46 protein-coding genes and 1 pseudogene (1 of these 47 running past the window's edge) are annotated in these 56,845 nt (G+C 69.6%); 36 read left to right on the plus strand and 11 right to left on the minus strand.

Annotated features, from left to right (window positions below; translation table 11 throughout):
• From ACFVDO_RS13080 to guaA, 10 genes and pseudogenes are all read left to right on the plus strand, one after another.
• A protein-coding gene (locus tag ACFVDO_RS13080) for a type IV secretory system conjugative DNA transfer family protein (RefSeq protein WP_378857738.1) crosses the window boundary here: on the plus strand, positions 1-1,072 show its 3' portion. Its footprint begins 236 nt before the window's first position; 1,072 of the gene's 1,308 nt are visible here — the last part of the coding sequence; the start codon falls outside the window, past its left edge; its stop codon occupies positions 1,070-1,072.
• A 10-nt stretch (positions 1,073-1,082) separates the two neighbouring features.
• Positions 1,083-1,353, plus strand: a pseudogene (locus tag ACFVDO_RS13085) (DUF2277 domain-containing protein).
• A gap of 30 nt (positions 1,354-1,383) precedes the next feature.
• Positions 1,384-2,736, plus strand: coding sequence for an MFS transporter (locus ACFVDO_RS13090; RefSeq protein WP_378857737.1), 1,353 nt, complete (start codon positions 1,384-1,386; stop codon positions 2,734-2,736).
• A 148-nt stretch (positions 2,737-2,884) separates the two neighbouring features.
• Positions 2,885-4,324, plus strand: coding sequence for a pyridoxal phosphate-dependent decarboxylase family protein (locus tag ACFVDO_RS13095; RefSeq protein WP_378857736.1), 1,440 nt, complete (start codon positions 2,885-2,887; stop codon positions 4,322-4,324).
• A 59-nt stretch (positions 4,325-4,383) separates the two neighbouring features.
• Positions 4,384-6,072, plus strand: a complete 1,689-nt coding sequence (locus ACFVDO_RS13100; protein ID WP_378857735.1) for an ABC-F family ATP-binding cassette domain-containing protein — start codon at positions 4,384-4,386, stop codon at positions 6,070-6,072.
• Between the two features lie 35 nt (positions 6,073-6,107).
• Complete coding sequence (locus tag ACFVDO_RS13105) at positions 6,108-7,226, plus strand: GuaB3 family IMP dehydrogenase-related protein (protein WP_378857804.1); 1,119 nt, start codon at positions 6,108-6,110, stop codon at positions 7,224-7,226.
• Entirely contained in the window at positions 7,223-8,029 is an 807-nt protein-coding gene (locus ACFVDO_RS13110; protein ID WP_378857734.1) for an SURF1 family protein, read from the plus strand. Before ACFVDO_RS13105 ends, ACFVDO_RS13110 begins: the two co-directional genes overlap by 4 nt.
• A 79-nt stretch (positions 8,030-8,108) precedes the next feature.
• A complete protein-coding gene (locus ACFVDO_RS13115) occupies positions 8,109-12,845 on the plus strand; it encodes an ExeM/NucH family extracellular endonuclease (RefSeq protein ID WP_378857733.1) in 4,737 nt (1,578 codons plus the stop codon).
• Between the two features lie 75 nt (positions 12,846-12,920).
• Complete coding sequence (locus ACFVDO_RS13120) at positions 12,921-13,406, plus strand: DUF3817 domain-containing protein (protein WP_378857732.1); 486 nt, start codon at positions 12,921-12,923, stop codon at positions 13,404-13,406.
• A complete protein-coding gene (gene guaA, locus ACFVDO_RS13125) occupies positions 13,403-15,007 on the plus strand; it encodes a glutamine-hydrolyzing GMP synthase (RefSeq protein WP_378857731.1) in 1,605 nt (534 codons plus the stop codon). Before ACFVDO_RS13120 ends, guaA begins: the two co-directional genes overlap by 4 nt.
• A 258-nt stretch (positions 15,008-15,265) precedes the next feature.
• Here guaA and ACFVDO_RS13130 read toward each other — a convergent pair whose 3' ends face one another.
• Together ACFVDO_RS13130 and ACFVDO_RS13135 are read right to left on the minus strand one after the other, a co-directional pair.
• Positions 15,266-16,009, minus strand: coding sequence for an HAD-IA family hydrolase (locus ACFVDO_RS13130; RefSeq protein WP_378859323.1), 744 nt, complete (start codon positions 16,007-16,009; stop codon positions 15,266-15,268).
• A gap of 249 nt (positions 16,010-16,258) precedes the next feature.
• A complete protein-coding gene (locus ACFVDO_RS13135; RefSeq protein ID WP_378859324.1) occupies positions 16,259-18,220 on the minus strand; it encodes a TPM domain-containing protein in 1,962 nt (653 codons plus the stop codon).
• 112 nt (positions 18,221-18,332) lie between these two features.
• Here ACFVDO_RS13135 and ACFVDO_RS13140 point away from each other — a divergent pair, with 112 nt between their 5' ends.
• Entirely contained in the window at positions 18,333-19,271 is a 939-nt protein-coding gene (locus ACFVDO_RS13140) for an L-lactate dehydrogenase (protein WP_378859325.1), read from the plus strand.
• A gap of 81 nt (positions 19,272-19,352) precedes the next feature.
• Here the strand turns inward: ACFVDO_RS13140 and ACFVDO_RS13145 are convergent, their stop codons facing one another.
• Positions 19,353-20,024 carry a DNA alkylation repair protein gene (locus ACFVDO_RS13145; protein ID WP_378859326.1) on the minus strand — a complete coding sequence of 224 codons (672 nt, stop codon included), beginning with the start codon at positions 20,022-20,024 and terminating at the stop codon, positions 19,353-19,355.
• A gap of 106 nt (positions 20,025-20,130) precedes the next feature.
• Here ACFVDO_RS13145 and ACFVDO_RS13150 point away from each other — a divergent pair, with 106 nt between their 5' ends.
• Positions 20,131-20,556, plus strand: coding sequence for a YciI family protein (locus tag ACFVDO_RS13150; protein WP_378859327.1), 426 nt, complete (start codon positions 20,131-20,133; stop codon positions 20,554-20,556).
• A 97-nt stretch (positions 20,557-20,653) separates the two neighbouring features.
• Positions 20,654-21,826, plus strand: coding sequence for an RNA polymerase sigma factor (locus ACFVDO_RS13155; RefSeq protein ID WP_378859358.1), 1,173 nt, complete (start codon positions 20,654-20,656; stop codon positions 21,824-21,826).
• 51 nt (positions 21,827-21,877) lie between these two features.
• On the opposite strand, the gene uraH is transcribed toward ACFVDO_RS13155, so the two are convergent.
• Entirely contained in the window at positions 21,878-22,246 is a 369-nt protein-coding gene (gene uraH, locus ACFVDO_RS13160; RefSeq protein ID WP_378859359.1) for a hydroxyisourate hydrolase, read from the minus strand.
• A gap of 321 nt (positions 22,247-22,567) precedes the next feature.
• Complete coding sequence (locus ACFVDO_RS13165) at positions 22,568-23,494, minus strand: Bax inhibitor-1/YccA family protein (protein ID WP_378859328.1); 927 nt, start codon at positions 23,492-23,494, stop codon at positions 22,568-22,570.
• Positions 23,495-23,593: 99 nt separating this feature from the next.
• On the opposite strand from ACFVDO_RS13165, the gene ACFVDO_RS13170 reads away from it, so the two are divergent.
• From ACFVDO_RS13170 to ACFVDO_RS13205, 8 genes are all read left to right on the plus strand, one after another.
• Positions 23,594-24,577 carry a glycerophosphodiester phosphodiesterase family protein gene (locus ACFVDO_RS13170; protein WP_378859329.1) on the plus strand — a complete coding sequence of 328 codons (984 nt, stop codon included), beginning with the start codon at positions 23,594-23,596 and terminating at the stop codon, positions 24,575-24,577.
• Positions 24,578-24,615: 38 nt separating this feature from the next.
• On the plus strand, positions 24,616-25,581 hold the full coding sequence (locus ACFVDO_RS13175) for an ABC transporter ATP-binding protein (protein WP_378859330.1): 966 nt from the start codon (positions 24,616-24,618) through the stop codon (positions 25,579-25,581).
• A complete protein-coding gene (locus ACFVDO_RS13180; RefSeq protein WP_378859331.1) occupies positions 25,578-26,597 on the plus strand; it encodes an ABC transporter permease in 1,020 nt (339 codons plus the stop codon). The genes ACFVDO_RS13175 and ACFVDO_RS13180 overlap by 4 nt, the downstream gene beginning before the upstream one ends.
• Positions 26,598-26,654: 57 nt before the next feature.
• Entirely contained in the window at positions 26,655-29,102 is a 2,448-nt protein-coding gene (locus ACFVDO_RS13185; protein WP_378859332.1) for an ATP-dependent helicase, read from the plus strand.
• Between the two features lie 188 nt (positions 29,103-29,290).
• A complete protein-coding gene (locus ACFVDO_RS13190; protein ID WP_378859333.1) occupies positions 29,291-30,424 on the plus strand; it encodes an SseB family protein in 1,134 nt (377 codons plus the stop codon).
• Between the two features lie 74 nt (positions 30,425-30,498).
• Entirely contained in the window at positions 30,499-31,488 is a 990-nt protein-coding gene (locus tag ACFVDO_RS13195) for a biliverdin-producing heme oxygenase (RefSeq protein ID WP_378859334.1), read from the plus strand.
• Between the two features lie 38 nt (positions 31,489-31,526).
• On the plus strand, positions 31,527-32,585 hold the full coding sequence (gene ligD / locus ACFVDO_RS13200; protein WP_378859335.1) for a non-homologous end-joining DNA ligase: 1,059 nt from the start codon (positions 31,527-31,529) through the stop codon (positions 32,583-32,585).
• The gene (locus ACFVDO_RS13205; protein ID WP_378859336.1) at positions 32,578-33,051 is read left to right on the plus strand and encodes a nitroreductase family deazaflavin-dependent oxidoreductase; all 474 of its coding nucleotides are present in this window, start codon (positions 32,578-32,580) and stop codon (positions 33,049-33,051) included. Before ligD ends, ACFVDO_RS13205 begins: the two co-directional genes overlap by 8 nt.
• Positions 33,052-33,082: 31 nt before the next feature.
• Here the strand turns inward: ACFVDO_RS13205 and ACFVDO_RS13210 are convergent, their stop codons facing one another.
• Positions 33,083-34,117 carry an ATP-dependent DNA ligase gene (locus tag ACFVDO_RS13210; protein ID WP_378859337.1) on the minus strand — a complete coding sequence of 345 codons (1,035 nt, stop codon included), beginning with the start codon at positions 34,115-34,117 and terminating at the stop codon, positions 33,083-33,085.
• Positions 34,118-34,174: 57 nt separating this feature from the next.
• Positions 34,175-35,629, minus strand: a complete 1,455-nt coding sequence (locus ACFVDO_RS13215; RefSeq protein ID WP_378859338.1) for a phytoene desaturase family protein — start codon at positions 35,627-35,629, stop codon at positions 34,175-34,177.
• A 58-nt stretch (positions 35,630-35,687) separates the two neighbouring features.
• Between ACFVDO_RS13215 and ACFVDO_RS13220 the strand changes: the two genes are divergently transcribed.
• Positions 35,688-36,179, plus strand: a complete 492-nt coding sequence (locus ACFVDO_RS13220; RefSeq protein ID WP_378859339.1) for a hypothetical protein — start codon at positions 35,688-35,690, stop codon at positions 36,177-36,179.
• A gap of 3 nt (positions 36,180-36,182) precedes the next feature.
• Here the strand turns inward: ACFVDO_RS13220 and ACFVDO_RS13225 are convergent, their stop codons facing one another.
• Positions 36,183-36,842, minus strand: a complete 660-nt coding sequence (locus ACFVDO_RS13225; RefSeq protein ID WP_378859340.1) for a TetR/AcrR family transcriptional regulator — start codon at positions 36,840-36,842, stop codon at positions 36,183-36,185.
• A 130-nt stretch (positions 36,843-36,972) separates the two neighbouring features.
• Between ACFVDO_RS13225 and sucC the strand changes: the two genes are divergently transcribed.
• The 4 genes from sucC (at position 36,973) to ACFVDO_RS13245 (ending at position 40,408) form a co-directional block, all read left to right on the plus strand.
• Entirely contained in the window at positions 36,973-38,139 is a 1,167-nt protein-coding gene (gene sucC / locus ACFVDO_RS13230) for an ADP-forming succinate--CoA ligase subunit beta (protein ID WP_378859341.1), read from the plus strand.
• Between the two features lie 19 nt (positions 38,140-38,158).
• Positions 38,159-39,061, plus strand: coding sequence for a succinate--CoA ligase subunit alpha (gene sucD, locus ACFVDO_RS13235; protein WP_378859342.1), 903 nt, complete (start codon positions 38,159-38,161; stop codon positions 39,059-39,061).
• Positions 39,062-39,349: 288 nt separating this feature from the next.
• Complete coding sequence (locus ACFVDO_RS13240; RefSeq protein WP_378859343.1) at positions 39,350-39,784, plus strand: nitroreductase family deazaflavin-dependent oxidoreductase; 435 nt, start codon at positions 39,350-39,352, stop codon at positions 39,782-39,784.
• A gap of 45 nt (positions 39,785-39,829) precedes the next feature.
• A complete protein-coding gene (locus tag ACFVDO_RS13245; RefSeq protein ID WP_378859344.1) occupies positions 39,830-40,408 on the plus strand; it encodes a class I SAM-dependent methyltransferase in 579 nt (192 codons plus the stop codon).
• A 151-nt stretch (positions 40,409-40,559) separates the two neighbouring features.
• Here the strand turns inward: ACFVDO_RS13245 and ACFVDO_RS13250 are convergent, their stop codons facing one another.
• A complete protein-coding gene (locus ACFVDO_RS13250) occupies positions 40,560-41,135 on the minus strand; it encodes a TetR/AcrR family transcriptional regulator (RefSeq protein ID WP_378859345.1) in 576 nt (191 codons plus the stop codon).
• Between the two features lie 77 nt (positions 41,136-41,212).
• Here ACFVDO_RS13250 and ACFVDO_RS13255 point away from each other — a divergent pair, with 77 nt between their 5' ends.
• On the plus strand, positions 41,213-41,614 hold the full coding sequence (locus ACFVDO_RS13255; protein WP_378859346.1) for a VOC family protein: 402 nt from the start codon (positions 41,213-41,215) through the stop codon (positions 41,612-41,614).
• A gap of 154 nt (positions 41,615-41,768) precedes the next feature.
• Here the strand turns inward: ACFVDO_RS13255 and ACFVDO_RS13260 are convergent, their stop codons facing one another.
• Complete coding sequence (locus ACFVDO_RS13260; protein WP_378859347.1) at positions 41,769-43,235, minus strand: NCS2 family permease; 1,467 nt, start codon at positions 43,233-43,235, stop codon at positions 41,769-41,771.
• Positions 43,236-43,318: 83 nt separating this feature from the next.
• Here ACFVDO_RS13260 and ACFVDO_RS13265 point away from each other — a divergent pair, with 83 nt between their 5' ends.
• The 8 genes from ACFVDO_RS13265 to ACFVDO_RS13300 all read left to right on the plus strand — a co-directional run bounded on the left by ACFVDO_RS13265 (position 43,319) and on the right by ACFVDO_RS13300 (position 53,885).
• The gene (locus ACFVDO_RS13265) at positions 43,319-44,632 is read left to right on the plus strand and encodes a DUF6350 family protein (RefSeq protein WP_378859348.1); all 1,314 of its coding nucleotides are present in this window, start codon (positions 43,319-43,321) and stop codon (positions 44,630-44,632) included.
• Positions 44,633-44,636: 4 nt separating this feature from the next.
• Positions 44,637-45,218 carry a phosphoribosylglycinamide formyltransferase gene (gene purN / locus ACFVDO_RS13270; protein ID WP_378859349.1) on the plus strand — a complete coding sequence of 194 codons (582 nt, stop codon included), beginning with the start codon at positions 44,637-44,639 and terminating at the stop codon, positions 45,216-45,218.
• A 46-nt stretch (positions 45,219-45,264) separates the two neighbouring features.
• Positions 45,265-46,872, plus strand: a complete 1,608-nt coding sequence (gene purH, locus ACFVDO_RS13275; RefSeq protein ID WP_378859350.1) for a bifunctional phosphoribosylaminoimidazolecarboxamide formyltransferase/IMP cyclohydrolase — start codon at positions 45,265-45,267, stop codon at positions 46,870-46,872.
• Between the two features lie 163 nt (positions 46,873-47,035).
• Positions 47,036-48,526 carry a DNA-3-methyladenine glycosylase 2 family protein gene (locus ACFVDO_RS13280; RefSeq protein ID WP_378859351.1) on the plus strand — a complete coding sequence of 497 codons (1,491 nt, stop codon included), beginning with the start codon at positions 47,036-47,038 and terminating at the stop codon, positions 48,524-48,526.
• Positions 48,523-49,017, plus strand: a complete 495-nt coding sequence (locus ACFVDO_RS13285; RefSeq protein WP_378859352.1) for a methylated-DNA--[protein]-cysteine S-methyltransferase — start codon at positions 48,523-48,525, stop codon at positions 49,015-49,017. Before ACFVDO_RS13280 ends, ACFVDO_RS13285 begins: the two co-directional genes overlap by 4 nt.
• 337 nt (positions 49,018-49,354) lie before the next feature.
• Positions 49,355-51,241 carry an ABC transporter ATP-binding protein gene (locus tag ACFVDO_RS13290; protein WP_378859353.1) on the plus strand — a complete coding sequence of 629 codons (1,887 nt, stop codon included), beginning with the start codon at positions 49,355-49,357 and terminating at the stop codon, positions 51,239-51,241.
• Positions 51,238-53,046 (plus strand): ABC transporter ATP-binding protein, encoded by a 1,809-nt coding sequence (locus ACFVDO_RS13295; RefSeq protein ID WP_378859354.1) that lies wholly within the window; start codon positions 51,238-51,240, stop codon positions 53,044-53,046. Before ACFVDO_RS13290 ends, ACFVDO_RS13295 begins: the two co-directional genes overlap by 4 nt.
• 92 nt (positions 53,047-53,138) lie before the next feature.
• Positions 53,139-53,885, plus strand: coding sequence for a hypothetical protein (locus tag ACFVDO_RS13300; protein ID WP_378859355.1), 747 nt, complete (start codon positions 53,139-53,141; stop codon positions 53,883-53,885).
• Positions 53,886-53,997: 112 nt separating this feature from the next.
• Here the strand turns inward: ACFVDO_RS13300 and ACFVDO_RS13305 are convergent, their stop codons facing one another.
• Complete coding sequence (locus tag ACFVDO_RS13305; protein ID WP_378859356.1) at positions 53,998-54,456, minus strand: GNAT family N-acetyltransferase; 459 nt, start codon at positions 54,454-54,456, stop codon at positions 53,998-54,000.
• A 121-nt stretch (positions 54,457-54,577) separates the two neighbouring features.
• Here ACFVDO_RS13305 and ACFVDO_RS13310 point away from each other — a divergent pair, with 121 nt between their 5' ends.
• A complete protein-coding gene (locus tag ACFVDO_RS13310) occupies positions 54,578-56,794 on the plus strand; it encodes an NADP-dependent isocitrate dehydrogenase (RefSeq protein ID WP_378859357.1) in 2,217 nt (738 codons plus the stop codon).
• Positions 56,795-56,845: the final 51 nt, after the last annotated feature.

The raw sequence follows: 56,845 nt of genomic DNA on the forward strand, positions 1-56,845 counted from the left end.
AGTGTTCTTCGATACCAAGGGCGACTACTGGGAGCGGTTCGGCAGAGACGGCGACGCGGTGATCGCCTCGGGCGCGCCGGGGCGGTATCCGGGAGAGGTCACGTGGAACTTGTTCGAGGAGTTCCGCGCCCTTCCCGACGGGGGCCAGGTCGACGACGAGATCTATGAACTGTGCAATGGGCTGTTCGCAGGTCTCATCGAACGGGCGGGTGACAATGCCTACTTCGCGAACGCGGCACGCGACCTGTTCGTCGCGCTGATCACGGCGATGCTGCGCGAATCCGCGGTGCGCACGAATCACGACATCCGGGCGGTGCTCGGCGGGATGAATATCCCAGAGATGCAACAGCTGCTGGACCGTCCAGGCAACGAGGACCTGCGCGGAGCGCGGAACTACATCGCGAAGGAGGGGAGCAACTCCGCGGCGGCCACGATCGCGTTCATGCAACAGGTCATCCAGGAGTCCTTCCGCTCGTCTTTCGGCCGCGCCGGTGACTTCTCGATCCGGCGGTTCGTGCGCGCCAAGGCGGGACATGCGCTGTTCCTGGAATACGACATTGCCGCGGGTTCGATGCTCGCGCCGGTGTACAAGGCGATGCTGGATGTCGCGATGAAGGAGGCGATGTCCCGCACGCGGGCGGCGGGAAGGATCTTCTTCGTCCTAGACGAGTTCGCCCTACTCCCCGAGCTGACTCACCTGTCTAACGGCTTGAACTTCGGTCGCTCTCTCGGTCTACGATTCGTCGTGGGTACGCAGAACGTCGGGCAAGTTCGGCAGATGTACGGCGAGCATCTCGCGGCATCGGTGTTGTCGGCGTTCGGGACGGTGTTCGCGTTCCGGCTGTACGACGGCGACTCCCGGGAGTTCGTGCGCGATCGGTTCGGGCACAATCGCAAACTCACTCGCTTCGACTCCGTCGTGCGCAGTAACGGGATGAGGGAGGAGGTCGCGGATGGGTACGTCGTCGAGGACTGGGATCTCTCGTCCCTCCCTGTTGGCACGTGTGTCGCGGCGATCCCCGATGCTCCGCCCGTGAGGTTCACCTTTCGGCGCGTCGGTGGTGCGGCGTAGCGTGACCGGTATGTGCCGCAGCATCCACACTCTCCACAACTTCGAACCGGCCGCCACCTCTGACGAGGTGCACGCCGCCGCCCTGCAGTACGTGCGCAAGATCGCGGGCACCACCAAGCCGTCCAAGCCAGGAGGCCTTCGACCACGCGGTGGCCGAGATCGCGCACATCACGCAGCATCTGCTCGACGACCTCGTGGCCAGCACCCCGCCGAAGAACCGCGAGGAGGAGGCGGAGAAGAAGCGAGCCAGGGCCATCGCCTCGGGGCGCTACGCGGCCTGAGAGGCATCCGGCGCTCAGTAGGCTGAGCGCATGGGGTCAGCGTCGTCACTCACTCGCGGTCAGGTCGCGCGCTACGCGATCGGCTCACTCGGAACCGGTGGCTTCGCCACGCTGCCCGGACTCGTCCTGGTCTACTACCTGACCGACTCGCTGGGGGTGACCGCACTCGCCGCGGGTGTCATCGTCACCGCCGCGAAAGTCTGGGACGTGCTGATCGACCCGGTGATCGGCGGGCTCAGCGACCGCTCCTACGCGCGCACGGGCACCCGGCGCTGGTTCATGCTGCTCGGCGGCATCGGACTGCCTCTCGCGTTCGTGCTCACCTTCGCCGTGCCGGCATCCTTCGGGCCGCTGCCGGCGGCGCTGTGGGTGTTCGTCGCGTTCGTGCTCGCAGCCACCTGCTTCAGCCTGTTCCAGGTGCCGTACATCGCTCTGCCCGCCGAGCTCACCGACGACTACCGCGAGCGCACCCGCCTGCTGACCTGGCGGGTGATGGTGCTCACTCTGGCCATCCTGCTGTTCGGCGCTGGAGGCCCTGAGCTGCGCGGTATGTTCCCCGATGACGAGCTGCTCGGCTACCTGGTGATGGCGATCGTCGCCGGCATCGTGCTCGGCATCGGGATGCTGATCTCGTCGACCGTCGCGCCGCGCCGGCCTGCGCTGCCGGTGGCACCGGGCGCCACGATCGGCACGCACTACCGTGACGGCATCCGGGTGCTGCGGCAGAGTCAGCCGTTCCGCGTGCTGCTGCTGACGTTCATGCTGCAGGGGCTGGCGACCGGCCTCATGCTGGCCGCGGCGCAGTTCGTGGCGCGATGGGTGCTGCATGACGAAGGAGCGGTGACGCCCCTGTTCGTCGCCCTGATCGCTCCTGCGCTGCTGATGGCGCCGGTGTGGAAGATCGTCGCCGACCGCACGGGCAAGGAGCGCGCGTTCCGCCTCGCGAGCCTGGTGTTCCTGCTCGCGACGCTCGTGCTGATGATCATGGTGTGGGTGCCGGGTTGGTGGATCCTCGCGCCGGTCGCGCTCGCCGGTGCCGCGTACGCCGGCATGCAGACCCTGCCGATGGCGATGCTGCCCGACGTGATCGCGCACGACCGATCCGCCAGCGGCGGGGAGAACCGCTCCGGTGTCTTCAGCGGGGTGTGGACCGCGGGCGAGACAACGGGTATGGCCCTCGGCGCGACGGTGCTGTCGATCGTGCTCGCCCTCACCGGCTACGTGGAATCGGCCGCCGGCGTCGTCGTCGAGCAGCCCGAGGCCGCGGTGGCCGGCATCGCGGTCGCGTTCAGCGCGCTGCCCGCCGTGCTCATGGTGCTCAGCCTGGTCACGCTCGCGCGCTACCGCCTGCGCGAGCACGACATCGTGGGGACAGCGGCATGACCGGCATCCTGGGGGCGGCCGTTCGCTCGAGGACAGGACGTGTCGCGAGGACAGGATGTGTGCGGCGGGTGGATCCTGTTCTCGGTCGTTCTCCTGTTCACGGTGACGCCCACGCTGGCGCCGGCGCACGCGTCCAGGGGACGGCGGCATGACCGGCATCCTGGACCGGCTGCGCGAACTGCGCGCCGGCGACGCGCCCACGCAGGGCGGACACGTGCTCGCGTACGTCTACGACTCGGGGATGCCCGAGCTGGACGAGCTCGCGGATGCCGCGGCTTCGCTGGCCCGCCCCGTCAACGGACTCGACCCGACGGTGTTCCCGTCGATCGCCGCGATGGAGCGCGACGTGATCGGTTTCGTGCGGCACGCCGTGCACGGCGGCCGCGACGTGGTCGGATCGGTGACCAGCGGCGGCACGGAGAGCTGCCTGCTCGCGGTGAAGACCGCGCGCGACCTCTGGCGGGCGGAGGGCGGCACCGGTCGCCCCCGGCTGCTCGCACCGGCGACCGCGCACGCGGCGTTCCAGAAGGCGGCGCGGATGTTCGATCTGGACTTCGACGCCCTGCCCTGCCGACCGGACGGAACCGTCGACCCCGATGACCTGATCGCTCGGATGGGCGACGATGTCGCGCTGGTCGTGGTCTCGGCGCCGGCCTATCCCAGCGGGGCGCTCGACCCGATCCGGCCGGTGGCCGCCGCGGCGAAGGCGCGCGGCATCCGCTGTCATGTCGACGCCTGCTTCGGCGGTCTCGTGCTGCCGTGGTGGCCGGATGTCCCGGTGTGGGACTTCCGTCTGCCCGGCGTGACCAGCATCTCGGCCGACCTGCACAAGTTCGGCTACGCGCCGAAGGGGGTCTCGGTGCTGCTGCATCGCGGCCGGCGCCAGCATCGCGCGCAGTTCTTCGCGACGACGCGCTGGCCGGGGTATCCGGTCGTGAACCCGACTCTGCTCGGGTCGAAGTCGGCCTCGCCGCTGGCCGCCGCGTGGGCGATCGTGCAGCGGTTGGGCGATGCCGGATTCGCCGAGCTCACGGCGTCCATCGCGCGCGTCGCCCGTGGCATCCGCGCCGAGGTCCAAGGTGTCCGAGGGCTGACCGTCATGGGGGATCCTGTCGGACCCGCGATCGCGCTGATCGCCGATTCATCGGTGCCCGCTCCCGACCGCGTCGACCCGCACCGGCTCGCCGATCAGCTGGCGCAGCACGGCTGGAAGATCCAGCATCAGCCCGGGTTCGTGCAGGCGGACGGATCGAAGCTGCCCCGCAGCGCGCATCTCACACTGACGCCGGTGCTGGAGCGGAATCTGCCCGAGTTCCGCCGGGCACTGGCCGCAGCGGCCGACGCGGTGCGCGGGCGTGGACCGGCTGACGGGCGCCTGCTCGCCGGGGCGGTGCGGATGCTGGGCTACGGCGCGGACCGGGTGCCGGGCCCCGAGGCGTCATGGCGCCTGCTGCGCCTCGCGGGCGCGGGCAGCGTGAAGCCCGATCAGCCGATGTCGACGCTCATGGCGCTGATCGAGGAGCTGCCCGACCCGGTCGCCGAGGCGCTGCTGACTGAGCTGCTCGCGAGGATGTCCGAGCCCCGCTGACCTGATAGTCTGGTCGGCTCGCCTTCGCGATGGATGCGGCGGGCGGAAGGACCACCACCGTGGGATACATCGACGTCGCCGGCGTCTCATTCACCCTGCCCGACGGCCGCCCCCTGCTCGACGAGGCGACGTTCCGCGTCGGCGCGGGCTCGACCAGCGCCCTGATCGGCCCGAACGGGGCCGGCAAATCCACCATCCTGCGCATCATCCGCGGCGATCTCGCCGCCGATGACGGCGTCGTGACGATCGACGGATCGCTTGGCGTGATGGACCAGTTCGTCGGCCACGGCCGCGAGGGGCAGACCGTGCACGACCTGCTGATCGGGGTCGCGCCCGCGCGCATCAGGCAGGCCGCCGAGGCGCTCGAGAATGCCGAGAACGCCCTGATCGAGGACGACACAGAGCGCACCCAGATGCGGTACGCGACGGCGCTCGCCGAATACGCGGATGCCGGCGGCTACGAGCACGAGACGGTGTGGGACCAGTGCACCGTGGCGGCCCTCGGCGTGCCCTTCGAGCGCGCCCGCTACCGCGACCTCTCCACGCTCTCCGGCGGCGAGCAGAAGCGGCTCGCGCTGGAGGCGCTACTTCGCGGACCCGACGAGGTGCTGCTGCTCGACGAGCCGGACAACTACCTCGACGTGCCGGGCAAGCGCTGGCTGGAGGAACGGCTGCGGGAGACGCCGAAGACCGTGCTGCTGGTGTCGCACGACCGGGAGCTGCTGGCCCGCGCGGCCGACCGCATCGTCACGCTCGAGCCCGGCGGCGCCGGCGCGACGGCCTGGGTGCACGGCGGCGGATTCCGCACGTACCACCAGGCGCGCATCGACCGCATGGACCGGCTCGACGAGCTGCGCCGGCGCTGGGATGAGCAGCACGAGAAGCTGAAGACGCTGGTCGCGAACCTCAAGGTCAAGGCGGAGGCGAACGACGGCTTCGCCTCTCGGTACCGGGCTGCGCAGACACGGCTGCGCAAGTTCGAGGAGGCGGGTCCTCCTGAGGAGCGCCCGCCCGCGCAGGAGTTCGACATGCGGCTGCGGGGATCCCGCACCGGCAAGCGTGCCATCGTCTGCACCGGGCTCGAGCTCACCGGACTGATGCGTCCGTTCGACTCGGAGATCTGGTTCGGCGACCGCGTCGCCGTGCTGGGGTCGAACGGGTCGGGCAAGTCGCACTTCCTGCGGCTGCTGGCCCGCGGCGGAAGCGACCCCGACCCGACGCTCGGTCACCTCACCGGGGCGGGGGAGCGGCTCGAGGAGGTCGCGCACACCGGCACTGCCGTGCTGGGCGCGCGCGTGGTCCCAGGGCTGTTCGCGCAGACGCACGCGCATCCGGAGTTCGCCGGCCGCACGCTGCTCGAGATCCTGCACCGGGGCGACGACCGCCGGGCCGGGATGCCGCGCGACGCGGCGAGCTCGGCGCTGGACCGCTACGGCCTGGTGCGCCAGGCGCAGCAGGAGTTCGCGCAGCTCTCCGGCGGGCAGCAGGCGCGCTTCCAGGTGCTGCTGCTCGAGCTCTCGGGCGCGACACTGCTGCTGCTCGACGAGCCGACCGACAACCTCGACCTGGAATCGGCCGAGGCTCTGGAGGACGCGATCGCGCGGTTCGAGGGCACCGTCGTCGCCGTCACGCACGACCGCTGGTTCGCGCGCTCCTTCGACCGGTTCCTCGTGTTCGGCGAGGACGGCGGTGTCTACGAGTCGGATGCTCCGGTGTGGGACGAGCGCCGCGTGGCGCGCGCCCGATGAGCTTCGAGCAACCCGGGTAGTCTGAAGGGGTGAGCATGGACTTCGAGATCGGCCGAGGCAAGCGCGCTCGTCGCGCATACACGTTCGACGACATCGCGGTGGTTCCCTCGCGACGCACGCGGAACCCGGAGGACGTCTCGACGGCGTGGACCATCGACGCGTTCTCGTTCGACATCCCGGTCATCGGCGCGCCGATGGACTCCGTCGTCAGCCCGCAGACCGCGATCATGCTGGGGCGCCTCGGCGGTCTCGGCGTGCTCGACCTCGAGGGCCTGTGGACCCGGTACGAGAACCCCGAGCCGCTGCTCGCCGAGATCGCCGGTCTCTCCGATGAGCGCGCCACGGTGCGGATGCAGGAGCTGTACTCCGAGCCGATCAAGCCCGAGCTGATCAAGTCGCGCCTGGCCGAGATCCGCGAGGCAGGTGTCACCGTCGCCGGTTCGCTCACGCCGCAGCGCACCCAGGAGCTCTACCAGACCGTCGTCGAGGCCGGCGTCGATCTGTTCGTGATCCGCGGCACCACGGTGTCGGCCGAGCACGTCTCAAGCGTCGCCGAGCCGTTGAACCTGAAGAAGTTCATCTACGACCTCGATGTGCCGGTCATCGTCGGCGGCGCCGCCACCTACACCGCGGCGCTGCACCTGATGCGCACAGGAGCGGCCGGCGTGCTGGTCGGCTTCGGCGGGGGAGCGGCATCCACCACGCGCGCCACCCTCGGCATCCACGCTCCGATGGCGACGGCCGTCTCGGACGTCGCGGCCGCGCGTCGCGACTACCTCGACGAGTCCGGCGGCCGCTACGTGCACGTGATCGCCGACGGTGGAGTCGGCACATCGGGCGACATCGTCAAGGCTCTCGCGACGGGTGCCGACGCCGTCATGCTCGGCGTCGCCCTCGCGCGCGCCACGGATGCACCGGGCCGCGGCTTCCACTGGGGTGCCGAGGCGCACCACCCGCAGCTGCCCCGCGGTCGTCGCGTGCCGGTTCCCGGCGTCGCCACGCTGGAGGAGGTGCTGTACGGGCCGGCTCCGGTCGCCGACGGCACCGCGAACCTCATCGGCGCGCTGCGCAAATCCATGGCCACCACGGGCTACTCCGACCTGAAGGAGTTCCAGCGGGTCGAGGTCGTGCTGGCGCCCTACGAGGCCGGATGACTCCGGGCTCGACAACTGCAGCGCAGGACTTCCCTCCCACGCTGCGGGAGGTGATGCTGCGCGGGCGCTGGCTGGGCATGCTCGCGCTCTGCCTCGTCGTCGCCGGCGTCTTCGCCTGGCTGGGGCAGTGGCAGCTCGGTCGCGCGATCGACACCGCGCCGCCCGAGCCGGGGATGACCGAGAAGGTGCAGCCGCTGACCGATGTGGTCGAGCCCGGCGAGTACCTCGCCGAGCCGCTGGTCGGGCAGAAGGTCACCACGAGCGGCACCTGGGTGCCGGAAGACTTCATCGTCGTCTCCGGCCGCTTCAACGACGGCGTCGCCGGTTACTGGGTCACCGGCCAGCTGCGCGTCGCCGAGCGCACCTCCATCGCGGTCGCGATCGGGTTCGCGCCGACCCTCGAGAAGGCCGATGCCGCGGCATCCGCCTTGGCCTCGCGAGGAGCGGAGCAGGCCGAGATCGTCGGTCGAGTCATCTCCGACGAGGGACCGGTCGTCACCCGGGATCCGTTCGATCTGAACCGGATGTCGCCTGCCGCGCTGCTCAGTCGGTGGCACGACGTCGACCAGCTGAACGTCTACCGCCCGTATCTGGCCTCGACGGAGGCCCCCTCCGGGCTGGCCGACATCTCGTCGCCCGCACCGGACGAGCGGTCATCGGTGAACTGGCTGAACATCTTCTACGCGATCGAGTGGGCGATCTTCGCCGGTTTCGCGTTCTACCTCTGGTACCGGCTCGCGAAGGATGCCTGGGAGCGCGAGGTCGAGGAGTTCGAGGACCGCTCGAACACCGGGGCGTCCTGACCGCTCGTCAGGTGACGATTCGGTGACCGAACGGCGAACGCCGTTGAGGAATGTCCCAGCTGGGTCATAGGGTCTGATCATGTGCGTGCGCAGCCCGGCGCACGCGATCGGCGGCTCCACGAGATCCGCCGCCCGACCCGAGGAGACAGCACCGATGATGTCCGCCCCCGATGATGGGAACCGCGAGGTTCCCGTCGCGCGCAGAAGGGTGCGCACCTGCGCGCTCGTGACCACTGCCGCGGTCGCTCTGAGCTTCGGCTCGATCGCCGCGACACCCGCTTTCGCCGACAGCACCGGAAAGGGGGTGGTCATCAACGAGGCCTACCTGTCCGGTGGCAGCGCCGGCGCGGCGTTCGTCAACAAGTTCGTCGAGCTCTACAACCCGACGTCCGCGGCCGTCTCGCTCAGCGGGATGTCGCTGCAGTACCGCTCCGCGACCGGTACGGGCGCCGCCAACGGCGTCGTGCCGCTCACGGGGTCGATCCCCGCGAAGGGCTACTACCTGGTTCAGGGCGGCAGCAACGGTGCCAACGGCACCGCACTGCCGACGCCGGACGCCACCGGCAGCCTCAACCCCAGCGGCACCACCGGCACGCTCGCCCTGGTGAAGGGCACGAGCGCCGTGTCGCTGCCGACCGGATCGGTCGTGGGCGGCGACGTCGTGGACCTGCTCGGCTACGGCACCTCGAACACGTTCGAGACCGCCGTCGCGAAGGCACCGACGGGCAACACCGACGTCAAGTCGCTGAACCGCATCGGCGGCGCCGACACCGACGACAACAGCAAGGACTTCTCGCTCTCGGCGACGATCACGCCGCAGAACTCCGGCGGGCAGACCGACCCGGGCACCGACCCCGAACCAGGCACCGACCCGGTGAAGGCGACGATCGCCGAGGTGCAGGGCACCGCCGACAAGGCCGCGATGGACGGGCAGACCGTCACCGTCGAGGGCGTCGTCACCGGTGACTACCGCACCGGCGGCTACAAGGGCATCAGCATCCAGACGCAGGGCTCGGGCGGCGCGACGGATGCCACGCCCGGAGCATCCGACGGCGTCTTCGTGTACCTGAATGCACTCAAGGCGTCCGGCGTGAAGATCGGTGACCTGGTCTCGGTCACCGGCCCCGTCAGCGAGTACTTCGGCCAGACGCAGATCAACCCGGCATCCGAGGCCGGCGTCTCGCTGGTCACCGCCGGCGTCGGCGTCCCGGCCGCCACACCGCTGCCCGCAGCCGCCGTCGGCGGCGCACGCGAGGCCTACGAGAACATGCTCGTGGCGCCGACCGGCAGCTACGCCCTGGCCTCCAGCCACCAGCTCTACAACTTCGGCGCGCTGTGGCTGAACCCGAACGAGCTGAACGTCAAGAGCACCGAGGCGAAGCGCCCCGGCGCCGAGGCCGACGCGATCGCCGCGGCGAACCGCGCCAGCCGCATCCTTCTCGACGACGGATGGTCGACCCAGGTCACGAACGCCGCGCACCCCGGCGACCAGCCGTACTTCACGAAGGGCACCGTCGTGCGCAACGGCGACACGGTGAACTTCTCCGAGCACGGCTACGTGCTGCAGTACGGCTTCGACGACTGGCGCCTGCAGCCGGTCGTGCCGATCGACGACTCCAGCGACGCGTCGTACAAGGTCACGTTCAACGACGAGAACCCGCGCACGACGGCCCCGCCTGCCGTCGGCGGCGACTTCAAGGTCGCCTCGTTCAACGTGTACAACTACTTCACGACCCTGAGCAGCGAGAACTCCAATGCGCGCGGCGCGAAGGATGCCGCGCAGTTCGCGATCCAGAAGTCGAAGATCGTCTCGGCGATCAACGGACTGGATGCAGACGTCGTCACGCTCATGGAGATCGAGAACTCGGTCAAGCTGGGCAACCCCGTCGACTCCGCGCTGAAGGACCTGGTCTCCGGCCTGAACGCCGCCGCCGGCTCCGACGTGTGGGGCTACGTGCCCACACCGGCCGCGCTGCAGAACGCGGCTACGACCGACTACATCACCAGCGCGATCATCTACCGGAAGGCCGCGGTCAAGACGGTCGGCGACGCGGTGACTGTCTCCGACGAGACGGTGTGGGGCAACGCCCGAGAGCCGATCGCGCAGACCTTCGAGGCCGACGGCCGTTCGTTCAGCGTCATCGCGAACCACTTCAAGTCGAAGTCCGACCCGAAGGACGGCACCAAGGAGCCGGCCGACGGACAGGGCTTCTTCAACGCCGACCGCGTGAAGCAGGCGAAGTCGGTGCTCGCGCTCGCGGGCGACGTGCAGAAGACCTCCGGAAGCGACGACGTGTTCCTGGTCGGCGACTTCAACGCGTACAGCGAGGAGGACCCGATCGACGTGTTCACCTCGGCCGGCTGGTCCGACCTGGTGGCCGACACGACCGACGGCCAGTACACCTACTCGTTCGACGGTGAGCTCGGTTCGCTCGACCACGTGATCGCGTCGCCGTCGGTGGCGGCATCCATCACAGGCGCGGGCGTCTGGGGCATCAACTCCCCGGAGTGGAGCGACCGCGGCTACGCGTTCGGCGCCGCCGAGTCCGGCACCCCGTACCGGTCCAGCGACCACGACCCGATCGTCGTGGGCGTGTCCGCCACGCAGCCGCCGATCAGCATCGACATCGCCACGATCAACGACTTCCACGGTCGCATCGAGGCCGACGGCGCGGCAGGCGGCGCAGCCGTCCTCGCCGGTGCGATCAAGCAGGTGCGTGACGCGAACCCCAACACGGTGTTCGCCGCGGCCGGCGACCTGGTGGGCGCCTCGACGTTCACCTCGTTCATCCTGGACGACAACCCCACGATCGACGCGCTGAACGCCGCCGGTCTCGACGTCAGCGCGACGGGCAACCACGAGTTCGACCAGGGCTGGGAGGATCTGCGCGATCGCATCCAGCAGCGGGCCGACTGGGAGTACATCAACTCCAACGTGTTCCTGAAGGGCACCGACAAGACCGCACTGGCTCCGAGCTGGGTCAAGGACGTCGACGGGGTCAAGGTCGGCTTCGTCGGCGCTGTGACGGAAGAGCTCGACTCTCTCGTCTCGCCCGAGGGCATCAAGGACCTCGACGTGCGCGACATCGCGGCATCCGTGAACAAGGCCGCCGACGCGCTCACCGACGGCGACCCCGCCAACGGTGAGGCCGATGTCGTCATCCTGCTCGTGCACGAGGGCGCCACGACCACCGACGTGTCGAGCATCACGCCCGACTCGGCGCTGGGCAAGATCGTCTACGGCGTGGACAAGAACGTCGACGCGATCGTCTCGGCGCACACGCACCTGGCCTACAACCACGTCATCGACGGCCGTCCGGTCGTCTCGGCGGGGCAGTACGGCGAGAACTTCGGTCTGATGAACCTGAAGGTCGACCCGAAGAGCCACGAGCTGCTCTCGATCTCGAACGAGATCAAGCCGCTCACCTCTGCGGGCAAGCCGCTGTACCCGGCTGTGCCCGAGGTGCAGTCCATCGTGGACGCCGCCAAGAAGGAGGCCGACGTGATCGGCGCCGAGAAGGTCGGCGACATCACAGCGGACTTCAACCGGGCACGTCAGAGCGACGGCAAGACCGAGAACCGCGGTGGCGAGTCGACGATCGGCAACTTCGTCGCCGACGTGCAGCAGTGGTCCACCGGTGCGGAGATCGCGCTGATGAACCCGGGCGGCATCCGCACCAACCTCACGTACGCGTCGAGCGGAGCCACCGACCCCGATGGCAACCTGACGTACCGCGAGGCGGCGACGGTGCAGCCGTTCGCCAACACCCTGGTGACGCTCGAGCTCACCGGTGCGCAGCTGAAGAGCGTGCTGGAGGAGCAGTGGCAGCCGGCCGGCGCGAGCCGTCCGTTCCTGAAGCTGGGCGTCTCGCAGGGCTTCGAGTACACCTACGACCCGGCCGCGGCGGTCGGCGCGCGCATCACCTCGATGACGCTCAACGGCACCGCCATCGACCCGGCGAAGTCCTACCTGGTGGCGGCGAACTCGTTCCTCGCTGCCGGCGGTGACAACTTCTTCACCCTCGCCAAGGGAGTGAACAAGAAGGACACCGGCAAGGTCGACCTGCAGTCGATGGTGGACTGGTTCTCGGCGAACAAGACCGCAACCCCCGACCTGAAGCAGCGCGCCGTCGGCGCGACGATCACGCCGGGCGCGCCCGAGGGCGGCTACAAGGCCGGCGACCAGGTCACCGTGGCGCTCTCGTCGCTGGCGTTCAGCGCGGGCGAGCAGGCACCGGGTGAGGTCAGCCTCTCGTTGGGCGATGCCGTCCTCGCGACCGGCACGGTCGACCCGACGGTGATCGACGCCGGCGACGAGGTCGGCCGCTCGACCCTCACGTTCACGGTTCCGGAGGGGGCCCACGGGGCCCAGCTGCTGACCGTGAGCGTGGCGGGCACCGGCACCACCGCACACCTGCCGATCACCTTCGCAGAGGACGGCGGCCAGCCGCCGGTGTTCGACGGCAAGATCGACGTCGGTGACGGCAAGGTGGCCGCGGGCAAGAAGCTGGCGATCACCGGTGCCGGGTTCGAGGCCGGAGAGACCGTGACCGTCGAGCTGCGCGGCAAGAAGGGCGAGATCGTCTCGCTCGGAACCGTGAAGGCAGACGGCAAGGGGGCGTTCTCCGCCTCGGTGACGGTGCCGAAGAGCACCCAGCCGGGCAAGTACACCCTTGCGGTCGCACAGGCCGACGGCGACGCCGCCACGGCCACCGTGCACGTGAATCGTGCGGGCGGCAACAGCGGCGGCATCGGCGGAGTCATCCGCGACATCGTCGACTCGCTGCTGGACTTCCTGAGGGGGCTGTTCGGCTGAGCACTGTGAAGCAGGGCCGTCGGGGTGACCCGGCGGCCCTGCTTCGTGCTTCCGGGCCTCGCCTAGAATGGAGACATGCCCGAACCGAAAGTCGCCAGTTTCCCGGCGATCCGCGGTGCGCTGAAGTTCTATCAGGTCGCCTCCATCATCACCGGCGTCATGCTGCTGCTGCTGGTCACCGAGATGGTGCTGAAGTACACGCCGATCCACCTCGAGCTCTTCGCCGGCGGTTCCGGCGGACCACTGTGGTTCGCCCCCGTCGTGGAAGGCCCCGACGGCGGGCTGATCTCCACAGGCGACGGGTTCAACCTCTCGCTCGGCATCCTCGTCGCGCACGGCTGGTTCTACGTCGTCTACCTGTTCGCATGCTTCCGCATGTGGAGCCTGATGCGCTGGCGACTGCCGCGGCTCATCATGCTCGCCCTCGGCGGCGTCATCCCGCTGCTCTCGTTCTTCATGGAGACCCGCGTCGCACGCGAGGTCAGGGCATACCTGGCATCCCGCGAGGTGTCCGATTCCACAGCATCCGTTCCTGAAACCACCACGGAAGGCACCCGGTGACCGAACAGAACTCCGCCGCCGCACCCAGCCCGGACACCGCGCAGCGGCCGGCGCTCGTCGTCGACTTCGGCGCGCAGTACGCACAGCTCATCGCCCGTCGCGTCCGCGAGGCCGGCGTGTACAGCGAGATCGTGCCGCACACCGCGACCGCCGCCGAGATCGCCGCGAAGAACCCCGTCGCGATCATCCTCTCCGGTGGCCCTTCGTCGGTGTACGAGGAGGGTGCGCCGCAGCTCGACGCGGCCGTGCTCGACCTCGGCGTGCCGACCCTCGGCATCTGCTACGGCTTCCAGTACATGGCGCGCACCCTCGGCGGTGAGGTCGCCAACACCGGCCTGCGCGAGTACGGCGCGACCGACGCGATGATCCCCGAGAACGGCAGCACCCTGCTCGGTGGCGAGCCCGCGGAGCAGAACGTGTGGATGAGCCACGGCGATCAGGTCTCGCGCGCCCCCGAGGGCTTCGAGGTGCTGGCCACCACGGCCGCCACCAAGGTCGCCGCCTTCGCGAACGAGGAACGCCGCCTCTACGGCGTGCAGTGGCACCCCGAGGTGAAGCACTCCGATCACGGTCAGGCCGTGATCGAGAACTTCCTGCACAAGGGCGCGGGCCTGGCCGCCGACTGGAACAGTGACAACGTCATCGCCGAGCAGATCGAGCGCATCCGCGAGCAGGTCGGCGACGCGCGTGTCATCTCCGCGATGTCCGGCGGCGTCGACTCGGCCGTCTCCACCGCTCTCGTGCACAAGGCGATCGGCGACCAGCTCACCGCGGTCTTCGTCGACCACGGCCTGCTGCGCAAGGGCGAGCGGGAGCAGGTCGAGCGCGACTACGTGGCATCCACCGGCGTCCGCCTGATCACGGTCGACGCGGCCGACACGTTCCTGGGCCACCTGGCAGGCGTGACCGACCCGGAGACCAAGCGCAAGATCATCGGCCGGGAGTTCATCCGCACCTTCGAGCAGGTCCAGCGCGATCTCGTCGAAGAGGCCAAGGCCTCGGGCGAGAAGGTCAAGTTCCTCGTGCAGGGCACCCTGTACCCCGACGTCGTCGAATCCGGCGGTGGTGCGGGCACCGCGAACATCAAGTCGCACCACAACGTCGGCGGCCTGCCCGACGACCTCGACTTCGAGCTCATCGAGCCGCTGCGCGCCCTGTTCAAGGACGAGGTCCGCGCGATCGGCCGCGAGCTCGGCATCCCCGAGGCGATCGTCGGCCGCCAGCCGTTCCCCGGTCCCGGCCTCGGCATCCGCATCATCGGCGAGGTCACCCGCGAGCGTCTCGACGTGCTCCGCGAGGCCGACGCGATCGCTCGCGAAGAACTCAGCGCAGCCGGTCTCGACCAGACCATCTGGCAGTGCCCGGTCGTGCTGCTCGCCGACGTGCGCTCGGTGGGCGTGCAGGGCGACGGTCGCACCTACGGTCACCCGATCGTGCTGCGCCCGGTCTCGTCCGAGGACGCCATGACGGCCGACTGGACGCGCCTGCCCTACGACGTGCTCGCCAAGATCTCGAACCGCATCACCAACGAGGTGAGCGAGGTCAACCGGGTCGTCCTCGACGTCACGTCGAAGCCGCCGGCAACGATCGAGTGGGAGTGACGTAGGGGGCTTCCGCGCCCTGATCTTTGATCCGGGGTTCCGGGCTACGGGATCGTCGCCTTCGCTCGCAGAGCGGGTGCCCCTCCCGCTTCGCGGGTCCCTCCCCGATGCTCGCTCCGGCGACGATCCCTCCGCCCTCATGCCATTGGTATGGGGGCGGAAGGCGTTTGTGGGGGCAGGGGAGTTTCACGGCCGCTGCGCAGCGTGCGCCCGGGCAGGATCTCGGAGAACTGCGAGATCTCGGAGGAATGCCGCGGATCAGGTCCGGGGCCGCGCTGATCTCCGGGGTGTTGCCAGGTCAGGGGCCGCGCCAACGATGTGGCGGGCGGCCTGGAGAGCCGTCAGGCCGCGGGAGTCGGGATAGATGCCGTCGGCGAGGAGGGCGCGGATGCCGACGCGGCGGGCGCCCTCCACATCGGCGACGGGGTTGTCCCCGACCATCCAGGTGTCGTCGCCGGCATCCGTCACGCGCAGGGCGTGCGCGAACAGCAGCGGATTCGGCTTCTCGATGCCGACCGCCGCAATCGTGATCGTCACAGTGATCAGAGATGAGAGACCGAGAGCGGCGACGAGCCCCGGCAGGCCGGGGCCATGGTTGCTCAGGACGACGTTGTCGTATCCGGCATCCTGCACGAGCTCCAGCGCATCGACGGCGCCGTCGATGACGTGCCACGGCTCGACTCGGTAGTACTCGTCGAGCACGCGGGCGGATGCCGCGGACGCGACCTCTGAGGGCACCTCCTGTGCCAGCAGGGCGCGCGCGAAGACCGGCGCGAGGCGTGCGGCCCAGGTCTCCGCTGACAGCGGGGGAGAGGCGATGACCTCAGGCTCGTGCCAGGGGAATCCGCTGCGCAGGTGCGGCCGGACGAGTTCCGGATCGACCGTGATCGTGGCATCCACCGACCTCAGCGCGTCGACGACAGCCGCGGACCACATACCGTCACGGACGGCAAGCGTGCCGTCGAAGTCCCAGAACACCACCCGCCGATCGCCCGTCGCCACGAGCCCAGCCTAGGCACTGCGCAGCCGGTGGAACGATCTACGGGTGGCGGCGGATGCACCCGCGTGGGTTCCGCCATTCGTCGCCTCATCCGCCACCCGCAGACGACAGGCGAGCGCGAGCGAGGCGTGCGCGGGTACCCGCGGGTGGCGGATCGATCTGCGCATGGCGGAGCAGATGACGGCGTCTTGTCCGCCAACTGCCGAATCGTCCGCCGCCTGCAGGAGGAGCAGCAGGAGAACGGAGGGCGGCTAGAAGTGTCGGCCTCCGGAGCGACCCGAGGAACGGCTGCCGCCGGAGGAGCGGCTCGAGGATCTGCTGCTGGAGAAGCTGCGTGAGGACCGCGACGAGCCGCCCCACGACGAGCGGGACGAGCCGCCCCAACCCGAAGACGAGCCGCCGCTGCCGCTGGAGCTGCCGAATGCGCCGAGGAGAGCGCCGAAGGCGCCGCCGCCGAGCACGAACATCACCACGATCCCGGCGTTCCCGTCGCCGAGGCCCATGCCGCTGACGAGTCCGACGACGCCGCCGCTGAGCGCGCCGACGACCGCTTTCCCTCCCGTGCCCTCGCCGGAGCCCTCATCATCGGCATAGCTCTGCCATGATGACTCCGCTGCGGCGCCGGCCGCGTCATACATGACGGCGCCGTGGTCCGCCGGATGCGTGGATGGAGCCGACCGCGCGAACCGGCGCCCCTCGGGCGCCGCATCACCGCCGACGAGGCCCTGCACCTGACCGGCGGCGGCGAGGGCGGATGCGGCCTGGCGCTCGGCATCCGCGGCAACCGTGGCCGAACCGGCCGCGGCGAGCAGCTGCTGCGCGGAGTGCAGACGAGCCAGTGTGAAAGCGCTGACCCCGCCCGGCCGAGCCTGCACCGAGGCTTCGGCTGCGCGCACGGCGGCGGTCGCCTGGCTGAGGACAGAGCCGTCGATCTCCGGAGTGGCACTCGTCGACGGCCGCGCGGCGAGGGCTTCCGCCTGGGCCTCGATCGCGCTCCGCAGCTCCCTCGCCTCGGCCAGCCGTCGTTCGGTCTCGTGCACCGCATCGGTGATGGCCTTCGGCTTACGGGCATCCACCGCCTTCTGCAGCGCCTCGAGCTGCGCATCAGCCGCGCGCAGCCGCTCGCCGATCTGATCGGCGTTGTCGATGACTCCGATCAGATCGGCCGGAGCGAAGGCGGCAGCGAGTGAGGCGAGACGATCGGCGGCGTCGCTCTGCAGCGAGGCTGCGTCGGCGCGTGCCGCGTTCAGCCGAGCCAGAGTGTCCGGTGCGCTTTCGGCCAGCGCCCGCAGCGAGGCGAGCTCCTGCGTGCGGCCGTCGAGGCTCTCGTCGACCTCTCGGCAGAGCCGCAGGATCGTGTCCGTCCACTCCCTGGTCTCCGCGGTGGTGTCCTCCTCGGTGTCCTGCAGCTTCTCCAGAAGCTGGAAGCCCTCCTGCAGCCGGGCACGGCAGGTGCTGAGGAGGGCGGTGAACGACGCTGTGGTCTCCTCGCCGAACTCGGCCGTCACGAAGCCGAGCTCCTGCTCGCTGGTGCGCACCGCCTCATCGGTCTGCACCAGGCGGCGTGCTGCCGTCTTCTTCTGCCCCTCCAAGGTCTGCAGCTCGGCCGCCAGCGCCCTGCGACGACGCACGAAGAGGACCAGTCGAGTGAAGCCGAAGATGAGCAGCGCGAGCGCGGCCAGACCGAGCACCCACACCCACCAGGGCAGCGGCACCTTCGAGAACTCATCGGCCACGAATTCGATGCCCCCTGCCCAATCGTCGTCGGCCAAGTACTTCGAACCGAGATCGTCCTCGATCCCCAGGACGCGGCTCTCGGAGAGCGGACCGGCGTCCACGTCGCCGCCGCCGTACTCGGCCGAGATCGCGAGACTGCGACCATCGGTGGCGATCGCCAGCAGATACTGATCCGGCGCGAGGTTGTTGCGCAGCGCGGTCGCATCCGCCCACGCGAGCGCGTTCTCCGGGTCTTCGAAATCGGGGACGAGGACGACGTAGAGCTCGGGGAGCCCGTCAGCGGACGCCAGTTCGCCGAGGCGCCCTTCGAGCGCCGTCTCCTGGGCATCTGTCAGCACATCGGAGTAGTCGTGGACGTACCCCGGCTCGAGATCGGGCGGCGTCTGCGCACTCGCCGCGAGCGCCGGTCCGGCGAGCAGCCCACCCAGCAGCGCCACCGCGCCGAGCGCCACAGCGCGTCGTATCGGGTTCGTCATCAAGCCCCTCCAGCCGAAACGCGGTCCGCGCCCATCATGGCATGCGAGCAGGTTCCCGAATTCCGCGCCCTAGACGCTGACGCGCGCACCTCGCGTCCGGCAGGATGGTGACATGAGCAGAGGACGCACGAAGCTGTCGGTGATCGGTGCGGGCGGAGTCGGGGTGAGCGTCGCGTACGCCGCGCTGATCCGGGGGAGCGCGGCCGAGGTCGCGCTCTACGACATCGCCACCGAGAAGGTGGATGCCGAGGTGCTCGATCTCGCGCACGGCACCCAGTTCACCTCCTCATCGGTGAGCGGCGGCTCCGACCTGTCCGTCGTGGAGGGCAGCGACGTCGTCATCGTGACGGCCGGCGCGAAGCAGCAGCCGGGGCAGACCCGCATGGAGCTGGCCGGCACGAACGTGCGCATCCTCGAGAGCCTGATGCCCGGACTGCTGGAGCATGCCCCCGATGCCGTGTTCATCATCGTGACCAATCCCGCCGATGTGATGACCGTCGTCGCGCAGCGCATCACCGGACTGCCCGCGAACCGCGTCTTCGGTTCGGGCACCGTGCTGGACACCTCGCGGCTGCGCTGGCGCCTCGCGCAGCGCGCGGGGGTGAGCACCGCCAGTGTGCACGCCGACATCGTGGGCGAGCACGGCGACAGCCAGTTCCCGGTCTGGTCGAACGCGACGATCGGCCCGGTGCCGATCCTGGACTGGCCCGGCGAGCAGCGGTTCACGCCGGAGGAGCTCGACCGGATCGCCGTCGAGGTGCGGGATGCGGCGTACACGGTCATCCGGGGCAAGGGCGCCACCAACCTGGCGATCGGCGTCAGCGCCGCCCGCATCGCCGAGGCCGTGGTGCGTGACGAGCACGCCGTGCTGCCGGTCTCGACCGTGCTGAGCGGCGAGCACGGCATCGACGGTGTCGCGCTGTCGCTGCCCTCCGTTGTCAGCGCGTCCGGTGCGCTCCCCGTCGCAGGGATGCCGATGACGGAGGCCGAGGAAGCCAAGCTTCAGGCATCCGCCGCCGCCATCCGTGCGTCCCTGGACGCTCTCGACTGAACTGCCGCCCTTCGTCTCGCTGCGCTCGCTCAGGAGCCGGAGGAAATGCGCTCGCTCAGGAGCCGGGGGAAATGCGCTCGCTCAGGAGTCGGGGGACAGGTGCTTGAGCGCCTCCCGCCGCGACAACGGCGAGAGATCAGGATGCTGCGCGACGAAAGCCCGCACCCAGTCCGGGTCGTGCCTCCCCAGATCGCGCAGCGCCCATCCGATGGCCTTGCGGATGAAGAACTCCTGATCGGCGATGTTCGGCTCGATCGCGTCCGTCAGCAGTGCGCGATCGACGCGGTCCCGCCGCCCCAGCTGCGAGATGATCGCGACGCGGCGCATCCAGAAGTCCTCGTCCCCCGACCACACCCGCAGCTCGACGCCCATCTCGTCGGGGTGCGCGTCGAGCAGATCGGCGAGCCGGTGCGCGACCTCGTCGACGTGGTCCCACCAGGCGCCTGTGCGCACCATCTCCTCGTGCACGTCCAGCATGTCGAGCCGGCCGCGCAGCGGCGGCATCGCCATCAGTGCCTGCGCCGCGTACCGCTCCTCGCGGTGCACCGCCTCCCGCCACAGCTCGAGAGCGGCGTCGCGCAGCGTCGAGGCATCCTTCTCGTGCCTCGCGACCCCGCGCACAAGGCGCCGCACCTCGGGAACCCGCACTCCCAGGAACGGCATCGCGGACTTCATGTACGCCTGTTGGCCCGGCGCGAGCGCTGGATCAGCGGCCTCCTCCAGCGCGTCGCGCGCCTCGACGACAATGCCCATCCAGAAATCCTAGAAAAAGTTCTGCTCCGATGTCGATCGGCGCTCTTCTCGTTCGACGTCCTGAATGAGAGGGTCGAGAGACGGCCCCGAGATCGAGGAGATCATCATGAAGTACATGCTCATCATGCGCGCGGACGACTCCGGCGTCGAGGCATACCAGAACACCCCCTTCGAAGAGGTCATCGAGGCGATGGGGAAGTACAACGAGTCCATGCTCAAGGCCGGTGTGATGATCGGCGGCGAGGGGCTCACCGACGCCGAGGAGGGGTTCGTCGTGGACTTCTCCGCAGAGGCTCCGCTGATCACCGACGGCCCCTACGGCGAGACCAAGGAGCTGTTCAACGGCTTCTGGATCATCGAGGTGTCCACCCGCGAGGAGGCCGCGGAGTGGGCCAAGCGCGCACCGCTCGGCCCTGGTTCGTACCTCGAGGTGCGTCGCGTGACCGAGCTGTCGGACTTCCCCGAGGACAACGAGTGGATCCAGAAGGAGGCCGGCTGGCGCGAGGAGAACGAGCGCCGTGTCCAGAGCTGAGGATGCCGCGACGGCGCGCTCCCGCGAATCCGCGGAGCGCGCCGTCGCCGCCGTCTGGCGCATCGAGTCGGCGAAGATCGTCGCCACTCTGACCCGGATGACAGGCGACTTCGCGCTCGCCGAGGACCTCGCGCAGGACGCCCTGGCCGAGGCTCTCGAGCAGTGGCCGGATGCCGGCATCCCGAGCAATCCCGCCGCCTGGCTGACCGCGGTGGCCAAGCGCCGCGCGATCGACGGCTGGCGGCGGCGGGAGCGCTACGACGATCGCATGGCGGTGATCGCGCACGACCTGGAGCAGGAGCAGCAGGCTCAGATCGACCAGGGCGAGCCGTGGGACCCGGACGCCATCGATGACGACGTGCTGCGGCTGGTGTTCGTCGCCTGCCACCCCGTGCTCTCGCGCGAGGCGCGTGTCGCCCTGACGCTGCGGGTGGTCGGCGGTCTGTCCAGCGAGGAGATCGCCCGGGCCTTCCTGGTGCCGGTGGCGACCGTGCAGCAGCGCATCGTGCGGGCGAAGAAGACCCTCGGTGCGGCGAACGTGCCCTTCGAGGTTCCTCCGCGGGAGGAGTTCGCCGAGCGGCTGAGCGCTGTCCTCGGCGTGCTCTACCTGATCTTCAACGAGGGGCACTCGGCCAGCGCGGGCGACGACTGGATGCGTCCCGATCTGGCCCGGGAAGCTCTGCGACTGGGCAGGGTTCTGGCCTCTCTCACGCCCCGCGAGCCCGAGGCTCACGGGCTCGTCGCGTTGATGGAGCTCACCGCTGCGCGCTTCCCCGCACGGGTCGATGCGAACGGCGACCCGGTCCTGCTCGCAGACCAGGATCGCCGGCGCTGGGATCGCGGCGCGATCTCGCGCGGTCGCGCGGCCCTGGCGCGCACCGACGCTCTCGGCCGAGGCCGGGGGCCGTACGCCCTGCAGGCCGCGATCGCGGAGTGTCATGCCGTGGCGGCATCCATCGACGAGACCGACTGGGAGCGCATCGTGCTGCTCTACGAAGCGCTGGGACGCATCGCGCCCTCGCCGGTCGTGGAACTGAACAGGGCCGCGGCGGTGGCCATGGCGACCGGACCCGCCAACGCTCTGAAGATCCTCGACCGCCTCACCGAAGAAGGTGTTCTGCGCGGCTACCACCTGCTGCCCGCGACCCGCGCCGAGCTGCTGCTGCGCCTGGGCCGCGCCGAAGAGGCGCGCAGCGAGTTCGCCGTCGCCGCACGTCTGGCAGGCAACGACCGTGAGCGTGCGCTGCTGGAGGCCAAGGCGCGCGGCTGAAAAGGCGCGACGGCCGCCTCCGACAGAAGGCGGCCGTCGTCCTGCGGGCGGTCAGCTGCCGCGATACGTGGAGTACGCGAACGGACTGAGCAGCAGTGGCACGTGGTAGTGCTGCGTGTTGTCGGTGATGTAGAAGTCGATCGTCACCTCGGGGAAGAAGGTCTCCTTCTTCTGCGCGGTGAAGTAGGCCTCGGTCTCGAACGTGATCCGGTAGGCGCCCTCGGGCAGCGTCTTACCGCCGAGGTTCTCGATGCGGCCGTCCTTGTCGGTGATGCCCTCGGCGATCGTCTTCCAGGTGTCGCTCCTGCCGTTGCGCGCCTCGAGCGACACGTCGACGCCGGATGCCGGCTTGCCGATGCCGGTGTCGAGGATATGCGTGCTCAGCTGGCCGCGCTCGGTCGTGCCGGCGACGGTCTGCACCTTCAGTGGAGCCTTCTCCACGGGAGCGGCCGCGGGCACCGGCCCCGTCGCGCAGGCGGACAGGGCGAGGGCCACCGGCACAGCGAGCAGTGCGGCGACGAGAGGTGTGCGTCGGATCTTCACGTAGGCATCTCCTTTGATCTGTATGAACCACATCCGTTTCGCATGATGGAATCATGTGTCCGCATTGCGGATCGGATGTGACTCAGGAGCTTAGCGACTTGGTATACCAAAACAAGGGTTCAGTAACACGACGCAACATGTGCTCTCGGCATACGAAAAGGGCCGCTCTCCGAGGAGAGCGGCCCTTTCGAGATCAGATCAGTTGTTGCCGCGCAGGATCGCGATCATGCGCAGGATCTCGACGTACAGCCACACGACGGTGACCATGATGCCGAAGCCGCCGAGCCAGCCGTACTTGCGCGGTGCGCCGTTGCGCACGCCCTGCTGGATCTGGTCGAAGTCCATCACCAGCGAGTAGGCCGCCATGAAGACGACGAGGACGCCGATGATCAGGCCGAGCGGGATGCCGGCGATCTTCTGGCTGTACAGGCCGAACGGGCCGGCTGCCATCGAGACGTTGGTCCACATCAGGATCAGGTTGACCACCGAGAAGACCAGGTAGCCGAGCATCGCGATCATGACGATCTTGGTCATCTTCGCCGATGCCCGGATCTTGCCGCTCGCGAACAGAGCGAGGGTCACGCCGACCACCGAGAAGGTGGCGAGGGATGCCTGGATGACGATGCCCGGCCACAGCGTCTCGAAGAACGCCGAGATCGCACCGACGAAGAGGCCCTCGAAGGCGGCGTAGCCGAAGATCAGGCCCGGGCGCACCTTCTTGCGCGAGGTGAAGGTCACGACCATCGCGAGGACGAAGCCGCCGAGAGCGCCGACCATCCACGGGATCAGCGTGACGTCACCGGTGATCGGGTTCATGCTGGACATCGTCCAGACCCAGCCGACCACAGCGGTCGCGAGCAGGATGGCGAACAGGCCGACCGTCTTCCAGACCGTGTCCTCGACGGACATCCGGTCGGTCTCGATGGCACCGGCCGACGGTGCGGCGTACATGCCTTCGAGGTTCGCGTTGACCGCGGCGGCCTGGGCGGCGGTGGGCACAGGAGCGGGCGGCGGAGCATAGGTGCCCGCCTGCGGCGCGGCCTGCTGCGGCGCGCCAGGATACGTGGCGGCCTTGCGCGGGTCCTGCTGCTGGAACGCCGGGTTGTTGAACGCGAAGTTGCTCATGCTGTGGATCACTCCAAAGGGGATCGGTCCCGGGGGATCGGTCGATGTCAGACAAGTCTACGGAGAATCCCTATGAACGGGGTGCTTTACGCTGAAAGCGTGGCCAGGAGATCTCCGCTCGTCATCGGGCACCGCGGTGCGCCCGGCTACCGCCCCGAGCACAGCCGGTCCTCATATGAACTGGCGCTCGCGATGGGCGTCGACGCCGTCGAGCCCGATGTCGTCGCCACGCGCGACGGCGTGCTGGTGGTCCGGCACGAGAACGACATCTCCGGCACGACGGATGTCGCGGATCACCCGGAGTTCGCGGACCGCCGCACCACGAAGAAGGTGGACGGCGAGGCGCACACCGGCTGGTTCACCGAGGACTTCACCTGGGCCGAGCTGAGCACGCTGCGCACCCGTGAGCGGCTGCCGAGGCTGCGGCCGTCGAGCGCGGGCTTCGACGACACCCAGCCGATGCTTCGGCTGACCGACCTGCTCGACCTGGTGCGGACCGGTTCGGCCGAGCACGGCCGTGAGATCGGCGTGGTGCTGGAGGTCAAGCACGCCACGTACTTCGAGAGCATCGGGCTCGACCTGGTGCCGCTGATCGCACGCGACCTGCGCGCGGCAGGGTGGGCCGATGGCGAACTGCCGCTGATCGTGGAGTCCTTCGAGCAGACCGTGCTGCACCGGCTGCGCGCACAGGGCATCGCCGCGTCGTTCATCTACCTGATCGAGGCGAGCGGAAAGCCGTTCGACCAGGTCGCCGCGCTGGGCCGCGCAGCTCCCACCTATCGCTCCGAGGTCGAGCCCGCCGGCCTCGACCGCCTGGTCGGCGCCGTCGACGGCATCAGCGTGAACAAGCGGATGCTGCTGGGCCGGGACGCCGTCCTGGTCGATCACGCGCATGCCAGGGGCCTGCGCGTCTTCACCTGGACCTGCCGCCCGGAGAACCAGTTCCTGGATGTCGCCTACCGCGGGTCCGGGGGCAAAGCGGCCTTCGGCGAGTACGAGGCCGAGTGGGATGCGATCGCGCGCACCGGCGTGGACGGCGTCTTCGTGGATCATCCCGACCTCGGGGTGGCGTTCTTCCGCTGACCGCGCGGAGACCCTCGGCGTTCCACTATGGTTCGGCCATGAGTGGAATCGTCGCGGAGCACGTCCGCCGGTCGTTCGGTCAGGTCCATGCGGTGGCGGATGCCTCGTTCCAGGCACTCCCGGGAAGGGTGACCGGCCTGGTCGGGCCGAACGGTGCGGGCAAGACGACACTGCTGCTGATGCTGGCATCGCTGCTGGCGCCCGATGACGGCAGCATCCGCATCGGCGACGTCGACCCGGTGACCGATCCGGGCTCGGCGCGACGGCTGCTGGGCTGGATGCCCGACGCGCTCGGCGCCTGGCCGTCGCTGACGGCGCGGGAGAGCATCGTGACGACGGCGCGGCTGCATGACATGTCGCCCGCCGATGCCGCGGCGCGGGCGGACGAGCTGCTCGGGGTCGTCGGGCTCGCCGACCATGCGAAGTCGCCGGCGCGCGTGCTCTCCCGCGGGCAGAAGCAGAAACTGGGCCTGGCCCGCGCGCTCGTGCACGACCCGCAGGTGCTGCTGCTCGACGAACCGGCATCCGGACTCGATCCCGAGGCCCGTGTGCAGCTGCGCATCATGCTGCGCGGTCTCGCCGCCCGGGGCAAGACGGTGCTGATCTCCAGTCACGTGCTCTCCGAGCTCGAGGAGGTCATCGACGATGCGGTCTTCATGGTCGCGGGATCGGTGGTCGACCCCGGTGTCACACGCTCGCAGCGCGCGTACCGCGTGCGCCTCGCGACGACGGATGCCACGTCGTCCGTCGCGGTGGCGCTGGGACTGCCCGCAGACCAGGTCGGCGACGACCGGGGTGACGCGCTGGTCTCGTTCGCAGACGACGAGGGCGTCGTCGAGGGTCTGCGACGGCTGGTGGGCGCGGGCCTGCCGGTGCTGGAGTTCGCCCCCGCGCAGAGCGCCCTCGAGGCGTCGTTCCTCGCCCTGCGGCATCCCGATCCCGGCGTCGCGCCGCCGCCTCCCGCCGGCACTCCCGGCACCGTGCAGGAAGGAGCGGGTTCATGAGCTTCGCGCGCATCCGCACCATCGCCCGCCTCGAGCTGACGCAGCGCCTGCGCAGCGTGGGCTGGTACGTGCTGGTCGGCGTCTTCGTGCTGCTGCTGATCGGCATCACGGCGCTGTCGTTCCTGGTCTTCTCGTTCCAGAGCGAGCCCAACGCGGGCGTCTACTCGATCGTCGTCAACTTCGTGCTGCTGCTGGTCGTGCTGGTGTCGCCGACCCTGTCCGGCAACGCGATCAACGGCGACCGCGAGGCTGCGACGCTCGCACCGATCCAGGTCACGGCCGCCACCACGGGCGACATCATGCTCGGCAAGCTGCTGGCCGCCGTCGCGACCGGTGCGGTGTTCCTCGTGATCGCCGTGCCGTTCCTGCTGATCAGCATGCTCGGCGGTGGTGTGTCCGTGGGCGTGCTGCTGTCCTCGCTGCTGGTGCTGCTGGCCGAGATCATCGTCGTCGCGGCCCTGGGGGTGGGACTCAGCGGCCTGATCGCCCGCCCATTGTTCTCGATCGCCGCAACCTATCTGGCGGTGTCGGCGCTGGTGCTCGGCACCGTCATCGTCTTCGGTCTGGGCGGTGCGGCGATCCGCACCGAGTTCAGCCAGCAGGAACGACCGTGGGACGACAGCACGGGAGAGCCGATCTGCGACAGCTGGACCGAGACGGCCGTCGAGCAGCCCCGCTTCGACCTGGTCTGGGGAGCCCTCGCGGCCAACCCCTTCGTGGTGCTCGCGGACGCGACCCCGACGACTTTCAGGGACGGCTACCCGACCGACCTGTTCGGGCAGCTGAAGGTCGGCGTGCGCCTGGCCCAGCGGACGCCCGAGCCCATGCGATGGGATCCCTGCGACAACGGCTGGGAGAACGGGCCGACCCCCGAGGAGCTCATCGCGGGCACGGTGCCCAGTTGGTTCGTCGGCCTCGGCGTGCAGGTGGTGTTGGCGGGCGGCCTGTTCGCCGGTGCCTGGGCGCGCACGCGCACACCGGCGCGTCGTCTGCCGCCCGGCACGCGCATCGCCTGAGCCGAGCGGGGGCCCGGCTGAGCCGGTGTCGGGGCCCGCGCCTAGACTCGAAGGGACATGACCGAAGCACCTCTCATCGTTCCCGCATCCGCCGGCCCCCAGGCCTCCGACGACCTGCTCGCAGGGCTCAACCCGCAGCAGCTCGACGCGGTGACGCATCGCGGTCCTGCGCTGCTGATCGTCGCGGGTGCAGGGTCGGGCAAGACCAGCGTGCTCACCCGGCGCATCGCCCTGCTGCTGCGCAACCGCGAGGCATGGCCCAGCCAGATCCTGGCGATCACGTTCACCAACAAGGCCGCGGGTGAGATGCGCGAGCGCGTCGGCGCGCTGGTCGGCGATGCCGCGCGCGGCATGTGGATCTCCACCTTCCACTCGGCCTGCGTGCGCATCCTGCGCCGAGAGGCGGGACAGTTCGGCTTCACGCAGAACTTCACCATCTACGACTCCGGCGACTCCCGCGCGCTCATCAAGCGCCTGGTCAAGGAGCACGAGGCCGACGCGTACGGCCTCACCCCGGCATCCGTGCAGGGCCGCATCTCGAAGCTCAAGAACGAGCTGCAGGACGCCGAGTCCTACGCCCGCGACGCGAACATGAACGACCCGGCCGAGCGCCTGTTCGCCGAGATCTTCGCCGACTACCAGCGCCGCCTGCAGAAGGCGAACGCCTTCGACTTCGACGACCTGATCGGGCAGACGGTATACCTGTTCCGTGCCTTCCCGCACGTCGCCGACACCTACCGGCGCCGGTTCCGGCACATCCTGGTGGACGAGTACCAGGACACCAACCACGCCCAGTACGCGCTCATCCACGAGCTCACCCGGCCCGTGCAGGGCGATGCTCCCGATCCTTATGCCTCGAACGGCATGATGATCTTCGAGCCGAGCCCTTCGTCAGGCTCAGGAACCGGTGAAGAGGCCGGCGCATCGCTCACCGTCGTCGGTGACTCCGACCAGTCGATCTACGCCTTCCGCGGCGCCGACATCCGCAACATCAGCGAGTTCGAGCGCGATTTCCCGGGCGCCAAGGTCGTGCTGCTCGAGCAGAACTACCGCTCGACGCAGAACATCCTCTCGGCCGCCAACGCGGTGATCGGCAACAACTTCGACCGCAAGGACAAGAAGCTCTGGAGCGACAAGGGCGACGGCGAGAAGATCGTCGGCTTCACCGGCTACTCGCAGCACGACGAGGCGCAGTTCGTGGCCGACGAGGTCGAGGCGCTGCGCCGGGCCGGCATGCCGTACTCCGAGATGGCGGTGTTCTACCGCACCAACTCGCAGTCCCGCGCGCTGGAGGAGATCTTCATCCGCGCCGCGGTGCCGTACAAGATCATGGGCGGCACGAAGTTCTACGAGCGCGCCGAGATCAAGGACGCCCTGGCCTACCTGGTCTCGGTAGCCAACCCTGCCGACGAGCAGTCGCTGCGGCGCATCCTGAACAAGCCGCGGCGCGGCATCGGAGATGTGACCGAGACATCGATCGCGCGCTTCGCGGAGGAGCAGGGCATCACATTCCGCGAGGCGCTCTCGCACCCGACCCAGCTCGGCGTCGGCCCGAAGCTGCAGGCCGCGATCGGGCAGCTCGACCAGGTGCTCACCGAGGCGACGTCGATCATGATGCCGGCATCCGGCGAGGTGCCCTCGGCGACCTCGGTGGCCGAGGGGCTGTCGCTGCTGCTCGAGAAGAGCGGCTACTTCGAGTCGCTGCGGCGCAGCCGCGATCCGCAGGACGAGGCTCGGCTCGAGAACCTCGACGAGTTCGTCGCGGTCACCCGCGACTTCGCGCGCAACAACCCTGACGGCACTCTGGTGGACTTCCTCACCGAGGTCGCGCTGGTGTCGGATGCCGATGACCTCGATGACGAGTCGGGCACGGTGTCGCTGATGACGATGCACACCGCGAAGGGGCTGGAGTACGACGCGGTCTTCGTCACCGGCGTCGAGGAGGACCTCATCCCGCACCGCATCTCGGCCGGCGAGCCGGGCGGCCCGCAGGAGGAGCGCCGGCTGTTCTATGTCGGCATCACGCGCGCACGCAAGCGTCTGCACCTGTCGCTGGCGATGACCCGCGCGCAGTTCGGTGAGGTGTCGGTCGCCATGCCGAGCCGGTTCCTGCAGGAGATCCCCGCAGAGCTGATCGACTGGCGGCAGTCGCCGGGAGACGTGAACTCCCGTGGCGGCACCCAGTCTCGCGCTCTGAACGCCCGGCGCCAGGGCGGCTTCGGCGGTGGCGGCGGACGCGACCGGTTCGCCGCGCAGCCGCTCGAGAAGCGCCTCACGCCGTTGTCCACAGCGATGGACAAGTTCCCGAACAAGGTCACCGCGAAGGTGCGCGACAACGGTGATCTCGAGCTGGAGGCGGGGGACCGCATCCGGCACGACGACTTCGGCGAGGGGCGCATCGAGGCCGTCACGGGCGAGGGTGCGAAGCGCATCGCGCACGTGCGCTTCGACACCGCAGGTCAGAAGAAGCTGCTGATCAAGATCGCCCCGATCGTCAAGCTCTGACGCTCCTCAGTCGCCCCGCGAGCCGAGGAACGAGCGAGCGGCGTACTGAGCGAGCGAAGCGAGTCGAGGTGACGAAACGCTCTCTCAGATCACCTCGGCGCGTCTCGTCTCTGCATTTCGCTCGCTGCGCTCGATCGACGACCATCGCTCGCTCAACGACCGGTCGTCGGGCGGTTAGGCTTCTGCATATGGCCCTGTTCTCCCGCCGCAAGAAGACCGCAGATCCCTCCACCGTCGAAGAGGATGCCGCGGTTCCGGGCGCTCCCGTCGAGGATGTCGCAGCCCCGGAGCAGGTGGAGGAGGTCGTACCCGACGTCGCCATCTCGGTGCAGGCGTTCCGCGGGGTCGGCGCGGATGCCGGCCCGGAGGTCTCCGCACCGGTGGACGAGGACTCGTCCACCGGCCTCGATGACGACGCTCCCGAGGAGCCCGTGGTCGCGCCGCGGCGAGAGCCCACCATCAACGTCATCGAGACCGAGAAGCCCCGCCTTCCGCTCGCCTCTGCGCTGCCGCCGGAGGACACCCACACCATCGAGGGTCTCAAGGACAACGTGCTGCTGCGCGAGGCGCTCGCCGAGATCGCCGAGGGTGCGAGCAACGAGGAGCTGCTCGGCGTGATGCGCCAGTCGATGCAGGGGCACCTGTACCTGCGGGTCTACGGTGATGCCGGCCAGCAGATCAATGACGGCGAGGCGCTGTCGGTCGCCGTGATCCGCGAGGACGAGAAGTCCTTCCTGCTCGCCTTCGCCTCGGGAGCGGCGCTCCGCGCGGCCGTCGATGCCGAGGAAGACCCCGCGGCGACCTCCGCGATGGCGCAGCCGGTGGGTCTCATCTACCAGCAGGTCATCGACGGCGGCTTCACCGGCATCATCATCGACAACGCCTCGGCCCCGCACCGCGTGGTCTTCCCCACCGAGCTGCTGCAGCAGGCGCTGGACCAGGGCGATCCTGCCATGGTGATCAAGAGCCTGGTCTCGTCGCCCCGCGAGCCCGACACCGCCGCACGGGTCGGTGAGGCGCTCGCCAAGAAGAAGGTCTGGGTCGCTGTCAGCGACGGCCTGAACGGTGCACCGGTCGGCATCGCCGAGGCGCACACTGCCGACGGCAAGCGATTCCTGCAGGTGTTCTCGCACCCGCTCGAGGTCGTCGCACTGGGCCGTGACGACCGGCCGATGCCCTTCGAGCCCGAGCAGCTCGCGAAGGTGCTCAGCAGCCACAGCGAGCTCGCGGGCGTGATCGTCGACTCCGCGGGTCCGTCCCTCGCGGTCGAGCGCGACGTGCTCGGACCGGTGCTCGTGCTCGCCGTGGACCTCGGCGACTGACCTCGAGGCGGCATCACCCGTGTTCTCGTGATCTAATGTAGGTAAGGCTTACCTACATTCGGACGGGTGGACACATGCTCATCGACGACACCGTGATCGACGCGGTCACCGCGCACATGAACGGCGACCACGCCGCCGACAACCTGCTCATCGCACGCGCGTTCGGAGCGCCTGAGGCGTCCGGGGCCGTGATGGTCGGCCTGGACGATTCGCGCGGCCGGTGGCAGGTGGACGAGCCGCACGGACTGCGGGAGATCGCGGTCGCCTGGCCGATCGAGATCACCGAGCGCCGGGACATCAGGCGCGCGGCCGTCGAGCTGTACCGCGCCGCCTGCGCGCGGCTCGGCGTCGAGCCGCGCGCTGAGGAGCAGCGCCCCGCGCATCACGACCACATCCACGGGGCGCGCGCCGCAGCGACAGAGGAGACCCCAGGGTTCGCCCGCGAACTGCGCGAGGCCACCTGGGGTGACCACGGCGACAGCGAAGGCGCCGAGTTCATGACCGGTATCATGCGCGGTCGCGGAACCCGCGCGGACTACACCCAGTTGGTCGTGCAGCACTGGTACATGTACGAGGCGCTGGAACGTGCATCCGCTCTTCTCTCGGCCGACCCGCTGCTGGCCGGTGTGCACCCGCCCGCGCTGCTCCGTCGTGACGCACTGATCAGCGATCTTGAGACGCTGATCGGGCCGGAATGGCGTGACGCGATCGAAGCCGTCCCCGCCACGGTCGCGTATGCGCAGCGCATCGACGAGCTGGCCGAGCAGGGCTCGGTCGCAGGCATCCTCGCGCACCACTACACGCGCTATCTCGGCGATCTGTCCGGCGGTCAGGTGATCGCCCGGCGGGTCTCGCGACAGTTCGGCGGCGGTGTGTCGTTCTACGACTTCTCAGCGATCGATGACGTGGACGAGTTCAAGGCGGCCTACCGGCGCACCCTCGACGCGTTCGGGAAGACGCTGGACGCGTCCGAACGCGCACGCATGCTCGACGAGGTCCGTTCCGCCTATCGGTTCAACACCGAGGTGTTCGCAGACCTCGGACGAGCCCGCGCCCTCGCCTGACGGTTCCGTGCGGCTGCGCGCCGTCGTAGTCTCGGAGCATGGCCTCTGAGCGTGTGACGCTGACCGTGACCGACACCGACTCCGGTGAGGACGTCGAGCGCGAGATCGGGCTGTCCAGCCCGAACAAGGTCGTCTGGCCGGTGCCGGACGGCGAGGGCATCACGAAGGCCGAGTACGCGGACTACGTGCAGACCGTGTCGGTGCCGTTCCTGAACTCCACCGGCCACCGTCCGGTGTCTCTGGAGCGGTTCCGCGACGGCGTCGAGGGTGAGAGCTTCTTCTCGAAGAACCCGCCGAAGGGCACGCCCGACTTCGTCGACTCCGTGATGTGCACGTATAACAGCGGCCGAAAGCATCCGCAGATCGTGCTGAACCGTACCAGTGCCATCGTCTGGGCCGTGCAGATGAACACGATCGTTTTCCACCCGTGGGCGTCGCTCGCGGCCGACACCGACAACCCCGTCGAGCTGCGCATCGACCTCGATCCGCAGCCCGGAACGGGAATGGCCGAGGCGATTCTCGCGGCGCGCGAGCTGCGCGAGGTGCTGCGCGAGGCGGGTCTCGAGCCCTTCATCAAGACCAGCGGCAACCGCGGTCTGCACGTGTTCTGCCCGATCGTCCCGGAGTGGGAGTTCCTCACGGTGCGGCATGCGGTGATCGCGGCCGGTCGCGAGCTCGAGCGGCGGATGCCGCAGGCGGTGACCACGAACTGGTGGAAGGAGGAGCGCGGGGAGCGCATCTTCGTCGACTTCAACCAGGCCAACCGTGACCGCACCATGGCCGGCGCGTACAGCGCACGAGCGCTCGTCGGGGCGCCGGTGTCGACTCCGCTGCACTGGGACGAGCTCGACGACCTCGATCCGAAGCGCTTCACCGTGCGCAGCATCCCGGCCAGGCTCGCCGAGGTCGGCGACCCGTGGGCCGGCATGCAGGACGCACCCGCCCGCATCGACACGCTCCTGCAGTGGTGGGATCGCGATGTGGAGAACGGTCTCGGCGAACTGCCGTTCCCGCCGGAATTCCCGAAGATGCCCGGGGAGCCGCCGCGCGTGCAGCCGAGCAAGAAGGTCGCCGCGAACTGGGAGAACGATGCCTGAGCGGACCGGGACGATCGACCGTCTCGTCGCGCGCCTGCTGGCGACGCCCTGGCTCGTGCGCGCACCGATCTGGCTGTACCGGTCGGGCTTCGGCTGGATCTTCGGCGACCGTCTCGTGATGATCGAGCACCTCGGGCGGAAGTCGCACGAGCGCCGGTTCGTCGTCGTCGAGGTCGCCGAGCGCGAGCACAACGTGATCCGGGTGGCATCCGGCTTCGGCAGGAAGGCGCAGTGGTACCGCAATCTGCAGGCCAACGGCGTCGCCTACCTCAGCACCGGGCATGCGCGCAGGGCGCGCGCGGCGGTGCGGATGCTCGGCCCCGAAGAGTCCGCGGAACGGCTGAAGGTGTATGCCGCCGAGCATCCAGAGGCATGGAAGCACCTCAGCGCGGCCATGGACTACGCGGCCGGGGGAGCGGCGGACATCCCGATCGTGGAGTTCACCCCGCCCAAGACCGCACCGTGAGCGAGGAGCGCAGCGACGAGACGAAGGGCGCTCAGGCGAGCACGTCCGCCAGGTCGTACCCTGCCACGGTGTCAAGCTGGTCGTAAGTGCAGGACGTGGCCTCCCGATCCGGTCGCCAGCGCGCGAACTGCACGGTGTGGCGGAACCGCGCACCCTCGAGCTGGTCGTACTTCACCTCGAGCACGCGCTCGGGACGCAGCCGCACGAAGGACACGTCTTTCGAGCCGCTGAACCGCGAGCGCTCGCCCTCGCCGGTGACGGCGGCGCCGTCGGCATCCCGCTCCACGAGCGGATCGAGGTCCTCGACGAGCTGCTGCCGCATCGCGTCGCTCCACGCCGCGACGCCGCCGACCTGACGCAGCGCACCGTCGTCGGAGTAGAGCCCGACGAGCAGCGAGCCGACGCCGGAGCCGCTCTTGTGCACGCGGTACCCGAGCGCGACGACATCCGCCGTGCGGGCGTGCTTGATCTTGATCAGGGTGCGCCTGCCCGGGGCATAGGGCTCGTCGAGGGGCTTGGCGACGACGCCGTCGAGCCCGGCACCCTCGAACTCCGCGAGCCAGCGCTGAGCAGTCGCGCGGTCGTCGGTGGTGCGGGTCAGGTGCAGCGGAGACGTGGCGCTGACCAGCATCCTCTCGAGGCGCGCTCGCCGCTCGCGGAACGGCAGCGCCTGCAGATCGTCGCCGCCCTCTGCGAGCAGGTCGAAGGCGATGAACATCGCCGGAGTCTCGACGGAGAGCTTCGCGACGCGGGAGGCGGCGGGGTGGATGCGCTGGCTGAGCGCCTCCCAGTCCAGCCGCTGCGAGCCCGCAGGGCCGGTGGCGACGACGATCTCGCCGTCGAGCAGGCAGGGGCCGGGCAGGATGCCGGGGAGCTGTTCGACCAGCTCGGGGAAGTACCGGGTCAGCGGCTTCGCCCCGCGGGAACCGATCTCGAGGGTCTCGCCGTCCCAGGCGATGAGCCCGCGGAAACCGTCCCACTTCGGCTCGAACAGCATCGGCGTCTTCGCCGGATCCGGCACGGCGGCGGCGGCCTTGGCGAGCATCGGCGCGGGGATCTCGTACATGGGTCCATTCAAGCGGTCAGCCGCCCACAGCGCGAGAGTCCCCTGGTCGACGATGTGTCAGGCGAACAGCTCGTCCAGGGTCGCCGGCGTCCCCGCATCCGTCAGCGCGGTGCGCGCTGCATGCCAGCCGGCCATGCCGTTCACGCCGGGGCCCGGCGGCGTCGCCGCCGACGCCAGGTACACCCCGCGCATCGGCGTGCGCCAGGGCGCGGCCGAGAGCACCGGTCGTCGGAAGGCCTGCGCGATCGTGAACGCGCCGCCGAAGATGTCGCCGCCGATCTCGGCCGGATTCAGAGCCTCACGTGCGGATGCCGGCACGGCGCGGCTGGCCAGTATGACATCGCGGAAGCCCGGGGCGAAGCGCTCGATCTGACGGGTGACGAGCTCTGTCGGGTCGAGGTCCGATCGGAGTGGCACGTGGATGTACGCCCAGAGTGCGGCTCCGCCGTCCGGCGCGCGCGAGTCGTCGAGCACGGAGGGCTGCACGGCGAGCACGTACGGCCGCTCCGACACCGATCCGCGCGCGACCGCGTTCTCGCTCGCGGCGATCTCGGAGCGGGTCCCGCCGACGTGCACGGTCGGAGAGAGCGCCACCTGTGCGTTCGTCCACGGCACCGGCCCGCTCAGCGCGAAGTCGACCTTCGCCGCCGCCGGGCCGTAGCGGTACGCGGTCAGACTCTGCGCGTAGTCCGCCGGGATGCCGGGATGCGTGAGCGCCAGCCGCGGTGAGCAGTTCAGCATCAGAAGGTCGCCGCGGGCCGGATCGCCCCAGTCGAGATCGGCGAGGTCGTGCACCTGTTCGCCGGTGCGGATGCGTCCGCCGTGCTCTTCGAGGTCGCGTTGCAGCGCCTCGGCGATGCGCTGCGCGCCGCCCCGAGGATACGACCAGCCATCCGGGCCGTGCGCCTGCGCGGCCAGCAGCAGGCCGGCCGCAGCCGACGACGGCGACGGCAGAGGCGTCGCCGCATGCGCGAGCACCCCGGCGAGCAGCGCGTTCGCCTCGTCGGTGCGGAACGCACGGGGTCCGAGGGCGCTGCCCTGCTCCAGCATCCGCAGGCCGAACCTGATGGCGGTGATCGGATGCCGGGGTACGCGCAGCATCGAGCCGCCGGTGAACTCGACCACCTCATCGAGTCGGCGCACCAGCGGGCGCAGCAGGGCATTCCACGCCCGCGCGTCCACCCCCAGATCGTCGGCGGTGCGCGCCAGATCGTGCCAGGCGATGCCGGCGCGGCCGTCGTCGAGCGGATGCGCGAACGAGATCTCGGGGCGGATCCAGTCCACCCGGTCGGCCAGCCCGAAGGCGCGGAAGAACGGCGAGGTCAGTGCCGCCGGATGCACGGCCGAGCACACGTCGTACCGGTACCCGGGCAGCGGGCCGTCGAGGGTGCGCACGCCGCCGCCGACGGTCTCGGCGGCCTCGAGCACCTCGACGGCGTATCCCGCGCGGGCCAGCGTCACGGCCGCGGAGAGTCCGTTGGGCCCGCTTCCGACCACCGTTGCGCGCGCCATGCCGTCAGCCTACTGATGTGGTGCCCGGCGCATGGCGAACCGTGGGATCCTTGAAGAGATGAACGAAATACAGGGGCCGACCCCCGCAGGCACCTCCCGTCCGTACCGCAGTCTCGCCGAAGCGCTCCGCGCCCACCGTGTCCCAGAGGAGAACCACGCGTTCATCGGCCGGATCGTCGACGCGATCGGCATCAGCAGCTTCATCGACCGCGGCCGTTACATCGAGGCGATCCGCCGCGGTCCCGGTGCCGCGCTGCACATCGGGCGCACATACACGAACGGCTTCACCGAGGATGAGCTCGTCATCGTGGGATTCGCGGCTCAGAATCTGAAGCCGAGCGAGGGCCGCCCGCCGTACTTCTACGTGTCGCATCCGAGCGAGTTCTCCTCCGCGGCACAGGCTCGTGCCAAGAAGGCAGCCAACCCGCGTCCCACGACTCCTGCTGCGCCGCGCGTCCCGAAGGTCACCCCCAAGGAGGACCGGGACTACGGAGTCTGCGATGTCTGCTTCATGGTCAAGACGCCCTCCGGCGGCTGCGGCTGCGACTAGGCGTCAGCTCAGTTCGGCCTGCACGCGCCGGCTGATCTCGGCGATCGGCATCGAGCGCGGGAAGACCGCGACCACCACGTCGTCGGGCGCCGCATCGGCGGCATCCTCGTGCACGCCGTACCGGCGTCGCACGTCGGCGAGTGCATTCTGCAGCACCGAGACCGGCACCTTCCTGCCGCGCAGCAGCTGGCGCAGCACGTGGTTGTGCACCGCGGTGACCAGGGCGGCGAACCCGACGGCATCCAGGGGGTCGATGCCCGGCAGCGACTGCCGCAGATAGTCGTCGAAGAGCCGCTCGTACCGGAACACCGTGATGATCTCGCGCTCGCGCAGCACGGGCACGTCGCGCACGATCTGGTACCGGCGGCGGGCGAGCTCCGGGTCGCGCGCGAAATACGAGAAGACGCGCTCGGATGCTTCGCACACGGCCTGCCAGGGGTCGTCGTGCGGCTCGTCGAGGAAGGAGCGCAGCTGGTCGATCAGCGCCTCGTGATCGGCGAAGACGACATCCTCCTTGCCGCCGAACTGACGGAAGAACGTCGAACGGGAGACACCGGCCGCCTTGGCGATCTGCTCGACCGAGGTCTGCTCGAAGCCCTGTTGTGCGAACAGCTCGAGTGCTGCCCCGACGACGCCGTTGGGGGGCTGGACGGATTCGTGCATGGGGAGAGCCTAACTCCCGCGGTCAGGCGGGCGTGTTCCGCGGTAGTACGCTTGTCAACCGGGTCGAATGATATCGACACCCGACAATCTTGTCGCGTCCCACCCGCCGCAACCAGCGAAGGACTGCACTGTGGATCTCTACGAGTACCAGGCACGAGACCTTTTCGAGAAGTACGAGGTGCCGGTTCTCGCCGGCATCGTCGCCGACACCCCTGAGGAGGTGAAGGCAGCGGCCGAGAAGCTCGGCGGCGGCGTCGTCGTCAAGGCACAGGTCAAGACCGGCGGCCGCGGCAAGGCAGGCGGCGTGAAGGTCGCGAAGAACCCTGAGGAGGCGTACGAGGCCGCCAAGGCGATCCTCGGTCTCGACATCAAGGGCCACGTCGTCCGTCGCGTGATGGTCGCCGCGGGTGCGCGCATCGCCGAGGAGTTCTACTTCTCGGTGCTGCTGGACCGCGCCAACCGCTCCTACCTCTCGCTGTGCAGCGTCGAGGGCGGCATGGAGATCGAGCAGCTCGCGGTCGAGAAGCCCGAGGCGCTCGCCCGGGTCGAGGTCAACGCGCTGACCGGCATCGACAAGGCCAAGGCCGTCGAGATCGCCCGCGCCGCGAACTTCCCCGAGGACCTCGTCGAGAAGGTGTCCGACGTCTTCGTCAAGCTCTACGACGTCTACAAGGGCGAGGGCGCGACCCTCGTCGAGGTGAACCCGCTGGTCCGCACCGAGGACGGCGACATCATCGCCCTCGACGGCAAGGTCACCCTCGACGACAACGCCTCCGAGGTTCGTCACCCCGAGCACGAGGAGCTCGCCGACAAGGCCAGCGAGGACCCGCTCGAGGCCAAGGCCAAGGCATCCGGCCTCAACTACGTCAAGCTCGACGGCGAGGTCGGCATCATCGGCAACGGCGCGGGTCTGGTCATGTCCACCCTCGACGTCGTCGCCTACGCCGGTGAGAACCACGGCAGCGTGAAGCCCGCCAACTTCCTCGACATCGGCGGCGGCGCGAACGCGCAGGTCATGGCCAACGGCCTCGACGTCATCCTCGGCGACGAGCAGGTCAAGAGCGTGTTCGTCAACGTCTTCGGCGGCATCACCTCCTGCGTGGCCGTGGCGGAGGGCATCGTGAAGGCGCTCGAGATCCTCGGCGATTCGGCCACCAAGCCGCTCGTCGTGCGTCTCGACGGCAACCAGGTCGAAGAGGGTCGTGCGATCCTCGCAGCAGCGAACCACCCGCTCGTCACGCTCGCCGCCACCATGGACGAGGGCGCCGACAAGGCCGCCGAGCTGGCCAACGCCTGAGACGAATAGGACTAGAGACATGTCGATCTACCTCAACAACGACTCCAAGGTCATCGTCCAGGGCATCACCGGCGGCGAGGGCACCAAGCACACCGCGCTGATGCTGAAGGCCGGCACCAACGTCGTCGGCGGCGTCAACGCCCGCAAGGCCGGCACCACCGTGTCGCACGTCGACAAGGACGGCAACTCCGTCGAGCTGCCCGTGTTCGGGTCGGTCGCCGAGGCCATCGAGAAGACCGGTGCGAACGTGTCCGTCGCGTTCGTGCCGCCGGCGTTCACCAAGGACGCCATGATCGAGGCCATCGACACCGAGATCCCGCTGCTCGTCGTCATCACCGAGGGTGTCCCCGTGGGCGACTCGGCCGAGGCCTGGGCCTACGCGATCGAGAAGGGCAACAAGACCCGGATCATCGGCCCGAACTGCCCCGGCATCATCACCCCCGGTGAGGCGCTCGCGGGCATCACGCCGGCGAACATCACCGGCAAGGGCCCGATCGGGCTGGTGTCGAAGTCGGGCACCCTGACCTACCAGATGATGTTCGAGCTGCGCGATCTGGGCTTCTCGACCGCCATCGGCATCGGCGGCGACCCGGTCATCGGCACCACGCACATCGACGCGCTCGCCGCGTTCGAGGCAGACCCCGAGACCAAGGCGATCGTCATGATCGGCGAGATCGGCGGCGACGCCGAGGAGCGCGCTGCCGAGTACATCAAGGCCAACGTCACCAAGCCGGTCGTCGGCTACGTGGCCGGCTTCACCGCTCCCGAGGGCAAGACCATGGGCCACGCCGGCGCCATCGTCTCGGGCTCGGCCGGTACCGCACAGGCGAAGAAGGAGGCCCTCGAGGCCGCCGGCGTCAAGGTCGGCAAGACGCCGTCCGAGACCGCTTCGCTGATGCGCGAAATCATCGCAGGTCTGTAAGCACTGCTTCCCGCGAAGGGCTCGGATGCCTGGCATCCGAGCCCTTCGTCGTCGTTGCGCATTTCTTGCGGATGGCGGACCGAGCTGCGTTCGGCGGGGGATTCGCGGCGGGATCCTCCGCCATCTGCAGATCGCTCCGCCACCTGCCGGGTCGGGGAGGGGCGGGATGCGGGGTCGGGAAGTCGGGTCTGCCGTCCTGCAGCTGGCGGATCGATATGCGTTCGTCGGTGTGTCGTCCCCCGTCCGCAGAACGGTCCGCCACCTGGTGGGCGCGCATAGGCTGGGGTCATGCCGCTTTCCGGAGAGTATCTTCCGTCCACGTCGTCCTGGGCCCGAGCACAGGCCGAGAAGTTCGAGGCATCGGAGGGTGCCGAGGCCAACGACATGCAGGGCAAGCCGATCATCGTGCTGACCACTGTCGGCGCGAAGAGCGGTGCGCTGCGCAAAACCGCGCTGATGCGCGTCGAGCACGACGGGGAGTATGTCGTGGTGGCGTCGAAAGGCGGAGCGCCGGACGAGCCGAAGTGGGCCGGCAACATGCGCCGTCAGCCGCACGTCGAGCTGCAGGACGGCGCGGAGAAGCACGACTACACCGCCCGTGAGCTCGCCGGCGACGAGCGCGCACTGTGGTGGGAGCGCGCCGTCGAGGCCTGGCCGGCCTACGCGGACTACCAGCCGCGTACCGACCGCCTGATCGCGCTGTTCCTGCTCGAGCGCCGCTGAGCGGAGTCTCTTCCACTGCCGGGGGAATCGACCTACCCTGGGCGGATGCCGGGTGACGTGACGACCACGGAGTCTCATCGGCGCTGGCGTGCCTCGGCGCTGCCTCCGCTGCGTGGCGTCGTGCTCGATCTCGGTGCAGGCTCGGGGATCGCCGCCGACCATCTGGCCGACGGCGTGGAGTGGCTGGCGCTGGAGCCGCGAGTGCGCGTCGAACCCGCGCTCCGTGCGCGTCTCGACCGCCGCCCGGGCGCGCGGCTGCTCACCGCACCGGCGGAAGCGGTGCCGCTCGGGGCCGGCACCGTCGACGCAGTGATCGCCTCGACCGTGCTCTGCTCGGTGCGGCATCCCGACCAGGCGCTGGCCGAGGTGCGTCGGGTGCTGCGCCCAGGGGGTGTGCTCGTGTTCTTCGAGCACGTCGCCGCAGAGCGGGGCACCTGGACGTCGGCGCTGCAGGCCGCGTATGCGCCGATCTCGAGGCTGATCGACCGCGGTTGCGATCCGCACCGAGATACGGCGGCTTCGATCCGCGCCGCGGGCTTCGTGACGGTCGAGGTGCGGCGGATGCAGGCCCCGGGCGTACTCGGCACGATCGAGCCGCTCATCGAGGGCGTGGCGGTGGCCTGACTGCGTGCGGGGCGGGCACGACCGGCGCACAGTCACGCGGCACGTCCTCGCTCGCACGGCGATTCTTCGCGCCGGTCGCGGGCTGCGCTGCAGGTATCTGCGCACGCGGCGCGGATACGCGCCGCGCCGGCCGAGAAGTGCCGCGCGAAGGTCACCTCCGAGTGACGGCGCCGAGCAGCAGATCCAGCGTCGTGTGCACCGCAGCGCGCGCAGGGGCGTCGCTGGGGCGCTCGGAGAGCCAGAGTGCGGCCTCGTTCATCGCGCCGGAGAGCAGCGCGGTCGTCGCATCCGCTGCGGACTCCGTGACGCCGGCATCGACCAGCGCCTCGCGCAGGTGCACGGCGGATGCCTCGGCGTCGGCCCGCCGCCAGGCGTCCCAGCCCAGCACGGCCGGCGCGTCCAGGAGCAGCACCCTGGCGCGCCCTCCGGCGGTGATCGCGTCGAGGAAGGCGTGGCTTCCGAGGCGCAGCGACTCGGCGGGCGAGGCGTCCGCGGCCGCCGTGACCACGGCCTCGGCGACGTCCTGCTGCATCCGCTGCACGACCGCGGCGAACAGCCCGGGCTTCGACGAGTAGTGGTGGTAGACGGCGCCGCGGGTGACAGCGGCGTCCGCCGCGACGTCATCGACAGAGGTGGCGGTGAAGCCCTGTGCGGCGAACCGTTCGGTCGCGGCCTCGAGCACGCGCTCGGCGGTCGCGGCGGCCTCTGCGGCGGTGGCTCTGGGCATCGGCGTTCCTTTACGTACTGTGTGCATGTATCCTAGCTCCGCAAGATACAAACACAGAGTATGTAAAGGATGACGACATGCAGATCACCTCGTTCTACCCCGTGCTCATGGTGGAGGACGTCGAGGCCTCGGCCCGCTTCTACCGCGACGTGCTGGGCTTCGAGACGACCTTCGAAGCCGACTGGTACGTCAGCCTGCGTTTCGACGGCGGCGAGCTCGCCGTCCTCGACAGCACGCACGACACCGTCCCGCACGGCTTCCGCCGCCAGGTCACAGGCCTGCTGCTGAACGTCGAGGTGACGGATGCCACGGCCGAACACGCCCGCCTCGTCGGAGAGCTCCGGCTGCCCGAGCGGCTGCCGCTGCGGGATGAGGACTTCGGGCAGCGGCACTTCATCGTCGAGGCACCCGGCGGTGTGCTGCTCGACGTGATCGAGCCGATCGAGCCGTCCCCGGAGTTCGCCGAGGCATTCGCCTGATCCGAGTCCCTTGCAGCCGGCGGATGGCTCGCCGGAGTGTTCACCGCCATCCGCCGGATCGTCCGCCGCGCGTCGGTGCGGCACCGGCACTCGGCTCGGGACACGAGAGGGGCGGATGCTGCACAGCATCCGCCCCTCTCTCACGTACATCGGGTCAGCCGCCGAGCAGAGCCTCAATCGGGCCGCGGGCGAAGAAGATCACGAAGCCGGCCGTGACCACCCACAGCAGCGGGCTGATCTCGCGAGCCTTGCCCGAGAACGCGCGCACGATCACCCAGCTGATGAAGCCGGCGCCGATGCCGTTCGCGATCGAGTAGGTCATCGGCATCACGGTCACGGTCGCGAAAACCGGGAACAGCGCCGAGAAGTCGGTCAGATCGATGAAGCGGATCTGGCTCATCATCAGCGCGCCGACGAGGACCAGTGCGGCCGCCGCCACCTCGGTCGGGACGATCGACACCAGCGGGGTGAAGAACATCGCGATCAGGAACAGTGCACCGGTGATGAGGTTTGCGAAGCCGGTGCGGGCGCCTTCGCCGATGCCGGCGCCGGACTCGATGAACACCGTGTTGGACGAGCCGGAGGTCGCACCGCCGACGACGGCGCCGACGCCCTCGACGATCAGCGCGGACTTCAGCCGCGGGAAGTTGCCGTGGTCATCGGCCAGGCCGGACTCCTTGGCCAGGCCCGTCATGGTGCCCATCGCGTCGAAGAAGTTGGTGAAGACCAGGGTGAAGACCAGCATCAGGGCGGCGAGTGCGCCGATGCGGCCGAAGGCGCCGAACAGGTCGAACTGACCGACCAGCGACAGGTCGGGCATGCTGACGAGCTGGCTCGGCAGGGCCGGGACCGAGAGGCCCCAGCCGCCCGGGTTGATCTTGTCGCCGTCGACCTTCGGGCCGATGTGCCAGATCGCCTCGACGATCACCGAGATGACCGTGCCGGTGACCAGGCCGATGAGGATTCCGCCCTTGACCTTCTTGGCCACGAGCACGGCGGTCAGCAGCAGCGTGACCACGAAGATGAGGGTCGGCACGGTCGCGACGGAGCCGGCGATGCCGAGGCCGACCGGCGGGGAGTCGCTCTTGGTGGAGGTGACGAAACCGGCGTTGACCAGGCCGATGAACGCGATGAAGAGGCCGATACCGACGGTGATCGCGATCTTCAGCTGCATCGGCACGGCGTCGAAGATCATCCGGCGCAGGCCTGTGGCCGAGAGCAGCACGATCAGCAGACCGTTGATGATGACCAGGCCCATGGCCTCGGGCCAGGTGATCTCGCCGACCACGGAGAACGCCAGGAAGGCGTTGATCCCCAGGCCCGCCGCGAAGCCGAACGGCAGTCGCGAGACCAGGCCGAACAGCACGGTCATGACGGCGGCGGTGAGTCCGGTCACGGCACTCAGTTGCGCGAAGTCGAGCACGTTGCCTGCGACATCCGGGCTGGACGACAGGATGATCGGGTTCAGGATGACGATGTACGCCATCGTCACGAACGTGACCACACCGCCGCGGATCTCCGCGCCGAAGGTGGATCCGCGCTTGGTGATCTCGAAGAAGCGGTCGACGGCGTTCGTCGGCTGCTTCTCGTCGGTGTCGGGGGCGGCAGGGGCTGTAGTCATCGGGGGACCTCCGCAGGAGAATCTATCGTGTGCCGGGGGTGCGCGGGAAAGGGGAGGGGCGGACATCGTAGGCTTTTCACGACATGCAACGCCTCACCGTCGCCCTCCTCGCCGCGCTCGACGCCGCGATCGCCGCCGCCGTCGGGCTCGCCGTTCTTCTGGCGCCCCTGACGCTGCTGTGGACGATCGCCATCGGCGCGACCGCGGACTGGGGTGCGCTGTGGCCCGCGAGCGGCACGCTCTGGCAGTTCGGGCATGGTGCGGCGATGCAGATCCAGATCCCCGACGAGGTGATCCGTGCAACCGTGATCGCCCCCGCGGCGGCGCAGTTCACGCTCGCGCTCACGCCGCTGGCGCTGCTGCTGTTCACGCTGCTGTTCGCGGCGCGGTCCGGGCGCCGGGCGTCCTCCGCGGGCGCATGGATCTCCGGTGTCGTCGGAGGCACCGTCGTCTTCGCGGCGATCTCTTTCCTGGTGGCACTCACCGCAGGCACCCCTGCCGCGCGCGTGCCGTTCTGGGCCGGTGCTCTGCTGCCGGTCGCGGTCTACTTCGCAGGGGCGCTCGCAGGTGCCGTCAAGCACGCCTGGTCCGAGGGCGACGGCGGACCGATCGACCGCCTGCACGATCTCGTCGACAGCTGGGGCGACTGGGCGCCGGTTCCCGCAGAGGCCGTGCGCGGGGCGGCGGTGACCGTCGTCCTGCTCACCGGCCTCGGAGCGCTGGGCGTCGCCGCCATGACCGTGCTGCGCGGCGGGGAGGTGATCGCCCTCTTCGAGAGCGCGCACGTGGACGCGCTCGGTGCGACGGTGATCACGCTCGGCCAGCTCGCCTATCTGCCGACGCTGGTGGTCTGGGCGGTCGCTTGGATCGCGGGGCCGGGCTTCGCGGTTGGAGCGGGCACCGCGGTGTCTCCGGCCGGGACGCAGTTGGGTGTCGTCCCCGGCATCCCGGTGCTCGGGCTGCTGCCTCCGGTGGACTCATTCTGGATGCTCGTCGTCGTGCTGCTCCCGATCGCAGCCGGCGCTTTCGCCGGCTGGATGATCCGCTCGAAGCTGGTCTGGGAGGGCGGTGCGGCCGGTTACGGCCCGCGCGCCGTGATCGCCGCCGGCATCGCCCTGCTCTCGGCCGGCGTCGCCGCGCTCGCCGCGGTGCTGGCCTCCGGGTCGATCGGCCCCGGCCGCCTCGCGGAGACCGGGCCGCAGCCCGGCGGCTTCGCGCTCGCGATCGGACTCGAGGTGCTCGTCGGCGCGGCCATCCTGCTGCTCGCGCCGCGGCATCGCGACGAACTCGCCGAGGAGCGCACCGACCGCTGGCACGCCGAGATGGCGGAGTTCGACCAGGCGCCGAACGGCGAGCGGTCATCCGGTCAGGACTCGCCCGGCACCCGGGTAGACTGACCGCGTGCTGACGGTCGCTGTTCTGATCTCGGGCACCGGCTCGAATCTCCGTGCCCTGCTCGAAGCCGCCCGCCACCCCGACTTCCCGGCTCGGGTGGTCGTCGTGGGCGCCGATCGCGATGCCGACGGCCTCGCGCACGCCGAGGAGTTCGGCATCCCCACCTTCACCGTGCCGTGGCACGAGCACGAGAACCGCGATGCCTGGGGAGCGGAGCTCGGACGCCAGCTGGCGGTCTGGTCGCCCGACCTGATCGTGCTCAGCGGCCTCATGCGGCTGCTGCCCTCCGCGCTGGTCGCGCAGTACGCGCCCCGCATCATCAACACGCATCCGGCCTACCTGCCCGAGTTCCCCGGCGCCCACGGTGTGCGCGACGCGCTCGCCGCGGGTGTCTCAGAGACCGGGGCCAGCGTGATCGTCGTCGACGACGGGGTCGACTCCGGACCGATCCTCGCCCAGGAGCGCGTCGCCGTGCTTCCGGGCGACACCGAGCACAGCCTGCACGAGCGCATCAAGCCCGTGGAGCGCCGGCTGCTCATCGAAGTGGTGCAGCGCATCGCCACCGGCGAGCTCGCACTCACGTCCTGAACCACCCCCCCCCGAAGCCCGACACCGCATTCCAAGGAGCATCACCATGGCCGGCCCCCGTCAGGATCCCTCGCTCTACCGCCACCGCGACACGGTCCAGATCCGCCGTGCTCTCGTCTCCGTCAGCGACAAGTCCGGCCTGCTCGAGCTCGCCGCCGCGCTGGCCGAGGCCGGTGTCGAGATCGTCTCGACCGGATCCACCGCTGCCACCATCCGTGAGGCCGGCCACGCCGTGACCGATGTCGCCGCGGTCACCGGCGTCGCCGAGATGCTCGACGGCCGCGTCAAGACGCTGCACCCGAAGATCCACGGCGCCGTGCTCGCCGACCTGCGCCTCGAAGACCACGAGCGTCAGCTGCAGGAGCTCGGCATCGAGCCCTTCGAGCTGGTCGTGGTCAACCTGTACCCGTTCGTCGAGACCGTGGCATCCGGTGCGGAGGGCGACGACATCGTCGAGCAGATCGACATCGGCGGCCCCGCCATGGTGCGCGCGGCTGCGAAGAACCACGCGAACGTCACCATCGTCGTCTCGCCAGAGTCGTACCCTGCGGTGGTCGAGTCCGTTCGTGCCGGCGGCACCACGCTGGCGCAGCGCCGCGAACTCGCCGCCCGCGCCTTCGCTCACACCGCCGCCTACGACACCGCCGTGGCGACCTGGTTCGCCGAGGGCACGCTCAGCGAGGGTGAGGACCTGCCCGCGCACCTGACGATCAAGGCCGAGCGCCTCGAGACGCTGCGCTACGGCGAGAACTCGCACCAGCGCGCCGCGATCTACACCCGCGCCGGCGGCCACGGCATCGCACAGGCCACGCAGCTGCAGGGCAAGGAGATGTCCTACAACAACTACGTCGATGCGGATGCCGCGCTGCGCGCCGCCTACGACATGGTGCTGCCCTCGGTCGCGATCATCAAGCACGCGAACCCCTGCGGTATCGCCACCACCGCGCCGAACGCCCTCGACCCGATCGCCAGCGCCCACCTGCGCGCCCACGAGTGCGACCCGGTGTCGGCCTACGGCGGCGTGATCGCGGCGAACGGCACCGTCACGCTGAAGATGGCCGAGAACCTGAAGGACATCTTCACGGAGGTCATCGTGGCCCCCGATTTCGAGCCCGCCGCGCTCGAGGTGTTCAAGGCGAAGAAGAACCTGCGGCTGCTGAAGCTGCCCGAGGACTGGCAGCAGGAGCGCATGGACGTGCGCCTGGTGTCGGGCGGCCTGCTGCTGCAGGACGCCGACCGCTTCCCCGACGACATCTCGTCCGTGGCGAAGAACTGGGAGCTGGTCTCGGGCGAGCGCCCCGACGAGGCCGCGATGGAGAACCTCATCTTCGCGTGGAAGGCGTGCCGCGCCGTGAAGTCCAACGCGATCGTGCTGGCCAAGGACAACGCGACGGTCGGCGTCGGCATGGGCCAGGTCAACCGGGTCGACTCGTGCCGCCTCGCGGTCGAGCGCGCCGGTGACCGCGCGAGCGGGTCGGTCGCGGCATCCGACGCGTTCTTCCCCTTCGCCGACGGCGCGCAGGTGCTCATCGACGCGGGCGTGACCGCGATCGTGCAGCCCGGCGGCTCGGTGCGCGACGGCGAGGTCGTCGACGCGGCCCTCAAGGCCGGCGTCACGATGTTCTTCACCGGGGAGCGCCACTTCTTCCACTGATCCCCACGCCCTACTCAGGGCACCGCTCCGCGCTGCCCTGAGCCTCGGGGGCGCGTGGCCCCTCCGTGGGGCGATGTGCATGGTGATCGTGACCTGTTCGGATGGGCACAGTCGTGTCCGATTTCCGCGAGCCATCGTCGTCGGGGCGTGTCAGAGTAGGGGCATGACCCTGACGATGACCTTCGATGAGCGGTACCGCGCGATCAGCGCGCGGGACACCCGCTTCGACGGACAGTTCGTGACGGCGGTCAGCTCGACCGGCATCTACTGCCGGCCGAGCTGCCCTGCCCGGACTCCGAAACCCGCGAACGTCACGTTCTACCCGACCAGTGCCGCCGCGCACGAGGCCGGCTACCGGGCGTGCAAACGGTGCCTGCCGGAGGCGGCCCCCGGCTCGCCGGACTGGAACCTTCGTGGCGACGCCGCGGCCCGTGCGATGCGCCTGATCGGCGACGGCGTCGTCGATCGCGAGGGCGTCCCCGGCCTCGCGCGCCGGCTCGGCTACTCGCCGCGGCACCTCAACCGGATGCTGGTCGCAGAGCTCGGCGCCGGGCCCCTGGCGCTGTCCCGCGCGAACCGTGCGCACACCGCGCGGATGCTGCTGGTCGGAACCGACCTGCCGGTCGCGGACGCCGCCTTCTCGGCCGGCTTCGCCAGCCTGCGCCAGTTCAACGACACCGTGCGCGAGGTGTTCGGAATGACCCCGACCGAACTGCGCGCCCGGCGGCGCGCCGGCGCGGCTCCGGTCTGCGAGACCGTTCCCGGCACGATCGACCTGGTGCTGCCGTACCGGGCGCCGATCGACCTCGACGGGCTGTTCGACTGGATGGCCGCACGGGCGCTGCCCGGTGTCGAGGAGGCCGGACCGCGATCCTTCGAGCGTCACCTGCGCCTGGCAGGCGGACCGGCGTGGTTCCGGCTGCGGCATGACGGAACCCGGCTGCACCTGCGCGCGCGCCTCGCCCGCCTGGGCGACCTCGCGCCGCTCGTCGCGCGGTCCAGGCGCCTGTTCGATCTGGACGCCGATCCGGCAGCCGTGGATGCCGCGCTCGCCGCGCATCCGGAGCTCGTTCCGCTCGTGCACCGTGTCCCCGGCATCCGGGTCCCCGGGGCCGTCGACCCGCACGAGATGCTGATCCGCGCGATGGTGGGACAGCAGATCACGGTGGTCGCCGCCCGTACCGCGCTCACGGCGCTCGCGGACGCGCTCGGCGAGCGCACCGCAGATGGCGGCATCCTGTTCCCGACCATGACCGCGATCGCCGAGCACGGTGCGGAGGTGCTGCGCGGTCCCGCCGCTCGCATCCGCGCGATCACCGGAGCCGCGGCAGCACTCGCCGGCGGCGAGCTGACCCTCAGCGTCGGCGACGACGCCGAGGCGCAGCGTGCCGCACTGCTGGCGATGCCCGGCATCGGCCCCTGGACCGCCGACTACGTGCGGATGCGGGTGATCGGGGATCCGGACGTGTTCCTCCCCGGTGATGTCGCCGCGCGTGCCGGGGGAGCCGCAGCGGGGCTCCCCGCAGACCCTGCTCCGCTCGCGCTGTGGGCGGAGCGCACCGCACCGTGGCGCAGTTATCTCACCGCGCACCTGTGGCGCAACGCGCCCGCGAAGCGCACGATGACGAAGAAGACCGAGGAGAAGAAGTCATGACCGCAACCATCCAGACAGTCCAGACCCCGGACGGGCCGTTCACGATCCTCGCCGACGACGAGCAGCGCGTACTCGCATCCGGCTGGACCGACTCCCGCGACGAGATCCTCGCACGCCTCGCGCCGGCGCACCGCCCCGCGGAGATCACCGAGGGCGAGACGGATGCCGCGACCGCGGTCCGGGCGTACTACGACGGCGACCTCGCCGCGATCGACACGGTGCCGGTGCGGCAGTTCGGCACCGACCGTCAGCGCAGCGGCTGGGACGCGCTGCGCCGGATCGCGCCGGGGGAGCCACTGACCTACACGGAGTTCGCGATCGAGCTCGGCAATCCGCAGGCGGCGCGGGCCGCGGCATCGGTGTGCGCGCGCAACGCGCCTGCGCTGTTCGTACCCTGCCACCGGGTGCTGCGCGGCGACGGCAGCATGGGCGGCTTCGCCTGGGGCGTCGAGGTCAAGCAGGCGCTGCTCGCGCGGGAGGCCGCGGCCTGAATCATCAGGAGCCCCTCTGCTGACAGCAGCAGAGGGGCTCCTGCGCGTGCAGGCGGTGACGAAGGAGCGAGTTCGGGAATACGCTTGCATCAGCAAGTTCACAGGCATACGCTGGAGGGCTGTCGCGCCGATCGGCCGACATCGCCGAGTTTCGAGGAGGACACCATGTTCACGACCACCGCTCTGCCGGCCGTCACGGATGTCCCCGGCTCGGTCTACGCTCCTCGTCTGAGCTAGTCCACACCGCAGTCACCGCCTACCGACCGGCGGGTGCCCTTTGGCATCCGCCTCCTCATCGTCGCCGTTCCACCCCCTCTCAGAATCATCGATACGTCACATGTCTGCGTCTCCCACTTCCACATCTCCTTCCTCCTCCCTGTCCACACCCGCCGCGCTGTGGCGGCTGAAGCCCTTCATCCAGCCGATCATCGGCCGTCTCGCCGGCGGTGCCGCCAGCGCGCTCGCCGCCGCGGTGCTCGCGCTGATGGTTCCGATCGTGCTCGAGCAGATCATCAGCGGACCGATCGCGACGGGCAACGTCGCTGCCATCGTCGGCGGCGCGGGCATCGTGCTGCTGCTCGGCCTCGGCGAGGCCGCCATGGTCTGGCTGCGCCGCTGGTTCGTGCTCACCCCGGCCACTGAGGTCGAGTACCGCATGCGCGCCGACATCTACGCTCGTCTGCAGACCCTGCCCGTGGCCTTCCACGACCGCTGGGGCTCGGGACAGCTGCTCAGCCGCATGATGCAGGACATCGGACTGATCCGGCGCTGGATCGCGTTCGGCCTGATCCTGCTCGTCGTCAACGTGCTGACCATCATCATCGGCGCCGTGCTTCTGTTCCAGTGGCACTGGCTGCTGGGCACGATCTTCCTCGTCACCGGCGTGCCGATGTGGATCCAGGGCTTCCTGTTCGAGAAGCGCTACGGCGTGCTCGCACGGCAGAGCCAGGACCAGGCCGGCGACCTCGCCACCAGCGTCGAGGAGAGCGTGCACGGCATCCGCGTGCTCAAGGCCTTCGGTCGCGGCAAGCACGCGCTGCGCCGCTTCAGCTCGCAGGCCGAGACGCTGCGCGAGACCGAGCTCAGCAAGGCGCGTGCGGTCGGGACCATCTGGTTCTGGCTCGACCTCATGCCGCAGATCGCCTTCGGCCTCAGCCTGATCACCGGCATCTGGCTGATCTGGCAGGCCGCGATCAGCCCGGCCGAGCTGTTCGCGTTCTTCGCGATGGCGACCGTGCTGCGCTGGCCGATCGAGTCGATCGGGTTCCTGTTCTCGTTCATGCTGGATGCCCGCACCGCGACAGACCGCGTGTTCGACATCTTCCAGGAGACGAACACCATCACCGACCCTGAGAAGCCCAAGCACATCGAGAAGCCGCGAGGCGAGCTCGCCTTCGAGGGCACGCACTTCCGGTATCAGGATGCCGGGGCCTCGGAGCGCGACCTGCTGGACGGCATCGATCTGGTGCTGCGCCCCGGAGAGACCATGGCGCTGGTCGGTCTGACCGGCAGCGGCAAGACCACGCTGACCACCCTTCCCGCGCGCCTGTACGACGTCACCGGCGGTCGGGTCACGCTCGACGGCGTCGATGTGCGCGATCTGCCGCTGTCCGAGCTGCGCCGGCACATCGCCATGGCCTTCGAGGACGCGACGCTGTTCTCGGCGTCCGTGCGTGAGAACGTGCTGCTCGGCCGAGCCGACCTCGACCCGCACAGCGAAGAGGGTGAGCGCGTCATGCGCGAGGCCCTCGACGTGGCGCAGGCCGGCTTCGTCGACTCGCTGCCCGAGGGCACCGAGACCATCATCGGCGAGGAGGGGCTGAGCCTCTCCGGCGGTCAGCGGCAGCGCCTGGCGCTGGCCCGCGCGGTCGCGGCCGCCCCGAAGGTGCTCGTGCTGGACGACCCGCTGTCGGCACTCGACGTCGACACCGAGGCGCTCGTCGAGGAGGCGCTGCGGCACGTCCTCGCCGAGACGACGGCACTGATCGTCGCGCACCGGCCCTCCACGGTCGCGCTCGCCGACCGCGTGGCGCTGCTCGAGGCAGGCAAGGTGACGGCGGTCGGCACGCACGCCGAGCTGCTGAAGAGCAGCGCGCACTACCGCCACGTGATCTCGAGCCTCGAGGCCGAGCAGGCGGCGCGCACCGGCGCCATCCCGGTCATCACCGAGGAGATGGTCGAAGACAGAGCATCCGCAACCGAGGAAGAGGAGGTGCAGGCATGACCATCACGGGCACCCAGGGCGAGGATCGCTCCAACTACACCCGCGAGGAGAGCCGTGCCATCCGGCAGCGCTCGCTGCGCCTGCTCGGCTCGCTGATCAGTCCGCTGCGTGCGCAGATCGTGCTCGCCGCGATCGTGCTCGTCGTCTCCACGGCCCTGCAGGTCATCGGGCCGATCCTCATCGGCGTCGCGATCGACAAGGCGCTGCCGGTGCTGCTCGAGCAGAACGACTGGATGCCGGCGCTGATGATCAGCGGGGTGTATCTGCTGGCCGGCGCCACCGCCGCCGCACTGATCGGCTGGTACGTCGTCGTCGCCGCGCGCATCACCCAGGCGGTGCTGCTCGACCTGCGCAAGCGCATCTTCCTGCACACCCAGCGGCTCAGCCTCGAGTTCCACGAGTCGTACACCTCGGGCCGCATCATCTCGCGCCAGACGAGCGACCTGGACTCGATCCGCGAACTGCTCGACGGAGGTCTGAACAACCTCGTCTCCGGCGTGCTGTTCGGCCTCTTCACGTTCATCGCGCTGCTGGTGTGGGACTGGCAGTCCGGCATGATCCTGCTGGTCGCCGGCATCCCGCTGGCGTTCCTGATGCGCTGGTTCTACCAGCGCTCGCAGCTGGTGTACCGCGAGTCGCGCGTGATCAGCGCGAAGGTGATCGTGCAGTTCGTCGAGACGATGACCGGCATCCGCGCCGTGAAGTCGTTCCGCAAGGAGCCGCGCAACGACGAGACCTTCCAGAAGCTCGCCGGCGACTACCGCGATGTGAACCGTCGCTCGATGGTGCTGTTCGGCACCTTCGAGCCGGGGCTCATGGCGGTCGCGGCACTCACCACCACGTTCGTGGTGCTGTGGGGCGGCATCCGGGTCTCGACAGGTGCTCTCGGCGTCGGCGTGCTGCTGAGTGCGGTGCTGTACGTGCGCAACTTCTTCGCACCGATGCAGGAGATCGCGATGTTCCTGAACTCCTACCAGTCCGCCACGGCCGCACTGGAGAAGGTGTCAGGCGTGCTCGACGAGGTGCCCACAGTGCCCGACCCCGCCAAGCCGGTCGACCTGTGGGAGTCGCGCGGCGGCATCCGCTTCGACGAGGTGACCTTCGGGTACAACGGCGAGAAGACGATCCTGCCGAACTTCTCGCTGGACATCCCCGCCGGGCAGACGATCGCGCTGGTCGGCACCACCGGTGCCGGCAAATCCACGCTGGCCAAGCTGGTGTCGCGGTTCTACGACCCGACCAAGGGGCAGGTCACGCTGGACGGCGTCGACCTGCGGATGCTGCACCCGAAGGATCTCCGTCGCGCGATCGTGATGGTCACGCAGGAGGCCTACCTGTTCAGCGGCACGGTCGCCGACAACATCGCACTCGGCAAGCCGGATGCGACGCTCGACGAGATCCGGGCCGCGGCGCGGGCCGTGGGTGCGGATGAGTTCATCTCGTCGCTGCCCGACGGGTACTCCACCGACGTGAACAAGCGCGGTGGCCGCGTCTCGGCGGGGCAGCGTCAGCTGATCTCCTTCGCGCGCGCCTTCCTCGCCGACCCGGCGGTGCTGATCCTCGACGAGGCGACCGCCTCGCTGGACATCCCGTCGGAGCGGCTGATCCAGGACGCGCTGCAGACGCTGCTCGCAGACCGCACCGCGATCATCATCGCGCACCGTCTGTCGACGGTCGCGATCGCCGACCGCGTGCTGGTGATGGAGCACGGCCGCATCATCGAGGACGACACGCCAGCCGCTCTGATCGGAGGCACCGGCAAGTTCGCCCAGCTGCATGCGGCATGGCAGGAGACGCTGGTCTGATGCACGACACGGGGTGGGGCGAGTGCGCCCCACCCCGTGCGGCATCCGGCAGGCGCGGAGTCGGCCGTGCGGCATAGCATGAGGGAGTGGACATGTTCCTCGAACTCTGGTGGGTGGTGCCGGTGGCGGCAGGCGGGACGGCGGCGGCTGTGATCGGCGCGCGCAGCGGCGGGCGTCGCCGCAAGCGCCTCGGCTTCGACGCCGCGCGGATGCAGCTGGCCGAGGCCCGCACCAGCGCCGTCGCGACGACCGCCGCGCTGAAGGCGGCAAGAGCCGAGCTCGCTCACGCGAACGCCGAGCGCAGCGCGGGACGGACCGCGGATGTCGAGGTCACCCGCGCCCGACGCGCGCTGCGGGAGGCGGAGCAGCGCGCGAAGGCGGCATCCGCTCTGGTGCGCGCCCGACGTGCCCGTGTCGCGGCATCCCGCGCGGAGCTCGCCGCACCCGGCGATCCGCTGGAGCGGCTCTGGGCAGCGCACGACGCGCTCAACGTGCGATGGATGGAGTACGAGACCGACCCTGCGCGGGCGATCGCGTTCCCGCAGATGAGCGATGTCAAGGCTCCGGCGACCTCGGCGTTCCTCACCGCCCAGCAGCATGCGCGCGACACCCGTCCTGCGGCGGATGCGAAGCGCGTGACGCCTGCCGAGTTCGCGGCCTACCGCGACGCGGTGACCGAGCTGGAGCGCGCGTTCGTCGATGCCGAGCGCGCCGCCGGGGCGGTGCGCGAGCCGCGCCCCGCCTGGCAGGACACCGCCCACCAGGTCATCGAACTGGGTGCGGAGGCGATCCGCTCGGTCACGGACCGCACCGCTCGCCGCCACGAGGACCCCCGCTGACGCTGCCTCCCTCGCACTGCTGTCCCCTGAATCCGGGCGCGCGGGAGCGCTCTCAGGCAAAGGGGGCGACGAGGCCTCGATGGGGGAGGGGATTCGAGGCCCCGCCGCCGTTCTAGTCGGCGATCCGGATCTCGGCGATGACCTCGGAGTACTCGGTCTCGCCGACGGGAAGGAAGCCCACCCGGCGGAAGAACGCCTCCGGGCCCCCGTCTCCGGCTTCATAGATCACGTCGAGGTGATCCACGCCACGGTTCCGCGCTTCTGCGAGGAGCGCTTCGACGGCGAACCGCCCGACGCCGCGACCCTGGTCGTCGGCGTCGACGTTGATCCGCCACAGAATGCTGCGGAAGTGCTCCTCAGGAGCGTCCGGGTCGAAGCTCGCGCTCACGAAACCGACGACCTGATCGTCATCGAGGACCACGCGCTGCCACGAGGTCTGCGGGTTGATGACGGTTGCTGCGATGCCGTACGAGACAGGCGCGAGGAACTGCTCCTGTCCGGGCTTGAGGGACAGGTTGTTGACCGCGACGATCGTCGCGGCAGAGAGTTCGACCAGGCTCAGTTCCGACATGACCCCAGGCTAGTCCCTTTCGCGGACTGCTCGGCAGATGAAGATATCTCGATATCAAGAGATCTTCGCGCGCAGGGTAAGCTGAATCGACCCATACCCGTGACGAACGAAGAGGCATGCGGTGACTGACTCCACCATCATCTACACGTACACGGACGAGGCGCCGGCACTTGCCACCGCATCGTTCCTGCCGATCATCTCCGCCTTCACCGGCAAGGCCGGCGTCGAGATCGAGACGCGCGACATCTCGCTGGCCGGCCGCATCCTGGCCGCGTTCCCGCAGAAGCTCACGCCCGAGCAGCAGGTCGGCGACGCGCTCGCCGAGCTCGGCGGTCTCGCCACCCTGCCGGAGGCGAACATCATCAAGCTGCCGAACATCTCGGCCTCGATCCCGCAGCTGAAGGCTGCGATCGCCGAGCTGCAGCAGCAGGGCTACGACGTGCCGGACTATCCGGACGAGCCCTCCTCGCTCGACGAGAAGGATGTGCGAGCCCGCTACGACCGCATCAAGGGCTCCGCCGTGAACCCGGTGCTGCGCGAGGGCAACAGCGACCGCCGCGCGCCGCTCGCGGTGAAGAACTACGCCAAGAAGCACCCGCACCGCAACAAGCCGTTCGCGGACGGCTCGAAGACCCGGGTCGCGACCATGGGCCACGACGACTTCAAGAACAACGAGCGCTCCTGGGTCGCCGCCCACGACGACGTCCTCAGCTTCCGCCACACGGCCGCCGACGGCACCGTCACCGTGCTCAAGGAGGGCCTGAAGGTCCTGCCGCGCGAGATCATCGACGCCACGTTCCTGTCTGCGAAGGCATTGGACGCCTTCCTCGCCGAGACGCTCGAGACGGCCAAAGCCGACGACGTGCTCTACTCGGTGCACCTCAAGGCCACGATGATGAAGGTCAGCGACCCGATCATCTTCGGTCACGTCGTCAAGGCCTTCTTCAAGGACGTCTTCGCGCAGTACGGCGAGCAGCTCACCGCCGCCGGCCTCAGCGCCAACGACGGCCTCGGCTCGATCCTGAACGGCCTGTCCGGCGTCGTGGGCGGCGAAGAGATCGCCGCCGCGTTCGAGCGGGCGATCGCCGAGGGGCCGCGCCTGTCGTACGTGAACTCCGACAAGGGCATCACCAACCTGCACGTCCCCAGCGACGTGATCGTGGATGCTTCCATGCCGGCGCTGGTCCGCAACGGCGGCAAGCTCTGGGGCAAGGACGGCGGCGAGGCAGACACTCTGGCCGTCATCCCCGACTCGTCCTACTCCGGCGTCTACCAGGCCGTGATCGACGACGTGATCGCGAACGGCCCGCTCGACCCCGCCACCATCGGCACCGTGCCGAACGTGGGTCTGATGGCTCAGGCGGCCGAGGAGTACGGCAGCCACGACAAGACCTTCGAGATCGCCGCGGACGGCATCGTGCAGGTGCTCGACAGCGAGGGCACCGTGCTCATCGAGCACGAGGTCGGCAAGGGCGACATCTGGCGCGCCACGCAGACCAAGCACATCCCGGTCATGGACTGGGTCAAGCTCGCCGTCACCCGCGCCCGCGCGACCGGCGTCCCCGCCGTGTTCTGGCTGGACGCGAACCGCTCGCACGACGCGCAGATCATCGCCAAGGTGCACCAGGGCCTCGCGACACTCGACACCCACGGCCTGACGCTGACGATCCTCGCCCCCGAGGAGGCGACCCGCTACACGCTGGCCCGCATGCGTCACGGTCTGGACACCATCTCGGTGACCGGCAACGTGCTGCGCGACTACCTGACCGACCTGTTCCCGATCCTCGAGGTCGGAACCAGCGCCAAGATGCTCTCGATCGTCCCGCTGCTCGCCGGCGGCGGCCTGTTCGAGACCGGTGCGGGTGGCTCGGCTCCGAAGCACGTCCAGCAGCTGGTGCAGGAGAACTACCTGCGCTGGGACTCGCTGGGCGAGTTCTTCGCCCTCGCCGCCTCGCTCGAGCACTTCGCCGACGCAGAGGGCAACGAGAAGGCCCGCATCCTTGCCGAGACGCTGGACGCCGCCACCGGCACGTTCCTCGAGGAGGACCGTTCGCCCGGCCGAGCGCTCGGCACGATCGACAACCGGGGCAGCCACTTCTACCTGGCCCTGTACTGGGCGCAGGAGCTGGCGAAGCAGACGAAGGACGCCGAACTGGCGGCCGCGTTCGCTCCGGTGGCCGAGAAGCTGGCGGCCGACGAGCAGGCCATCGTCGCCGAGCTGAACGCCGCGCAGGGCTCGCCCGCCGACATCGGCGGCTACTACCGGCCCGACGCTGCGAAGGTCGCCGCCGTGATGCGCCCGTCCGCGACGCTGAACACCGTGATCGACGCGATCTGAGCACCGCACAGCAGAAACGCTGCGGCCCGGCATCCGAGAGGATGCCGGGCC

The sequence above is a fragment of the Microbacterium sp. NPDC057741 genome (assembly GCF_042798735.1).
Lineage (GTDB): Bacteria > Actinomycetota > Actinomycetes > Actinomycetales > Microbacteriaceae > Microbacterium.

Bases quoted from the DNA above. Each gene is read 5' to 3' on its own strand.
- ACFVDO_RS13250 (WP_378859345.1), bottom strand. From the start codon at position 41,135: ATGCCCAGAGCCACCGCCGCAGAGGCCGCCGCGACCGCCGAGCGCGTG.
- ACFVDO_RS13260 (WP_378859347.1), bottom strand. From the start codon at position 43,235: ATGACTACAGCCCCTGCCGCCCCCGACACCGACGAGAAGCAGCCGACG.
- ACFVDO_RS13105 (WP_378857804.1), top strand. From the start codon at position 6,108: ATGGACTTCGAGATCGGCCGAGGCAAGCGCGCTCGTCGCGCATACACG.
- ACFVDO_RS13190 (WP_378859333.1), top strand. From the start codon at position 29,291: ATGGCCCTGTTCTCCCGCCGCAAGAAGACCGCAGATCCCTCCACCGTC.
- ACFVDO_RS13090 (WP_378857737.1), top strand. From the start codon at position 1,384: ATGGGGTCAGCGTCGTCACTCACTCGCGGTCAGGTCGCGCGCTACGCG.
- purH (WP_378859350.1), top strand. From the start codon at position 45,265: ATGGCCGGCCCCCGTCAGGATCCCTCGCTCTACCGCCACCGCGACACG.
- ACFVDO_RS13240 (WP_378859343.1), top strand. From the start codon at position 39,350: ATGCCGCTTTCCGGAGAGTATCTTCCGTCCACGTCGTCCTGGGCCCGA.
- sucD (WP_378859342.1), top strand. From the start codon at position 38,159: ATGTCGATCTACCTCAACAACGACTCCAAGGTCATCGTCCAGGGCATC.
- ACFVDO_RS13140 (WP_378859325.1), top strand. From the start codon at position 18,333: ATGAGCAGAGGACGCACGAAGCTGTCGGTGATCGGTGCGGGCGGAGTC.
- ACFVDO_RS13120 (WP_378857732.1), top strand. From the start codon at position 12,921: ATGCCCGAACCGAAAGTCGCCAGTTTCCCGGCGATCCGCGGTGCGCTG.
- ACFVDO_RS13220 (WP_378859339.1), top strand. From the start codon at position 35,688: ATGAACGAAATACAGGGGCCGACCCCCGCAGGCACCTCCCGTCCGTAC.
- ACFVDO_RS13095 (WP_378857736.1), top strand. From the start codon at position 2,885: ATGACCGGCATCCTGGACCGGCTGCGCGAACTGCGCGCCGGCGACGCG.
- ACFVDO_RS13195 (WP_378859334.1), top strand. From the start codon at position 30,499: ATGCTCATCGACGACACCGTGATCGACGCGGTCACCGCGCACATGAAC.
- ACFVDO_RS13110 (WP_378857734.1), top strand. From the start codon at position 7,223: ATGACTCCGGGCTCGACAACTGCAGCGCAGGACTTCCCTCCCACGCTG.
- ACFVDO_RS13285 (WP_378859352.1), top strand. From the start codon at position 48,523: ATGACCGCAACCATCCAGACAGTCCAGACCCCGGACGGGCCGTTCACG.
- ACFVDO_RS13300 (WP_378859355.1), top strand. From the start codon at position 53,139: ATGTTCCTCGAACTCTGGTGGGTGGTGCCGGTGGCGGCAGGCGGGACG.
- ACFVDO_RS13145 (WP_378859326.1), bottom strand. From the start codon at position 20,024: ATGGGCATTGTCGTCGAGGCGCGCGACGCGCTGGAGGAGGCCGCTGAT.
- ACFVDO_RS13135 (WP_378859324.1), bottom strand. From the start codon at position 18,220: ATGACGAACCCGATACGACGCGCTGTGGCGCTCGGCGCGGTGGCGCTG.
- ACFVDO_RS13215 (WP_378859338.1), bottom strand. From the start codon at position 35,629: ATGGCGCGCGCAACGGTGGTCGGAAGCGGGCCCAACGGACTCTCCGCG.
- ligD (WP_378859335.1), top strand. From the start codon at position 31,527: ATGGCCTCTGAGCGTGTGACGCTGACCGTGACCGACACCGACTCCGGT.
- ACFVDO_RS13305 (WP_378859356.1), bottom strand. From the start codon at position 54,456: ATGTCGGAACTGAGCCTGGTCGAACTCTCTGCCGCGACGATCGTCGCG.
- ACFVDO_RS13225 (WP_378859340.1), bottom strand. From the start codon at position 36,842: ATGCACGAATCCGTCCAGCCCCCCAACGGCGTCGTCGGGGCAGCACTC.
- ACFVDO_RS13185 (WP_378859332.1), top strand. From the start codon at position 26,655: ATGACCGAAGCACCTCTCATCGTTCCCGCATCCGCCGGCCCCCAGGCC.
- ACFVDO_RS13180 (WP_378859331.1), top strand. From the start codon at position 25,578: ATGAGCTTCGCGCGCATCCGCACCATCGCCCGCCTCGAGCTGACGCAG.
- ACFVDO_RS13265 (WP_378859348.1), top strand. From the start codon at position 43,319: ATGCAACGCCTCACCGTCGCCCTCCTCGCCGCGCTCGACGCCGCGATC.
- ACFVDO_RS13210 (WP_378859337.1), bottom strand. From the start codon at position 34,117: ATGTACGAGATCCCCGCGCCGATGCTCGCCAAGGCCGCCGCCGCCGTG.
- ACFVDO_RS13155 (WP_378859358.1), top strand. From the start codon at position 20,654: ATGACAGGCGACTTCGCGCTCGCCGAGGACCTCGCGCAGGACGCCCTG.
- ACFVDO_RS13245 (WP_378859344.1), top strand. From the start codon at position 39,830: ATGCCGGGTGACGTGACGACCACGGAGTCTCATCGGCGCTGGCGTGCC.
- ACFVDO_RS13115 (WP_378857733.1), top strand. From the start codon at position 8,109: ATGTGCGTGCGCAGCCCGGCGCACGCGATCGGCGGCTCCACGAGATCC.
- ACFVDO_RS13205 (WP_378859336.1), top strand. From the start codon at position 32,578: ATGCCTGAGCGGACCGGGACGATCGACCGTCTCGTCGCGCGCCTGCTG.
- ACFVDO_RS13150 (WP_378859327.1), top strand. From the start codon at position 20,131: ATGAAGTACATGCTCATCATGCGCGCGGACGACTCCGGCGTCGAGGCA.
- ACFVDO_RS13280 (WP_378859351.1), top strand. From the start codon at position 47,036: ATGACCCTGACGATGACCTTCGATGAGCGGTACCGCGCGATCAGCGCG.
- ACFVDO_RS13290 (WP_378859353.1), top strand. From the start codon at position 49,355: ATGTCTGCGTCTCCCACTTCCACATCTCCTTCCTCCTCCCTGTCCACA.
- ACFVDO_RS13175 (WP_378859330.1), top strand. From the start codon at position 24,616: ATGAGTGGAATCGTCGCGGAGCACGTCCGCCGGTCGTTCGGTCAGGTC.
- ACFVDO_RS13165 (WP_378859328.1), bottom strand. From the start codon at position 23,494: ATGAGCAACTTCGCGTTCAACAACCCGGCGTTCCAGCAGCAGGACCCG.
- ACFVDO_RS13295 (WP_378859354.1), top strand. From the start codon at position 51,238: ATGACCATCACGGGCACCCAGGGCGAGGATCGCTCCAACTACACCCGC.
- ACFVDO_RS13255 (WP_378859346.1), top strand. From the start codon at position 41,213: ATGCAGATCACCTCGTTCTACCCCGTGCTCATGGTGGAGGACGTCGAG.